Here is a 57,671-nt window from a genome sequence, read left to right on the forward strand (position 1 = left end):
CGAATATTTTCACTCAATCCAACCCGGCCGGGACGAAGGCAGCAAATACCTCGGACGATCAGTTCGATGGGAACTCCTGCCTGCGAGGCTTTGTAAAGTTCGTCGATAACGGCCCGATCTTCCAGCGAATTGATCTTGATGCAAATACCGGAAGGTAATCCTTTGCGGGCATTTTTGGCTTCATTCTGAATCATGTCAATGATTCGTTCACGCATTTGGCGCGGAGCCGTGATGAGGTTGCGGTAGTCACTTGGCAGTGAGTGACCTGTGATAACGTTAAAAAATTCAGAAATATCGTAGGTGTACTCTTCATTGGTTGTTAGCAAACCAATATCGGTATACAATCGTGCGGTATCTTCGTTATAGTTTCCGGTTGACAAATGCGCATAACGTACTACTTTTTCACCTTCATTCCGAACAATGAGCAACAGCTTGGTGTGCGTTTTGAGCAAGCCAATGCCGTAAATCACAAAACAACCGGCTTTTTGCAACCGCTGCGCTTCCCGAATGTTATTCTCTTCGTCAAATCGCGCTTTTACCTCAAACAAAACCGCGACGTGTTTACCATTTTCGGCGGCTGTCAGCAGCGCTTCCGTGACTCTGGAATTTTTGGCGAGGCGGTAAATAGTCAATTTGATGGAAAGAACGTTCGGGTCTTCGGCGGCCTGTTCCAGCAATTGGAGCACCGGCTCAAAGTTATTGTACGGATGATGCAGCAGAATATCACGTTCCCGCATCATTTCAAATATATCCGTAATACGCTCACGTCCAAGGCTTAACGGTGGCACAGGTGGATGCAACGGAGGAATTTGATCTTTAAATTCACTATGTTTGACAATTTGCCAAAAACAGGTATAGTCAATCAGGCCCGCTGAACGGTATACGTTATAGTCGTCTATTTCCCAGCGTTTTTTCAGCAAGCTTAGCAAATCATCGTTGACGTCCTGCTCCACCTCCACCTTTACAACCCGACCGAGCCGACGATTTTTAATTTTTTGTTTTATTTCATCAATAAAATCCACTTCCATGTCATCATTTTCTTCGAGAGAAAAATCTCCATTTCGAATGATTCGGAAGAGGTTTGTGCTCACAATATCGACGTTGCGATAAAGTTTTTTGATAAATGCTTTTACGATGGTTTCAATGGGCAGAAACAGGATTTCATTTTCCCGTTCCAACACATAAAACCGGGGGAGATTGAGCGGCAGCTGTACAAATGAAAGCTTGCGATCTTCTTCGTTGGTAGTGCCTTTGGTTTGGGTAATGACGCCAAAAATAAGCACCTTGGCCAGCAAAACCGGGAACACATGCGTATAATCATACAACATGGGTGTCAGCATCGGATAGATTGTTCGGTCAAAATAGTCCGAAACCTTCTTTTTTTCTTCCTCCTGCAAATCGCCCATCGTAGCTATAATACACCGGCGTTCTTTGAAAAGCGGCAGCAATTCTTCCTTATAAAGTCGATTTTGCTCTGTTACAAATTGTTGAAGCGCTTTCAGAAGCGTTTTTCTGAACGGCACTTCTCTCAGGCCGGAATAATCGACCCGTTCTTTGCCATAATCCAGGTAATTATACAAACTTCCAACGCGAATGGAAGAAAACTCGTCCAAATTAGAGGCCGTTATAGCCAGAAATTTCAAACGGTCAAAGAGGTTACGGTTAGGATCCCGCGCCTGATCGAGCACACGTTCGTTAAATTTCAGCCAACTCAAATCCCGACTGATGAAATCGCTTTGATCAATCAATTCGTTGAACTTTTCGCTCGTACGCATAAACTTGCTTTCTTCCATTTTTTCGTCTTTTTCCGTAAAGAAAGATAACAAATGTGATAAAGGGTTCTTTTTTTCCTGGTTGGAGTATTTCGTTGAATCGTTTGGCATGGTACGTTCGTGAGTGTGATTGGTCATATTAATCGGTATCCCATTGGTTTTAATGGGTATTTCATCCATTTTGACTCTAAAAAGAAATTCTGGTTTGCCAAATCTTTGTTTTTATAATGAGTCAAAAAGAAATTGCTTTCCTTCTCATAAAAAAACGCATGACTGACCAAAATAGTCAGTCATGCGAATTAAAAAAGCAAAAACAGATGCTTTACTACCTTTTACACATCCACTCGTGCATATTTGGCATTTTTCTCAATAAAGTCACGGCGCGGACCAACTTCATCGCCCATTAGCATGGAGAACAGGTGATCTGCCTCTGCTGCCGACTCAATACCTACCTGTTTGAGGCTTCTATGTTCAGGATTCATCGTGGTCTGCCAAAGCTGCTCTGCGTTCATTTCTCCAAGACCCTTATAGCGCTGAATATTGACAGACTCCTCTTTGCCACCTGCTATTTCCCGAACGGCGGCTTCGCGCTGCGCTTCGGTCCAACAGTAGCGCTCTTCCCTGCCTTTTTTGACAAGATACAGCGGAGGTTGGGCAATGTAGATATATCCTTTCTCGATCAGAATTTTCATATATCTGAAAAAGAACGTGAGAATCAGCGTACGAATGTGGCTACCGTCAATATCCGCATCCGTCATGATGATAATTTTATGATAACGCAGTTTTTCAATGTTAAGCGCCCGTTCATCGCCGTCCTGTCCGATCTGAACGCCCATTGCGGTAAACATATTCTTAATTTCCTCATTTTCATAAATGCGGTATTCCTGCGCTTTTTCTACGTTCAGAATTTTACCACGAAGCGGTAAAATAGCCTGAAAAGCACGGTTCCGTCCCTGCTTGGCAGTTCCTCCGGCGGAGTCTCCCTCAACCAGGTAGAGCTCACAAATTTCAGGATCAGTTTCGGAGCAGTCGGCGAGTTTTCCTGGCAATCCGGAACCGGTCAGGATGTTTTTCCGCTGCACCATTTCGCGTGCCTTACGGGCGGCGATCCGGGCTTTTGCAGCCAGCAAAACCTTATCCACAATCATCCGGGCTTCTTTCGGATGCTCGTTGAGGTAGGTATCCAACATTTCAGATACGACTTGACTCACTGCTCCGGCCACTTCGGAATTTCCTAATTTGGTTTTGGTTTGTCCTTCAAACTGAGGTTCCTGTACTTTCACCGAAATAACAGCCGTCAGTCCTTCCCGGAAGTCATCGCCACTTACTTCAATTTTTTCTTTGGCCAGAATCCCAGATTTATCTGCGTAGTTTTTGAGCGTGCGCGTTAGTGCTGCCCGAAATCCTGACACGTGGGTTCCGCCTTCAATCGTATTGATATTATTGACGTACGAAATTACATTTTCACTGTACGAAGTATTGTACATCATAGCCACTTCCACAGGCAATACGCCTTTGTCGCTATCCATGTAGATAGCGGCAGGAATCAGGGGCTGACGGGTGTTGTCGAGGTACGTTACAAACTCTACCAAACCACCTTGTGACAAGAACTCTTCGTACTGCGGTTTGCCCTCTTCGTCCAGTTCGCGCATATCGGTCAGGGTCAGTCGAAGACCTTTGTTGAGGAACGATAGCTCGCGAAGACGAGTAGCTACGGTTTCATATTTGAATTCCGTAACGGTAAAAATTGTATCATCGGGCTTGAATTGAATGAACGTTCCGGTGATCTCCGAATCGCCAATAACCCGAACGGGATACTGAGGAATACCCTTTTGGTACTCCTGCTCAAACACTTTGCCTTCCCGGTGAACCTCCGCGCGCAAATCGGTAGAGAGCGCATTTACGCAGGACACACCCACGCCGTGCAAACCGCCCGAAACCTTGTAGGTGTCTTTGTCAAACTTACCACCGGCGTGCAGCACAGTCATAACCACTTCCAGGGCTGATTTTTTTTCTTTGGAGTGATACCCGGTTGGTATCCCACGACCATTATCCCGCACTGTAACTGAATTACCTTCTTCAATAATGACATGAATGGTGTCACAATACCCGGCAAGTGCTTCGTCAATTGAGTTATCTACAACCTCCCAAATCAGGTGGTGCAGCCCTTTAAAACCGGTGTCGCCGATATACATGGCCGGACGCTTCCGTACGGCTTCAAGTCCTTCAAGAACCTGAATATTTTCGGCTGAATAATTACTTACTTCCAGCGTTGCTTCGTTTGCCATAAAGTTTGTTTTACACTACAATAAAAACTGCCCGTCAAGGCAGCACTATAAACGTGTAAAGATACGATTTTTCAGCCGTTTTGCCTACCTCTTTTTCACTATTTGAAGGGTTTTTATGGGTAAACCGTTTTGTCCGATGAGTATTTCAAAGCTCGTGCCCTGCGGGGCTGCCTGCATGCTGCGTATATCACCTGTAAGATACAATCCACTGACCTGTTGTGGCGTATACGTAAAGGAAGTATTTCCCTGATTTATAAATACCTGACCCGTGTTGGCGTTGTTACGTCCCATGCGTACCCGGCTTTGGGAGTGATTGCCCCCAAGCAACAGGTCCAATTTCCCATCTCCGTTCAGGTCATAGATCAGGCAGGCATATATTGGTGCAAACTGAGCTTGCACAGGTAAAGGTTTGAATACCAATTTCCCCTGACTATTTTCCAGAATTCCGGACCTGAATTCATTCACAGTTTTGCGGTACATACCCCTAATCGTTTCGGGATCAAAAATCGCTGAAAAAGCAGCGTTGGCGTAGGATGTATACTGAGGAAATTTCTTTTTCAAGGCCGGAAGCTGATCCAGAAGTTCGTCTCGGCTTGCATAGGGATACTCAGCTTCCGCAGTTTGTAAACTGACAATCGGAATTGTCTTACCACCCTCTGATTGAGCGGTATATAGGTTCAATCGTTGGGCCGAAAGCACATTCCACTGCCAGTTAGTACCGGTATTTCCGATTACAAAATCTGTATCTCCGTCGCCATCGAGGTCGGCGGCAGCAAGGGCAGTCCAGCGCCCGGACAAGGTTTCTGTTCCAAATAATTTGCTAACATCCTGAAAAACTCCCTGCTTGTTTTGTTGCCAAATCTGAATAGTTCCCCAGTCGCTTGCCAGTAGTAATTCACTTCTTTTGTCACCATCAATATCAGAAAATACAGCTTTCGTAACCATATTTCCCTTTACAGCCTCAGAAGAAAGAACTGTCCTATTTTCCTTAAAAACACCTTTACCCGTAGTTACAAGAAGTACCCCTCCCCGACTTTCCGGAAATTGGCCGGGAGTAACCCGCTCCCCAATAAACAAATCAGGGAAATTATCTCCATTGACGTCTGACACAGCCACGCAGGAAGCATTGATTTTTATATCAGGAAAGGCAGCCCGAATCCATTGGTTTTGTTGATTTAGATACAGTCTTGGTCTCAAAAGCGTATCCGTTGGCGCTAATTCGTAGCCTGCACTGACGACCAGTAAATCCTGATCACCATCACCATCTGCGTCAAAAAAAACGGCGTCAGCATCGTTAAAAGGTGCGTCTTTTTCAAATTCAGGAATATGTTGTTTTACAAAAGATTCCCCTTTTCGGATAAATAGAGCCCCTGCCTGTCCACGCCCGCCTCCCACGTAAAAATCATCAACACCATCGCTGTTTAGATCCGTCTTGACAAGTACAGGACCAACATAGGAAAGCATTTCGGGTAACAGCGGTTGGATCCGAAAATCATTCTGTCCGTTTTGTTGATGGGTAAAATCAAGTGTATTTTTTTCCTGAAACAACTGAGGAACGGGTTCAGGAGCAGCGCTTACCTGAGCTTTTGGATCGTAGGAAATTGACAAGGTTTGACTATCAGTAGGTTTGTCAATAGTTTGCCGATGTCCATCTGTCCACGTAACTTGTACCGAATCAACCACGGCCATTGATAAACCAAAATGCAGCCCGCCTGTCATTGCCGATTGAAACCCGCGGACAGGCATAAAATCCTGAACCTGAATGCTCCCGCCTTTTTGATAAAGCGTCACCCGCGCACCTGCTTTCAAGGCGAATGTGGGAGCCTGCAACTGAATGGACAAATAACGATTGGCGATTTCTTTTTCCTGATTGTTTTTATAAATGAATGCTTTTTCATTGACATTATTTGTAACCAAATCTAAATCTCCATCATTATCCAAATCTACATAAACTGCCCCGTTCGACTGACCGGGCTGATCGAGTCCCCAAGCCTTTGCTGAGGAAATAAAGTGCAGATTTCCGTCATTCTTAAAAATTGCATTAGGCTGATTGATTGGCGGCATTTTTTCAATAACATCAAGCTGGGACGGAGCTTTACCCGAGGAATTTGCTTCCATTTGGACGTCCGTTGAGTATTTCAGGAATTCCATATTCGTATAATCCCGGGCATATCCATTGGTCACAAAAATGTCTTTATGACCATCATTATCGAAGTCCGCAAAAAGCGCAGCCCAGCTCCAATCCGTATTGGAAACACCTGCCAATTGACCAATTTCGCTAAAAACCGGAATTCCCTCCGCGTTTGTACCGTTGTTCAGCTGCAACATATTGCGCATGGTTTGATGATGAAACCCTGCCCGAATCAGTTGCTGGTACTTGTCATAATTATCATCGCCAGCGGTTAGCATCACGCGTTCATGCGTGGCTGGCAGCATGTCCAATGTCAGAATATCGGCCCATCCATCATTGTTGATATCAGCCGCATCTGTACCCATTGAGTACAGCGAAACGTGGCCTGTGGCCTCCCGAATCACTTCTTTGAACGTTCCGTTTTTTTGATTGATGTAGAGATAATCGTTTTCGTTATAATCGTTGGCAATGTACAAATCCGGCCAACCGTCGTTGGTAAAATCTGTCACGTTAATACCCAAACCAAAGCTCAACACATTGGAGACAATCCCGCTGGAATCTGTTACATCGTAGTATTTACCGCCATCGTTTCGCAGAAGCTTATTTCCGTAAGAGGCATTTTTTTGTTGTCGGTAACTACCCAACAACTGACTGAATCCGGCAAAATCCTGTACCGAATGATTTAACAAAAAACAATCCGTATCACCATCTTTGTCATAGTCAAAAAACACTGCCTGTGTGGTGTATGAAGCATCAGCCAACCCATATTCGGCAGCGCGTTCGGTAAAAACCGGAATACTGTCAGCCGTAGGCCCGTTGTTGACATACAGCAGGTTTTGCCGTAAACCCGGATCCTGTGCTCCCGAGCGGCACACGTACAGATCCATCCAGCCATCGTCGTTTATATCTACCAATGACACCCCGGTTTTCCAGCCTTCATTCAGGTTCGTACCCGATTGTTCCGAAATATCTATAAATTTTAAATTCCCCTGATTAAGATACATTCGATTGGCAACCATGTTTCCCGTAAAATAGAGATCGACCCGTCCATCGTTGTTAAAATCAGCCGCGGCTACTCCTCCACCGTTATAGAAATAGCCGTATTCGAGCACATTATTTTCGGCGTCTTCGTCTATAAAATTGACAAAATCCACCCCCGTGTCTCCGGCATCAAGAAGGGTAAATAAGGTCTTTTCCTGTTGACAGGATTGAAAGATTGGGAGCGTAAAAATCAGAAGACGTAAGTATAGAAGTCGATTCATAGACAATATGAAGTTGTTAAAGCGGTCTGTAAAATTAAAAAAGGCAGACGAACGCCTGCCTTTTTTAGCACTGGAATCAATTTAATTTTAGTTTTTATCCCACCACAAAGGCGTACTTGCTTTGTCAGGTCCGCTGAGTAGCCCCTCAGCAGTTTTGACAGCCTCACCATTGGTTTGTTTTTCCAAATCGAGGAATGGAATTCGGCGAATAAACGATCCGGCCGGCAGATCGGCATTGTCCGAATTCATAACCGGATAAAGCTTTGGAAAACGAGTGCGGCGGAATTCAGCCCAGGCTTCAATTCCATCCGGATACAAGGCCAGCCATTTTTGGGTTCCAATTTGCTCACGTTTAACAGCCTCTGCTGCACCACTTTCCCATTTTACCGGAATGTTGGACAAAGCCGGTGAATTCTGAGGATCGCCGGGTGCTACCGGAGTTTTGGAACTGTTGATATACGCCTGAATAGCTGCATCATCGGTAATTCCCCACTGCCGCATCGACATTTCAATTCCTTTTTCATACAATTCCTGAGCAGTTCCACCCATATTCCAGCCGTTCAGAGCACCTTCTGCACGCAGAAAAAACGGCTCAGATGTATGAATAATATCCTGCGGAACAGTCAGTTGACTTGTCCAGGCGGAACCACCACCCGTTACCCAACGCCTACCAACGTTAGAATTGTCGTTATTTCCATTTCCAGCCTGATTCAGCTGTGCCGGGAGCAATCCATTTCGCAAACCCTCGTAGGTGTTTGTAGCCGAAGCGGGTTGAAAAAAGATACCGATCCGTGGATCTTCATATCCTTTCAAAACAGATTCCATGGAAGCACTCATCCGAAATTCATTCCAGATTGCAATACGTCCCAAACCATTATGGTCATTTCCTGCCTCATTTTTTACCATAAAGGCAGCATCCGAAAGGTCGGTCATCACGCCACCGGCATAGGCTGCTTCGGCTTGACGCTTAGCTTCTGCCGGATTAACTTTTGAAATACGCAGAGCCAAACGCAACCGTAAAGTATTGGCAAACTTGATCCATTTGTTCACATCACCTTTATAAATCAAATCAAAATTACCGTAAGGTTTTTCAGCGGTCTTCCCTTTCAGTACCGTTGTAGCGGCATCCAAACGTTTGAAAAAATCTTCATAAATCTTGTCCTGTGGATCGTACTTTACCGTACGTGCAGGCTCGCCGGCATCAAAGTAAGGAATTGGACCGTAGTAATCGGTGAGTCGGTGAAAAGCAAATACCCACATGATATTGGCCAAAGCATTCTCGGAAGAATTGGCATCGGTTGAATTCAGCAATGTTTTTAGCTGCGGAACAACCTGCGTATAGATGGGATTCCAATGGCCGGTCAGCCAATCGAAACGCATCACGTAACGATCCGAAGGAAAGTAAGTAGCCGAAGTTGCAAAATACTGTGCATACAAATCGGCGAACAGATTTTGGGCAATCTGATAGGTACCACCTGCATAGGAGGCCTGTTGCTCGGCTCTCGAAAATAAAAACGGCAGTTCGTCCTTGCCAAGCGTTGTGAGCTTGGTTTTGCTGGTATTCATTTCTTCAAACTTATCCGTACAGCTCCACCAAACTCCGGCAGAACCTACCATCATGCTCATGGCGGTTAGTTTAAGAAGATGTTTTTTATAATTTAATTTCATACAAAACGTAGTCTAAAATTTTCTAATGTAAGTGTTAATCAGAATTTTAACTCACTCTTGACCCTGTGGAGTCATTTAATTCTAGAATCCTAACTTCAAGTTAAGTCCAACCGTCCGGCTTGAAGGCAGGTTACCGTATTCAACTCCCTGAAAATTACCTGCACCCAGGTTTACATCAGGATCAAAAGGCAATTTGCGCTTGTCAACACCCGGAATATCCAGCGTAGCATATCCCCGATACAGGAAGAATAGGTTACGCGCTACAAAAGAAAGGCGGGCATTTTTGATGAAGAAATTGGCGGGTGTCTTAAAAGAATAACCCACAGAAACCTCACGCAAACGAACATTGGTCGTAGAATAAGTAAAGAATTCACCCCATGAATACCGACCCCCGGAAACTGTTGTCCAGAACGTTTCAGCGTTAATCGCCTTAGTGTTTGTTTCACCAGAAGCTGTAACGGCGGGCAATACCCAACCTCCTTCGCGGTTGTTCAATGTATAGGCAGCATTTCCGTCAAAAGCAAGGTTTGCTTCTGTACCGGAAGTCATAGTACCACCGAACCGTCCGTCAAAAAGGAAGCTAGCCACGAAATTTTTGTAGGAGAAGGAGTTATTAAAACCGAGAGTAAAGTCGGGGTTAAAGTTTCCGATTTTCTCACTTGCCGTCGCAACTGGTTTACCGTTGGCATCTACCACAAACCGTCCCTGATCATCACGCTTCCACCGTTGAGCATACATATCACCATATGAACCTCCTTCTGCCACCACCGGACCAGCCGTACGACCGTAACCACCAGCCAGGAAGGCAATTTTCACATCAGGATGAAGCTCTACGATTGTATTTACGTTGCGGGCAAAATTCAGCGTCATGTCCCAGTTCAGGGCGCTTCCTTTCAGCGGTTTCCCGGTTAGAGTTACTTCGATACCTTTGTTATTGATTTTTCCTGCGTTAATAAACTGATTGGAAAAACCGGAGGCAGGTGCCAGACCGAGGGTTAGCAATTGGTTAACAGTATTGGTGTTATAGTACGTTACATCCAGGCCAAGTCTTCCGGTAAAGAACCTCAGATCCACTCCAAATTCGGTAGAGGATGAGATTTCAGGTTTCAGCGTTTCCGCAGGCTGCGTCGCATCGCGGGAAACAAATCCACCAGTACCGCCCTGCGAGAAGGAATACGTTTGAGTCAATAAATAGGGATCTGTGTCATTTCCTACTTGTGCCCATGAACCTCTCACTTTGGCAAAACTCAACCACTCAGGAACCTGCAAAGCGTCCGAAATAATGAAGTTGGCCCCAAATGAAGGATAAAAATAAGAGTGCGGGGCAGGTAGCGTAGACGACCAGTCGTTACGGGCCGCCATGTCGACAGTCAAGTAATCGCGGAAAGAAAAGGAGGCCGTTCCGAAAACGTATTGCAATTCTTTTTCAGAAAATCCGGCGATTTGGCTCAATGCACGGGCAAACGACAAATCAAATTTGTTGGGCACCAGTAACCCATTGGCATTGGCTCCTACCTGTGAGAATTTCTTGTAGGTAGATCCGGCTCCAACGTTAAACGTATAGGCGATGTCCTCACCGATAGTATTATTTCCTGAAATGATCACGTCCATGTTCCGTTCCAGAATGTCATTGGTAAAATCCTGGTACGAACCACCCGGACCGGCAAACAGCAACGTACGGTCTGCCCAGCTACGATTGAAGCGGTCGTCGTAGCGGTCATAGCTGATTCGGCCCTGAATATTAAGCCAATCGGTTAGCTCATACTTGGCAGAACCCAGCAAAATCGTCCGGTTTCTTTTTTCAAGATCGGAAGTTTTGTTGGTTGTCCAGTACGGATTCATGTAAATAGAAGACGTACTCCAATAGGTTGGAACACCGTTTTCATCCTGAAAATTTTTGTACTGATTCAAATCTACACTGCGGGGAATCTTGTACAGGTTCATCACCACCGCGCTTTCTTCGCCGGAACGGGGCTTGTTGTTGATTACCTGATTGGTGTAGGTAATTTTCGCATCAGTAGACAACCGCTTGGTAATCTGCGTGTTGATCCTAAGATTTAAGGTATGACGGGTGAGGTCATTGTTTGGCAATAATCCCTGATTGTAGTTGTTGGTATAAGAAAGATACGTTTGAACGTTTTCTGTTCCCGCCGCTACTCCAATTGAGTTATTGGTAGAAACTGCATTACGGAAAAAGTCGCTCACATTGTTTGGGTAAGTCGTCCCTTTTGCACCCCAGCTTCCGCTTGCTCTATCACCGGCAGTTCCACCATTTCCCTGCCCGAATGTATTTTGCAACTCAGGCATCAGAAAGGGCGTTTCTACGACTACGCCTGAATTAATATCCGCGGATACTTTCCCGGCTTTTCCTTTTTTGGTCGTAATCATGATAACCCCATTCGCAGCCCGGCTTCCATACAACGCCGAAGCGGCAGCACCTTTCAGTACGTTCATAGACTCAATGTCGTCAGGATTGATGTTTGCGGCACCGTCGCTTCCATTGATCCCGCCAAAGTCACTACCCACCTGTCCCTGTACGGTATTGTCAATAGGCACGCCGTCAACCACAAAAAGAGCATTGTTGTTTCCGCGAATCGAACGGTTTCCACGCAACGTTACACGTGTAGCCGAACCGGGGCCGGACGCACCTTGCGTAATGACCACCCCGGCAATTTTACCTGACAGGGTATTAACAAAGTTTGCATCACGCACATCGGTGAGTTGTTTTCCACTGATTTGCTGCGTAGCATAAGTAAGAGATTTTGCGCTGCGCTCAATACCAAGAGCCGTTACTACAACCTCGTTCAGGCTGCGAACGTCAGGAGAAAGATCGACAGTAACTGTTGACATTGAGGGAGATACGGCCACTTCTTTGGTTTCGTAGCCCACCGAAGAAAAAACTAATGTGGAGGCTGTAGCAGGCACTCCAATAGAGAAATTGCCACTTCCATCTGAATTGGTTCCGCGATTGGTTCCTTTTAGAAGGATGTTCACGCCTGGCATCCCAGTGCCGTTTTCATCACGTACCTGCCCGCTGATCTGTCGATCCTGAGCAAATACCTGGGTTACAAAAAAGGTTAGTCCAAGTAACAGGAATAACCTCATAGGTAGTTGTTTAAGCATAGATTAAGAAAGTGTTAGTAATTTGTGGGATTAAATATAAAAATATTAACTACCAATGTCAATATTTTAAATTTTATTACAAACACTCCCTTTAATATTCCTAATCCTCTGGAAAAGGCACAAATACAAATCCCGCAAAATCAGCCTGAATCACAAAAAGACAACAGTATTCGTCTGGGTTCTTATAATTTTCTTTGAACAACTCTTGCGATTCTGCACCAACCAATTCACGATCAACGAATTCCTGTAAAAAAGAAGCCCGATAATTCCAGACATTCCCCATTTCTTCCCGCGCTAAAAGTAGTATCCCAATAGCTGCTTCTTCCTTGGAAACTACAAAAACAGGGTGTTCTGAAAACCCTCTTTTACGTATTTGATAGGAAGCTTCTTTCAATTGATCTGAAACCTTAACAAAATCCTGAGACACCATTCCCAATAACTTTCGGTTAACTTCGGGCGAGTTGGCATCATCCATAAGGATACTTTCATTGCTATTATTGATCATATTTTGACTTTTTTAAAGAACCCAAAAGTTATATATCATACAGATCACGAGTTACATTCTGGCAGCTAACAGCAGCGTAAGATCTTTATACCGCATACCATACTTACGGGCGATATTCGGATTAGTAAGTGTTCCTTTATGACTGTAAACTCCTTTCATAAACCATCGATTGGCATAAATCATTTCTTCTATCCCGCCAATTGTACCCGTTTGAAGTAAGAAAGGCAGAAAAATATTACTTAATGCAGCACTTGCCGTATTGGCAACGCGCGAGGCAATATTAGGTACACAGTAATGAATGACGTCATTATGCCGATACGTTGGTTCTTTGTGCGTGGTCATGCGGGACGTTTCAAAACACCCCCCCTGATCAATACTGACATCAATAATTACCGAGTTCTGCTTCATTTGGCCTACCATTTCTTCCGTCACGATGCAGGGACTCAGGCCATCTTCCGCGCGCATTGCGCCAATAACCACGTCGGCCCGGGCAATTGCCTCCGAAAGCGTATCGGAGTCGATAATTGAAGTATAAAGATTTTGCCCAATAGCATATTTCAGGCGTTGCAGACGGTAGATGTGCTTATCAAAGACTTTAATATCTGCCCCTACGCCCAACGCAGCCCGAGTGGCATATTCAGCCACGGTACCCGCCCCAATTATGACAACTTTGGTTGGCGGCACGCCGGTAATTCCACCCAGAATTATTCCTCTGCCTCCGTTTGAATTGCTCAAATACTCTGCCGCTACGAGCAGTACGGTACTTCCGGCAATTTCGCTCATTGCCCGCACAATTGGCAAACCACCTACCTGATCTTCAATGAGTTCGTAGCCAATGGAAGTAATTTTCCGTTGGTTTAACTGTTCAAAATAGTGCTTTTCGAGCGAAGGCAAATTCAGGGCAGAAATGACCGTTGAGCCCGTTTTTATCAGTTCAAATTCTTCGTTGACCAGTGGCTCGATTTTTAAAATCAGATCGGCCTGATACACTTCTTTGGCACTGTACACAATTCGGGCCCCCGCTTCGCTATACTCGTGATCCGGATAGTTGGCTCCCTCACCGGCTCCCTTTTCGAGCCATACTTCATGACCATTGCGAACCAAAATCGTGACAGCTTCGGGCGTCAGGGCAATTCGGTTTTCCTGCAAAGAAATTTCTCTCGGCAGGCCAATCAGCAGGGAATTCATATTTTTTTTGACTGCAACCACCGATTCCTGTGGATAGAGTGCCGTTTGCCTGGCAAGATTTTCAAACCCGGTAATTTGAGATTGTGCCATTCCTGTTCATCGTGTTAAAAAAGTAAAACCTGTTCCATTAGCCAATTCGTGATTTGATTATTAGTTTTCACAAAAAGCATTTTCGTATAAATAAGTACGTCAATCCTTGCGGGTATCCGTAGCTGAACCAAAATTGATTTACGAAATCAAACTTGCCCGAACGATACGCTCAAAATCCGGGCCAGGCAGCAGTTCTATCATGACATAGGTATCGGGCCAAAGGGATTCGATCTTGTCCGGCCATTCTATGAAGCAATAATTTCCAGAGTCCAGATATTCCTCAGCACCCATATCGTACGCCTCAACTTCATCCTTAATCCGGTAAAAATCAAAATGAAATATGGTCTTATTTAACGAGGATTTGTATTCATTTACCAGGGAAAAGGTAGGGCTGTGTACTGCATCCTGAACTTGCAGCTTCTGGCAAATTGCTTTGATAAGAGTCGTTTTTCCTATGCCCATTTCACCTGAAAATAGCCATACGGGTATGTTTCCGGCGAAGCTCAGAAGCTGCGCTGCAACCTCTTCTAGTTCGCTCAATTCTCGAAACTGTATAAAAATACTTCGGGCCTTCATGGCGCAAAAATAGCTATTTTTACCATCAAAAGCCCGAAGTATCTAGTGTCTGTGGGTATCTATACTTTCCACTCTTTTTTCATAGGCCGTTTCAAAAGTTTATTCGCCTCTTTGTTTCCCGTAAATTGCTCTTTGGCCGGATCCCACGTCAGGGTTTGTTGTAGTTGGTAAGCAATGTTTCCGATCGTACACACGGAGGCAGTCCGGTGACCTACTTCGACATCACAAATCGGATTTTTACGACTTTTTATGGCCCCCAGAAAATCTCCGTAATGATTTTCGCTTACATAAACTTTGTATTCATCAGCTGCAAAGGGCTTGTCTTTCAGACTTCCGGGCGTAGTTCGCAATTCTCCGCGGGCTACCCACACCTCTCCTTCTGTGCCGATAAAGTGGCAGTGCTGTTTGCCTTCCATCGTTTTATGAATCATTTCTACGCCATTTTCATACACATATTTCAACCCCTGCGTTTGTCCTGCCCCCGGCGCTATCACCTGAACCGGGCCGCTTTCGTCCATACCAAGCCCCCACTGAGCAATATCAAACATATGTGCGCCCCAGTCGGTCATGCCCCCACCACCAAACTCGGTATAAGCCCGCCACTGCGGCCAAAACTTGGCATCGAGCGGTGGAGCCAATTGATTATTGAACGGACGATCGACGGTATTTGGGCCCATCCACAGGTCCCAGTTTAGCCCTTGTGGGGTAGTTTCAGGTTGTAAATCCCAGGGTTTAGGCGGTCCGCCCACATTTACGATCACTTGTTTTACCTCACCAATCGCCCCGCTTTGCACCAATTGAGCCGCCTGCCGAAACTCTTTCCACGATCGTTGCATGCTTCCGGTCTGAAAAACCCGCTTGTGTTTACGGGTAGCATTCACCATTGCTCGTCCTTCCGGTATAGTAAGCGACAACGGTTTTTCGCAATAAATATCTTTTCCGGCTTCGGCAGCGCGCACAGCGGCAGCCGCGTGCCAATGATCCGGGAGGACAATTACGACAGCATCCAGGTCTTTGTGAGCCAGAAGTTCCTGAAAATCTTCGTATTGGGTACAAGAGGTGTAGGTTTCTTTTTTATTTTTTGAAGCGTACCATTTATTCACTTCATTGGTAAAAACCTCCCGTTTATTTTGGTATACATCGCAGGCACCGATGATTTGGGTCTGATTGCTTTCCAGGAAATTCTTTCGCAATCCGCCGCTTTGTTTGCCGCAACCAATAAAACCAAGGGAAATCAGGTCGCTGGGTGCCAGAAAACCCGGACCGCCCAACACCCGTCGGGGCACAATCATGAAGGAAGTGAGTACGGCTCCGGCCTTCAAAAAATCCCTCCGGTTTACATTTTTTATTTTGTCCATTGCTTTACACGATTAATCTATGAGTTTGGAATAGTTTTATTTGGGTAGCTACTTGTTAAAAGTTAGGTAAAGCGCACTTTACCTATTGAAACGTATCAAAATATCATTTTTAATTGTCTTTTTTATTCAAATTGAACTATATGTCAGAACGTGTTTTAAATGTGGGGTTAATTGGTTTTGGCTTATCGGGCCGTTATTTCCACGCCCCATTCCTTTCGGTCAATCCGAGATTTAAGTTAAAAACTGTCGTAGAGCGCTCAAAAAATGAAGCGCAGGAGTTTGATGCTTCCATAGAAAACGCCCGCTCCGTTGATGAGTTGCTGGCGGACGAATCCATTGACCTTGTATTTATCTGCACACCCAACGATACGCACTATCGGTACGCCATGGATGCGTTGCACAACGGCAAGCACGTTGTAATTGAAAAACCTTTTGCTAATACCGAAAACGAAGCACAGGAGATTTTTGACCTTGCCCGCGAGAAAGGTTTGGTCGCTACGGCTTATCAGAACCGCCGGTGGGATTCGGATTTTCTAACTATTCAAAAACTGATTCAGGAAGATAAATTGGGGGCAATTGTGGAGTACGAAAGCCGCTATGACCGTTTCAGGCCGAATATATTGCCCAATACCTGGAAAGAAAAACAAGCCGAAGGAAGCGGAAATGTGTATAACCTGGGCCCTCATTTGCTGGATCAGGCTTTCGTGCTATTTGGTACCCCACAAACGGTTACAGCTAACATCCGGACCGTTCGCGAAAACAGTACGGTTGATGACTATTTTGATATAAGACTCGGGTATGAAAACACAACAGTAATTGTAAAATCCAGCCTGATGGTGTATGAAAATAGCCTTCGTTACACAGTACATGGCACCAAAGGTTCTTTTATTAAAAGAGGGCTGGACGTACAGGAAGAAACCTCCCGGCTGGGTGTTTTGCCCGATTCTGAAAAGTGGGGAGTCGAGCCTGCTGACCGTTGGGGCACGTTGCACAGTGAGGCTTATACGGGAATTATAGAAAGTGAAGCCGGAAATTACATGGCTTTTTATGACTCCGTCTACGATTCCATCGTTTTGGGTACCGAGCCACAAGTCAAACCAGAGGAAGTACTTAGAACTACCCGAGTCATTGACCTTGCTTTTGAAAGCAGTCAGCGCCAAACGACGCTGAGTTATTGATTTTCAGTAAAAATAATTTATGAAAAAGCTCTCGTTCTGATCAATCAAAACGAGAGCTTTTTACTTTATTCTTATTCCAAATTAGTGCAAACCAAGTTCCGCACCAATCTTTTGTACTTTTTCTTTAAGATCAGCATACACGGTATCAAAATCTTCTTTCTTCTCAAACTCTGCCCGCACACCCACGTAAAATTTAATTTTCGGTTCTGTACCCGACGGACGGCAGGTAAACTTGGTTCCATCCGTAGTGAAGAATTGGAGTACGTTGGAAGACTCAATGCCCATTTCACCGGAAGGAATTTCGGTAATAGCACCTGTCTGTAAGTTTGTGGTAGTAAGCGCTTTGTAGTCATCCATCCGCACAACCTCTGCCCCTGCAAGGGTTTCAGGAGGATTGGCCCGGAAATCTGCCATCATCTGCTGAATTTCCTCGGCACCGGTTTTTCCTTTTTTAGTAATGGAAATGAGTCCTTCGTAGTAAAACCCGAATTGCTTATAAATTTCCATGAGCATATCAAACAAGCTCAGGCCTTTATCCTTGGCGTAAGCCGTCAACTCAGCAATCATGGCGCAGGAAGCAATCGCATCCTTATCCCGAACGGCGTCGCCGATGAGGTAGCCGTAGCTTTCTTCGCCACCACCAATAAACTCTTCGATGCCCTCTTTTTCCCGAATTACCTGAGCGATGTACTTAAAGCCTGTCAGCGTATTGTAGCAATTGACACCAAAAGCCTCGGCCATGTTGTCAATCAAATCGGTGGTCACAATGGTTTTGCAGACGAACTGCTTTCCGGTCAATTTGCCGGCATCTTTCCAGGCCGAGAGCAGGTAATAAATAAGTAAACTTGCGGTTTGGTTCCCGTTCAGGAGTTGCAGCTCGCCGTGATGATTCTTGGCTCCAATTCCTACCCGATCTGCGTCAGGATCCGTACCAAGCACCAAATCAGCATCAATTTCCCGGGCTTTTTGCAGCGCGAGCGTCATGGCCTCGCTCTCTTCCGGATTAGGATACACTACGGTCGGAAAATAGCCGTTGCCGTTTGGCTCGGCTTGTTCTTCAATCACAGTAACATTTTCAAAACCCATTTGCTCCAGCGTCCGCGGTACGAGCATTACGCCCGTTCCGTGAATGGGTGTAAATACGATTTTTACATCTTTTTGCCGTTTGATCGCTTCTTTTGAAATGGATAGCGAGACAATATGATCGACATATTTCTTGTCAATTTCTTCACTTATCAAATGAATCAATGCAGGATTCCCTTCAAATTTGATTTGGTCAATTGACGTGATCGCATTCACTTCATCAATAATATTTCCATCGTGTGGTGCTACAACCTGCGAGCCATCAACCCAATAGGCTTTGTAGCCATTGTATTCTTTGGGATTATGTGAGGCCGTAACCACAACTCCACTATGGCATTTGAGCTCGCGAATGGTAAAAGAAAGCTCCGGCGTAGGTCTCAGGGAGTCAAACAGGTAGACGGTGAAGCCGTTTGCAGAAAAAATGTCGGCAATAATGGTAGAAAATTCGTCAGACTTGATCCGACAATCATACGCGATTGCTACTTTAACTTCTTCTTCAGGAAATGCCTTTTTGAGATAATTAGCCAAACCCTGCGTGGCAGTTCCGACGGTATATCGGTTCATGCGGTTGGAGCCAATGCCAATAAGTCCTCTCAGCCCCCCGGTACCAAATTCGAGATCTTTATAAAATGCGTCGGTCAATTCAACGTTGCTTCCATCGTCAATTAGTTGTTGGATGGCTGCTTTTGTTTCGCTATCATAATTCCCTTCCAGCCAGGAATTTACTTTCTTTTCTACGGTAGAGTCCAGTTGTACGGCCATTGTTTTTGAACTATATAATTAAATTAAGTTTACTTCTGAAAGGGACAAATCTAAGGATTATTATCCTTTATCGATGATTAATTGCGGATCTTGTTTTGGATTGATGGCTGATTTAGCCCTTGCCTGCGAGGTTTTCAAAATCAACTCCGCCACGAGCCCCGTCCAGCCCGTTTGGTGAGCAGCGCCACAACCCCGGCCATTATCCCCATGAAAGTATTCATAAAACAGAATGTGGTCTTTGAAATGAGGGTCGTTTTGCAACTTGGCATCATCCCCGAAAGCTGCCCGGCGATCATTTTTATCTTTCCTGAATATATTAATCAAACGATCTGCTATGCCCATTGCGGCCTCGTCAATTGTGGTCAGATTGCCCGAATTGGTTGGATATTCTACCTCATAATCGTCGCCGTAGTAGGCATGAAACTTCATGAGAGAGTCAAAAATTAGGTAGTTGAGCGGGAACCAAATCGGCCCGCGCCAGTTGGAGTTTCCTCCCATGATATCCGTGAGAGCTTCGCCAGGGGTATAATCCACCTGCAACACTTCTCCGTTAATGTAGAATTTGTAGGGGTGCTCCTCGTGAAATTTGGAAAGCGCCCGAACGCCATAATCCGATAAAAATTCCTGATCGTCCAGTACGCGTTTCAGGATCATCTTCATTCGGTGTCCGCGCAAAATTGACAGCAGTCGGTTCTCGCCTTTACCTGATTCAAACCAACGGGAGATTAACCGGGCGAGATCGGGCCGGTTGGCAAGGACCCATTCGACGCGCCGTTTAAAAACAGGCATTTTGTCCAGCATCTGAGGATCCAGAATTTCAACCGCAAACAAAGGAATCAGACCAACGATTGACCTGATTTTCAACAAAATGCTTTGTCCGTTCGGAATGTGGATCACGTCATAATAAAACTGATCATCTTCGTCCCACAAACTTATCGTTGAGTTTTTATCACCCATTGCTTCCATCGCCCCCGCAATGTGCAGAAAATGCTCAAAGAATTTGGATGCCATATCCTGGTATACAGGTTGTTTCAGGGATATTTCTACCGAAATACGAAGCATATTGAGCGTGTACATCGCCATCCAGCCCGTAGCGTCGGCCTGTTCCAGTTTGCCACCAAAAGGCATCGGACTCGAACGGTCGAAAACTCCGATATTATCCAGCCCGAGAAAACCACCGCCAAAAATATTATTTCCGGTTTCGTCACGCTGATTGACCCACCACGTAAAATTCAGTAAGAGTTTATGGAATATTTTTTCCAGAAACTCCACATCACCTTCTCCATCATTTTGCTCACGGTCAATCTCATACACTTTCCAGGTAGCCCAGGCATGTACGGGTGGGTTCACGTCCGAAAAATTCCATTCATAGGCCGGAATCTGCCCGTTGGGGTGCATATAGTATTCCCGAAGCAGAATTTCAAGCTGTCTTTTGGCAAAATCAGCATCTACCCTCGCCAGCGGAATGCAGTGAAAAGCAAGGTCCCAGGCCGCAAACCACGGATATTCCCACTTATCGGGCATTGAAATCAGGTTCGCTGCATACAGATGTTTCCAACCCGAATTTCGCCCCCATTTGCGTCCGTGGGCAGGTTCAGGCTGAGCTGGATCACCTTTTAGCCATTCATACACGTTGTAGTAATAAAACTGCTTGTTCCACAACATACCTGCGTACGACTGCCGCTGAATGGAAAGCAATTCTTTGTCTTTTACATCTTTCTGAATTTCTCCATAAAATTCATCCGCCTCTCTGATTCGTTTGTCAAACAGGTCGTCATAGCCGCCAAAAGGTTCAGAAATGGTGTGATTGACAAACCGGCAGCGAATAGTAACGCTTTCTCCGGCTTTAACCATTTTGGTAAATTTCCCGGCGGCTTTGGTCCCAATATGATTGGGATTTACGGTATTGGATTTCTTTCCGCTAACGATGTAGTCGTTGATGCCATCTTTGGGATAGGCCGTGGTATTGGAAGTACCGTACAGTTTCTTAAAATTCGTCTCGTTTTCACAAAACAGCAGTTCGTCAGCATTGTCAAAATAGAAGTTAAACTTGCCGTGCTTCCGGTGATTAACCTCAATAATCCGATTAGCCAGCCCATTCATCATGGGTTTGTAGTTGAAGGCCTCATAGCCCCACGACCAGGTATTTCGGAAAGCAATAGAAGGCAAAATGGTGATCGGTGCATCTTTATCACCCCGGTTATGAACCGTTACCCGCATCAGCACATCTTCTTCATCAGCTTTGGCGTATTCTATGAAGACATCAAAATACTCGTCGTTTTCAAAAATCCCGGTATCCATGAGTTCATACTCAGGTTCTTCTTTTCCCCGGCGTCCGTTTTCCTGACGAAGTTTTTCGTATGGAAATGGGTTCTGAGGATATTTATAGAGCATTTTCATGTAGGAATGCGTCGGCGTACTATCCAGGTAATAGTACATTTCTTTGGCATCTTCCCCATGATTGGACTCCCGGTTGGTAAGACCAAAAATGCGCTCTTTCAGGAGTTTATCCTTATGATTCCAAAAGGCAAACGAAAGGCAGATATGTTGCTTATTATCAGAGAATCCACCAATCCCTTCCTCTCCCCATCGATACGCCTTGGAACGGGCCATTTCGTGGGTAATGTAGTTCCAGGCATCTCCATTGCCGCTATAATCTTCGCGCACGGTACCCCATTGACGCTCAGACAAATAGGGGCCCCATTTTTTCCAGCCTTTATTCTCTTTTTGAAGCGTTAGCCTAACTTTTTCCGCACTATTTGCCATAATTTTTTTGTTTTTCCAGGAGGAACGGGTTTAACAATTTAGTGAAATATGTAAACGGTTCAAACAAATATAGATATTTCCAATTTTTCAATGGTTATTCTATGCTCTTTGAAACCTGGATTTAGACTATTTAAATTCTTATTCAGGATTTTCAGTAAATTTTAATCCAAATTAATCCATTCTTCAATTTTTTCAATTGAGGAGAGGTCAGAAACAACCTGACAGTCAAACTGAACTATTCCCGCAAAAAAAGCAGTTAAGGAAAATGCTTCCTCTGAGGTCGAGCTTAAAACGTCATTTCGTTCATTTTGAGCTGCTTCCAAAAGGTCTTCGACAAAATCCTTGAACATAAGCTGAACCGGAAGCCGGATGTATTCCTGCTCAGAAAGTTTCAGGAAAGGAATAGCGATTTGTTTACCTTCCGCCCCAATCTGACCAAATTTCTTTCGTGCTTTGGCATAAGCAGCGTCGGTAGCCTCAAAAACCAGACCGACAGAAGGCTTTGGTAACGACAGCTGTTTGGCAATTGACTCATCGAGCAACAGAAGTTGCTGACGCAGGTTCAGGGTATTTTTTCCAGTCCGGATGCGTTCCCGCAAGGATTGCCGAATAAAATAGGTAATGGATTGTGTCACGTTGAGCCCGACTTCGGCCATCTGCTTAAAGATCAGCGACGTAGGCGACATGCCCGGAATGGTATTGGGATCATGCAAAAGGACGTCGCCCTCAGGAGTAAGGAATCCGTCAATTCGGGCACACACGTTCATTCCTAATCGGCTGAAGACCCGTGATATTTGATCACGTATTTTTTGATTAAGCTCAGTGGTTGTATCTACCGGAATCCGTTTACGGGTCGCACCGGGTTTATATTTTGAGTTAAAATCAAAAACCTCGACCACTTTTACGATTTCGGTAGGTGGCAGTGCCAATGGCGTTCCATCAGGAAGTTGGATACAGCCACAGGAAAACTCCTGCCCACGCACAAATGTCTCGAACAAAACCTGATCTTCTGCATTGCTGCTCAATAAAACGGCAGGCGCTGTTGAATTTTCTTCAAAAAAAGTATCCAAAACAGAAATCAGGACATCGGGTTTGTAAACCTTCTGCTCCTGTACCAACAGCGGATAGCCAATACCTTCATCCATGTTGGCCATTTTCTGCGCCCACGCTTTTTTCTCTTCTGCTGATTTGGAGATCCAGTCGCCGTGAAACAACTCTACCTGAAAAAAACATTGATTTACCGCCAGTTCAAATGCTTCGAAGTCGTCTTTTTGAACAATTGCTACTCCAATAGACGAACCCTGATGCGGCGCTTTGACTACAATTGGTAAGCCAAGTTCTGTTTTTAATTGCTCAAAAATCAGGCTCCGATCGGCGTCCTGCCACTGCTCATATCGCAAAACTGCGGTTTCCTTTTCCTGCCCGTTTACAAGCGCAATCATCTCATTTTGAAGCACTTTATCAATCCCAACCGACGAGCCCATCAGTCCGGGACCACTGTACGGAATTTTGTGCCACTCCAATAAACCCTGAATCGCGCCGTCTTCACAGTCGGGTCCGTGCATGGCAAGGAAGGCAAAATCTATGTAGTCGGTTAGCGTAGCGGGGGCAATCAATTCACCAATCGCTGCCTCGACGGCCTGCTCCCGAAGCTCCGGAAAAGACTCAGCATACAGCAAAAAGCCCGACGGTTGAAGTTCGGGTGATGGAAAGAAATCTCGAATGGTATCCGAATAAATCAGCTCGGGCCGAAGACGAATAAAACGCCCGAAGCTATCTACAAAAATGGGAACAGGTTCAAAAAGGGTTTTATCCAAATGCTCCATGGCGGTTTTGCCACCTGCAAACGAAATTTCCCTTTCCCGGGATGGGCCACCAAAAAAAATACCAATACGCATAGTAAAAACGATGATTTCGAGACGAATTTGCAAGATAACAATCGCTTTATAATTAATGCAAAGGCTAAGGTGAAGATTCAATAAAAGCCATAAAAAACAACAAAAGCTTCTTCTGGATTACAGTGAATCCAAAAGAAGCTCCTTTGTCTTATAGCTGCAAAGCCAACTTATTTCAGGCCAAACTAGGCACGTTGACTGCTTCTACACGCTTGACATGGGGCACGGCTTTGCGTATCGACTCTTCCAGGCCGGCCCGAAAAGTCATCGCATTCATTGGACAGGTTTGGCACGAGCCGATCAGTTCAAGCCGCACCACGAGGTCGTCTGTTACTTCGGCCAGCTTCACATTCCCTCCGTCGGCTTCCAGGTACGGTCTGACCGTGTCAAGGGCAGATTCAATGAGGGCTATCAGCGTACTCTTTTCTTCTATATTCATTTTGGTATATCTAGGAGTGCTAATTTGCACTTTTTCAGTAGTAAATCAAACTTTTTTCGGGTCTCTTCTTTAAACACGAGTTTCTACCACTTTGGTTTTATCGGAGTTTGCATTCCGAATAGCAACCTGCTGTGCCAGTGCTTCGGCTGCTTCCCTAAAGGCAACTGTGGCTACTGATTCGGCATCCATTACCGCCGGTCGGCCTTCATCTCCTGCCTCACGTACACTTTGTACCAGCGGAATTTGACCTAAAAACGGAACCTCATGGCGCTCAGCAAGCTTGGCACCACCTCCTTTACCAAAAATATAATACTTATTGTCAGGCAACTCTGCCGGGGTAAAGTAGGCCATATTTTCAATAACTCCCAATATAGGCACATTGATTTGTGGCTGTCGAAACATTGCCAACCCTTTATTGGCATCAGCCAGAGCTACTTTTTGGGGAGTTGTCACAATAACTGCACCCGTTACAGGCACTGTTTGCACCAATGTCAGGTGAATATCGCTTGTGCCGGGTGGAAGGTCAATGAGCAAATAGTCCAAATCGCCCCAATCGGTATCGCCAAAAAACTGACGAAGTGCCTGACTTGCCATGGGACCACGCCAAACCACGGCGCTATCTGCCGGAGTTAAGAAACCAATCGAAATCAGTTTTATGCCGTATTGACGAATCGGATTAATGAAGTTTTTGCCATCTTTTGGCGTAATGGTCGGCTGCATATCCTCTACGCCAAACATTACCGGAATCGAAGGCCCAAAAATATCAGCATCAATAATTCCGACTTTCGCACCCGAACGATGCAGCGCCATGGCAAGGTTAGCCGTTACGGTAGACTTGCCCACTCCGCCTTTGCCTGACGAAATGGCGATCACGTTTTTCACCCCCGGAATCAGCGAAGCGCCAGTCCGAATGGATGTTACGTTTGCCGTCAGATTGACACGCACGTCAATGTCCGGGCTCAATAGCGTATGAATCGCTTCCACACAGCTACGTTTGATTAATTCTTTCAGCGGACAGGCCGGAGTAGTCAGGATTACGGTAAAACTTACCTGATTGACACCTACCTCTATATCCTGAATCATTCCCAGGCTTACAAGATCCTTTTTAAGATCAGGCTCCTGAACTGTACTTAACGCGTGTAATATCTTCTCTTTATTTATTGTAAATTCTCCCATTCGATTTTTTCTTTATTCCTTATTTAGGGGTTAAAATTGGCAAGCTATTGGATAATTACCTAACATCTTTCTGCACAGATGAGTTTATCCTTCATCCGGAAATTCACTGATTCGTTGTTCTATTTCATGAATTTCTGACGAAACATTCAGGCTTTCGGACACGCCAAGCAGACGAGTATGAATGGTTTTGAGATGTGATTTATAGCCCGGCGTAAGTCCGTGACGAGGCCGGTGTTCCAGCATTTTCAGAATAGCATCCCACTCTTCCATCAGCGTCAGGGTTTCTTTTTGGATGTATGTTTTGGAAAAAAGCTGAAAGATATACTCCTCAGCCACTTCGTTGGGATGAATAAGATCCGGGCCGTAAAACCGGTAGTCGCGCAGGTCATCCATCATGATTTCGTAGGATGGAAAATACGACACGTTGGGATACATTTCGGACAATCGGTGGCAAAAAATCCGAAGAACCGATTTGCTTACCTGATTCATTGGAAGTGTGTCACGAACATGCCGTACCGGACTTATGGTTAACAAAATCTTGCGGGACAACCCTAACGTCTGTATTAAATGACTCCACCGGTTGATAAGTTGATCATGGCTGAGCAGCTCTTTCACAAACTCGTTTGGATGAGATTTATGACAATTGGACAAAATTGCCAGGTTTTTACGATACCGGTACACATGAGCTGTACCAAACGTCAGGACCAATACTTTGGCCGTCGATAAAAAGGTACGAACTTCATCAAGTTTTTTCACAAGCAATGCTTCAAGCTCCCGTTTACTTGTAGCCCAAAACATGGAATGAAAGTCGTAATGAAGCCAAATCCCATCTGAATTTCGGACGTATAGCTCCTCCGAAGGGCGAATATTTTCCAGCGCCATGGTGAGCAGTTGCGCCATAGAGTACGGATTAAACACCGTTCCAAAGGGATTGCTCAATACCGGAAATTTATAGGAAGAAAGCTGATTTCCAAGCACTTCGGCAAAGCAGGACCCTAGCGTAAGAATTGGTGTGCTGGTATCGAGCGTCCACTCAGATGATTTTATTGATATTTCAGTTCGAAGTTGTATGGACTTCATTATATTTGAATAAGATGCAACTAACCTATTTTACTTTTATGATGCGAATTGCCCTACTTTTGTTACCTCTTCCTCTATTGATTAGCATGGCTTGCCAGGAAAATGAAACCATTCCTGGATCAAAACCTCCTATCGTTCCTATCAAAACGGAATATACCTTCGGTTCAACGCCGAGTTGGCAGGATGAATTTGATTATTCCGGAAAGCCAGATCCGACAAAATGGGGCTACGATTTGGGAGGAAAAGGCTGGGGTAATAATGAACTGCAAAATTACACCAACAATTTAGATAATTCTTTTGTGAAGGAGGGTATCCTTACAATTAAGGCGATAAAGGAAGCCTCGGGCACGAATGCCTATTCTTCCGCCAGGTTGGTAACGAAAGGCAAAGGAGATTTCTTGTACGGCAAATTTGAGATCCGTGCCAAATTGCCTTCCGGCGTCGGCACGTGGCCGGCCATTTGGATGCTCGCCAGTCAGTCTGCGTATGGCAACCAATATTGGCCCGACAACGGGGAATTGGATATCATGGAGCATGTTGGCTATGATCAAAGTAAAGTTCATGCCAATGTACACACCAAGGCGTTTAACCACTCAATTCAAACCAATAAGGGCAATAACCGAATGGTTGACGCCGCTTCTACGGACTTCCACGTGTATAGTTGTGAATGGAAACCGGACATTATCACGTTTGCCATTGACGGACAAACGTATTTTAGTTTCAAAAAAGAAGCCACTTATGGCTGGCAGGAATGGCCGTTTGACAAACCCTTTCATCTGCTTCTGAATATTGCCATCGGTGGAAATTGGGGCGGTGCCAAAGGGGTTGATAACACGATTTTTCCTCAAAGTATGGAGATTGACTATGTGCGGGTTTACCCTTTAATTGAAAAAAAGTAATTGTTTGACTATCAATTTTCTGCACTCCGGTCCCGATCATTTATCTTGTCTCCGGCAGGCGTTGTCTTTGATTTCCGGGGCCACGGCAGTAACTTGCACGCATGGAGCATTTTGTTGTATCAGCCCGAAAATACCGCCCTATAACCTTCGATTCAGTTGTAGGACAAGCACATATTACCACCACACTCAAAAACGCCATTCGGACAAATCACCTTGCCCAGGCATTTTTGTTTTGTGGACCGCGTGGCGTAGGCAAAACTACCTGTGCGCGGATTTTGGCTAAAACCATCAATTGCCAGAATCTCAGCGATGACATTGAACCCTGCGGGGCCTGCGAATCGTGCGTAAGTTTTCAGAATAATGCTTCTTTCAATATTCATGAACTCGATGCTGCCTCAAATAACTCGGTTGAAGATATACGGAATCTGATTGATCAGGTACGCTACCCGCCGCATACCGGTTCTTACAAAATCTATATCATTGATGAGGTGCACATGCTGTCTCAGTCGGCTTTTAATGCATTTCTGAAAACGCTGGAAGAACCTCCCGGCTACGCCATTTTTATTTTGGCAACCACCGAGAAGCATAAGATTTTACCTACCATTCTTTCACGCTGTCAGATATTTGACTTCAATCGCATTCAGCCACGAGATATTGCGGATCACCTGTCAGCTATTGCCCTAAAAGAAGGAATTCAGGCAGATCGCGAGGCATTGGAACTGATTGGTCAAAAAGCCGACGGCGGTTTGCGCGATGCCCTCTCCATGTTTGACCTGAATGTCACGTTTTCTACTAATAACGAACTGTCGTACAGCAATGTACTCGACAACCTGCACATTCTGGATTATGATTATTATTTCAAAATTACGGATGCGCTTTTAGCCGGGGATATTGCCAATACTTTAATCTATTTTGATGAAATTATTCGTAAAGGGTTCGACGGGCATTTATTTTTAATTGGCCTTTTGGAACATTTCCGCAACCTCATGGTATGCAAAGATCCGGTCACGGTATCATTACTGGAAGTGTCCGAAAACGCCAAAGCCAAATATTTGGATCAGTCTATGCGGGCCAATCTAAGCTTTTTGCTTTCGGCCATGAGTATTGGTAGTCAATGCGATATAAACTTCAAATCTTCAAAAAATCAGCGACTCCACATTGAGCTATTTTTGATTAAGATTTCAAGACTCCCCGATATTTTGTCGATTGAATCTTTACCCGGATCAGGGGATGATTCCCACGCTGCCTTAAAAAAAAAAGCTGAGCCCGAGGTAGTCCTCACAACTGAGCCGGGCTCTCCGGCCTATCAGGCAACTGCGGCTACCAAACCAACAACGACAACAACAAATAACCCGGCAGAGGTAAAAATTCCGGTCGGAAGTCGCTTGCGAAGTACCAGTCATTTGGTGCCGGGAGTCGTGGCAGTTCAGCCAAAGGAATCAGTGACACAGCCTTCAAAAACTATAACTCCGCCACCTGCCGATCGTCCCAAAAAACCCCTGACCAAAGAAAATTTGATTCTGCATTGGAAAGAATTTGCCGAAATCAGGAAGAATCAATTTAATTTATCCAACGAAGAAGTAACCCTCGGACTCGAACCTGAACTTGATGGAGACGTGATCCGGCTTGCCCTGACCAATGACATACAGCTTGGTGCTTTGAATACGCTGCGAAACGATTTGATTGGCTATTTAAGACAATACCTTGATGCTCCTACCCTCTCTCTCGAAGGACGTGTAGCGCCGCAGGAGGTAGCGTGGCGGCCTTACACAGCACAGGATAAGTTTAATTTTCTGGTAGAAAAGAATCCGCAATTGCAGGAATTACAGAAAGTTCTTGGTTTGGATACGGACTTTTAATGTGCAGCTTTCTCCAAAAAATGGTTGTGTAGAGTTAAGACCTGCGGGATCAAAGGAGAGTCTGCTGAATTATCAATCACAAAATCAGCAAATTTCTGACGTTCTTCATCCGAAAGTTGATTCTGCATAATCGCACGTATGTCCTCCGCCGTTCGGTGCGGATCGCGGGCGAGGGTTCGGCTGATGCGTAAATCAAGAGGCGCAGTTACCAGGACAGTAAAATCGAGCGTATTCTGATCCCCTGCTTTTTTCATTAAGGCCGCTTCACGAATGACGTAAGGCACATGCAATTTGGATTTCAGCCAGTCAGCTGCATCTTCATGTACTTTTGGATGAATCAGCTGATTTAGCTGGGTAAGCAGAGCAGAATCCTTAAAAACCCGCTGAGCAACGTACGTCCGGTTATAGGTTCCGTCGGAATCGTAGGCCGATTCACCAAGCAAGGTAACAATCTGACTTTTAAGGTCTAAATCATTCACAGTAAGCCATTTGGCGCGTTTATCTGCATCGTAAATTGGCACATTCAGGCAGCTGAAAATTCGGCAAACAATGCTTTTGCCAGAGCCAATGCCACCGGTTACACCAATTTCTAGCGGGGCTTTTCTCATTTTTTTGCAGTCGTGACAGGGAGAGGACGCAGCAAACGAGCTACTTCAAAACTCACGAAAACCGACGAATGACTCACCTCTACCAGGGGTAGATAGGGAATATTCATCGACAAATTTTCGTCATAATTGTTCTGAATTTTACTGGCAGGAACCTGAACACGAATGGTATCAGGAAAATTACTTACTTCTGATGCAGGACCTTCTACTGAGATTAGCGATGGAGAGACATTTATAAGGCTGGAAATTACAAAACCCGGACGAAGATCTATGCTCAGGCTATCAACCCGAACAGGAATTATTCGAGAAATCTTTCGTTCAAAACCTAGCTCAAAGGTATCCGCAATGATGTAATTTACTTTTACATCCGGAAAATGTTCGGCAATTTGATCAGTCAGCGAAGTGGAATTAATGACACTGGCTTTCAGTGGGTTAATTACCTTATACTCTACCGGGCTTTCTACAAAAGTTAGCCACGACTTCCGCAAAAGATTCCAGCCGTCACCCGAAACGTTTACTGAAACAGTTTTGGGCAACGGCTGTACTGGTATAAACTGGGATTCATCGAACTGAAAATGAATCGGATAATCCAGTCGTAGGGAATAATTATCCTTATTAAGAGCCGTCATTAACCAAAAAAACGTAGCCGCCAATAAACAGCCGACAAACGTTTTTACCTTACTATTTTTGGATGCTGCCTGGCTCACGAGGTAAAATCAGTTGAAATAAAATGGATTAAGCTTTGATCGTACGGCTGATCGCTGATTTGTCAAACGTAAGCTTTACACCTTTGTCCAAATCAAGTGTAACAGTGGCTTCGTCAACCAAAAACACTTTTCCATGTAAGCCGCCAATTGTAACTACTTCATCACCTTTTTTAATTCCAGCCAACAGTTCCTTTTGCTCTTTCTGCTTTTTTTGTTGTGGACGAATCATGAAAAAATAAAAGACGCCAATGATACCTACCCACATGACAATTTGGTAAATCATAGCCTGTGAGCCGCCGGCTGCCGCCTGAGCAATTATAGAAACTAACATAGGTCGAAGAGTTGAAAATATAAAATGAAACAAATAATTCTATTGAATGGCAACGGAATCAGCAGCCGCCTGAACAATACCCTGTAACCGCAACTCGGACGATGCGGGCTCCGTATTGGCATATACCGTAATGGTTTTCACCTGTTGACCCGGCTTGCCTTTGCTGTTAAAACGCACCAAAATGGAAGATTCTTCTTCCGGGGCAATTGGGTCGCGGGGCCATTCCGGAATAGTACACCCACAGGAAGCACTTACATTATTGATGATTAAAGGGAATTCACCCTCATTCCGAAAGCGAAAGGTATGCTCTACAATGTCACCTTCTTTTACGCTGCCAAACTGAAAAGTTGCGCTGTCGAGAAGCGTCATTACGGGCATTTTTTCTTTCAATTCATCGGCCCGGCCTTTTTCGGTATTGGTTCCGCAAGCGGCCAGCCAAACGCCCAAAGTAACGAGCAGGAGCAGGACCTGAAACTGATTCTTTTTCATTTTGTACGTAGACGTTGGATAGTCAGAAAAAATCAACCGTTTTGGTTTTTAATTTGCGCCATCAATCGGTCGACATCTTCCAGAAGTTTTTCGGCTTTTTCACGCGCATCACTGACCACGCGCTCACCTTCTGCTTTGGCTAAACTGTCAGGAAGGTTTTTACCTTCGATCAAATCTGCGATCAATTTCTCTAACTGTTCCCGGTATTTTGACAATCGGTACGTCAACCGATCGCGGGTGATTTCCCCTTTTTCCGGTGCGTATAAGACTCCAAGAATTGCACCTGTGGCACATCCGGTTAAGAAAGCTAAAAGTGTACGGCTTGAACTGCTCATGGCTTAAATGGTTAATCGTTCTAGATTATAATTTATGATTGTGAATACTGATTCAAAAAATGCTTTTACTGAGGTCAATTTTTTATTTATTATCAATCAATCCGCGTCCACTCTTGCGAATAATCCCTTTTTCTTTTAGTTTTTCGGCCAATCGGTCAAGATTTCCGTTGACAAATTTACCACTTTTCAGAGTACTATAACGTTTTGCAATTTCGATATATTCATTTATTGACACTTTCACCGGAATGGAAGGAAAATGAATCAATTCGGCCAAAGCGGTTTTCATGATAATCATGTCCACTTGTGCAATCCGTTCGAGGTCCCAATTTTTTAGTTGCTCGTGCAAATAGCTTTCATATTCGGCTTCGTGTTCGATGGTTTTGTTAAAAAGCTCTTCTACAAAAAACTGATCTTCATCCCAATCATCGGTCAACTCAGGAAGTTGTATTTTTCCGGTATCGGCTGATTTCAGCGTTTTAATGGCCAACCCCCGGATCAGCTCAAAATGATCTTCCCAATAGAGGTCATTTTGCTGTAAATGCGTGAGCGGAATTTCGTGTTTTAAAATTACCTGCCTCAAAACGTGCTGCACCATTTTCTGATCTTCTTCCGGCGTGTGCACATTTTTTTTACAATAGTCAATATATACATCATCCGAACGAAGGGCTTCACGAAAGGTTTTTCGGATAATTGTGAGGTCGTTACTCCATGATATCCCCCGGCGAATAAACTCTATTTCAAGTGTTTCACTTGCCTGTAAGAGCAAAATAACCGCATTGGTATCAAGCCCGGACTCAATCGGAAACACGATGTCCGGATCGGGATATTCGCGCTCACGTTCCAATTTTGACTGAAAACCAAGTTCCATCAGAAGCATGATGATCGACAGAAATTCATCGTAAATGGCTTCGGTTTCTTTCAAAACCCGCCGCACTATGGCCTGACGATCCCGTTGGGTTTGGCGAGTATAGGTTTCAAACGCCCGCCGTGCGGTTTGAATCACTTCAAACGGAAGTTCTTCATCAGTTGAAGGCTGACCTTTCTTTATCAACTCTCCTAACGTCATGATAGACAGGCGCTTCAATCCTTCCAGCTTCTCCCGATTTTGAGGAAGCATGGAATTCAAATCCGGTAAATAGGCTTCTGCTATTTCGTCAATCGCCAACAATCGGTCAGCTTCGGTTGCAATCTGACTGGCGTACAGTGCCTGAACCACCTTGGTACGTAATAATCTTCGGTTGAGCATAATGCTGCTATGAAATGAATGTATGGAGCAGTAAAGTAAAGAACGTGTTGGGTGCTGGGATTCTCGTGAGCAACTGGAATTTTATCTAAAAAAACCAATCCACACCTATACTCCTCAACGCCCCTGCAACTATTTATCTTTTGTTTTCTGATCGGTAAAATTGTCCGCAAAATTAGATTTTTTTGTTAACAATCGGAAGCAGGCCACCGAATGAATCCAGAAAATTTGCAACGTTTTGAGCCTGGTTCGTGTTAATCGCCAAGCACAGTACCAACTTTTCACCTTTCATACCCTGCACGTGAAAGCACTCGCGTATCTTAATAAGTACCTCTTAAAATACAAATGGTACCTGATCTTAGGAACCTTATTTACGGTTATTTCCAATCTTTTCGGAATTTTTCCGGCCCAACTTGTGCGCTATGCGCTGGATCTCGTTCGGGAAACGCTTGACATTTATTACCTGTTTGACGGCTCGCCGATTCAGGCTGAAATGTATAGCGTTTTCACCAATAGTATTTTACTGTACGGTCTGCTGATTTTGGCCATGGCTTTGCTGAAAGGATTCTTTCTTTTTTTGGTTCGTCAAACCATCATCGTAATGTCCCGACATATCGAATACGAATTAAAAAACGACATTTACGAGCACTACCAAAGCTTGCCGATGAGTTTCTATCGGAAGCACAACACCGGCGATCTCATGGCGCGGATTTCGGAGGATGTCAGCAAAGTCAGAATGTACGTGGGGCCGTCGCTGATGTACGGTATCAACCTCATTGTGCTGTTTATTCTGGTTATTTCCTACATGGTTTCGGTCAATGCCAAGCTTACCTTGTACGTACTTTTGCCGCTCCCATTGCTTTCGGTTAGTATTTATATTGTCAATAGTATTATTATCAAACGTTCGGAAGAAATTCAGCGGCAACTTTCCAATTTGTCTACCTATGTTCAGGAGGCGTTTTCGGGAATTCGGGTCATAAAAGCATTTGTGCAGGAAAATTATTCGTTCGGGAATTTCAAAAAAGAAACGGAGTCATTCAAAGATAAATCCCTGAGCCTTACCAAAGTAGATGCGCTCTTTTTTCCAATTATTATGCTTCTCGTCGGACTTAGCAACGTATTGGTAATTTACGTCGGCGGACAGGAAATCATCAACGGAACGCTTACGCCCGGCAACATTACGGAGTTTATCCTATACGTTAACATGCTCACGTGGCCCGTTATGGCCCTGGGCTGGACTACCAGTCAAATTCAGCGGGCGGCAGCTTCTCAGGTTCGTATCAATGAATTTCTGGACGAAAAAACGACCCTTATTTCTGAAAAAAATCTTACCCCTGAAATTCAGGGTGGGCTGCGTTTTGATAACGTCGGTTTTCTGTATCCTGACTCAGGAATCCGCGCAATTCATAATTTTGATCTAACCATAAAATCCGGCGAAAGTGTAGCGATTTTGGGCACCACCGGCTCGGGAAAAAGTACGTTGGCCAATCTTATTTGCCGTTTGTACGATCCAACGCAGGGGAACATTTACCTTGATGACATTCCGCTAAAAGACTATAAAGTACAGCATTTGCGGCAGCAGATGGGCTATGTTCCTCAGGATGTTTTCCTGTTTTCGGACACGATTGCCAACAATGTTAAGTTTGGAATAAATGAACTGCCTTTTGAAAAAATTGAGCAAGCGGTTCAGGATGCGGATCTAATGACCACGATTCGTGAGTTTCCAGATGGGTACGAAACGCGCCTTGGTGAACGAGGCGTGACGCTCTCGGGTGGTCAAAAACAGCGTTTGTCCATTGCTCGGGCCATTGCCCGGGATCCAAAAATCCTTATTCTGGACGATTGTCTTTCGGCAGTAGACACAAATACCGAAAACATTATCCTGAATAATTTAAAACGAATCATGAAAGACCGTACCTCGGTTATTATTTCGCACCGGGTTTCATCGGCCAAGCTAGCCGACCGAATCGTTATGCTGGACAATGGGGTCATTGTGGAAGAAGGAACCCACGACCAACTGATTCAAAATGAGAGTGTTTATAAAGAATTGTACGAAAAACAGCTGATGGCTGAGGAAGAAATGTAAGGGTCAATTTACTACGATACATTCCTGCGTTTTTAAAAAATCGGCATCTATATCTGCCCCGTGCCCGGGTGCGTCGGGCAGGTGAAGCTGATAATGCTGCTCATACACCGCACCGCCTGGAATGGGATCAACGGCATGCTCAAAAGGTGAATCCAAATCATAAAAAACGATGGTTGGCCGCGCCGATGCTAAATGTGTATTGGCTGTAATACCCAACCGGCTTTCGGACATGCAGCCAATCATACAGGGAATTCCGGCGGCTTCGGCTATGGCAATAATTTTGAGCGCCGAATGAATCCCTCCGCTCTTGGATAATTTGATATTGAAATAGTCAACGGCCTGTGCCCGAACAAGTTTCAGCGCATCTACGTGCGTAAAAAGAGACTCATCGGCACAAATAGGAATGGGAGAATTTGCCCGTACCCGTGCCAGATTTTCATAATCCCAGGCTTTAACCGGCTGCTCGCAATATTCAACCTGATACGGCTCAATCGCTCGCAGTACCTGCACGGCTGATACGTAATTCCATCCCTGATTGGCATCAATTCGCAGAGGCAGACCGGGTCCGATTGCAGCTCGAATCGCTTGAATTCGCTGAATATCTTCGAGTGGATCTTTTCCCAACTTTACCTTGATCGCCTCCGCTCCCCGGGCCTGAATTGCTTTTGCATCCTCGGCCATCACCTCCGGCGAACCAATGTACACGGTTTCATCCGTAGTGATGACACGTTTTGTACCGCCCAAAAACGCATAAAGCGGCAGGTTTGCAATTTTTGCAGCAGCGTCATACAACGCCATGTCGAAGGCGCTTTTGCAGGTATAGTTCTGTGTCAGAAATGTATCCAGAATCCGCAAATTCCCATCCAGATCCAGGACACTTTTCCCTAACAAAAGTCGGGCGAAATCACGGGCAGTAGCCAGGCAGGAATCCTGCGTTTCGCCAACAATCATCCAAAAAGGCGCACCTTCGCCAATGCCATACAAGCCGTCTTTTGTAAAAATTTTCACAAGAATATTTCTCGCTTCTGCAATTGTACCAAGCGCAATTGTCACGGGCGCTTTTAGCGGAATATTCAGGCGGTAAATTTCGATACGGGAAATGATATGTGACACGGGAAAGAGGTGTTAAACCAACTGATTGACTTTATCAGTTGGTGTTTTTTTTATGTATAATTTTTATTGAAAAATGTAAAATCAATCTGGAAAAGCACTTTTATCCAGGCCTGGAATAATGCGAAGGGCATTTTTGTAATATAGTTTTTTCAACACCTCATCTGAAAGCCCCAGGCCATACATGCGCCAGAACGCATGGTATTTTTTATGGTAAGGAAAATATTCATCCTCCGTTTCCAGCACTCGAAAGTAGGTAACATATTCCGACGGCACCCAGCTATCTTTGCCAAACAGCACGCGATCCTGATACTTGTCAAAAAACTTTTTGGCCGCACGTGGCTGCCGCCCCAGCTCAGCAATGACCGCCCCGATTTCCACGTAAGTATTTGGAAAAACGGTCATCAGACTATCCAGTTTTTTCAAGTCATTGGCATACCAGCCCATGTGTGCATTGATGAAAGTTGTACCCGGATGTTTACGAAAAATATCGTGCTGTTCGCCAATCAAATCCACAAAAGGCACCGGATCGGTAGCACTGCGCTTGCGTCCAGGATGCGTTTTGAGTTCGAGCCAACGCTCATTATACCGATCAAGCGGGTCCCAAAAGGAGGGAACATCGGCCGTGTGAATCAGCACCGGAATACCCAAAGCGCCACATTTGGCCCAAACCGGATCAAGGCGTGGGTCGTTGACGGCTACTCGTTTTCCTTTTTCGTCTACGATTCCGCTAAAACCCAGGCTTTTATATATTTTCAGGCCTTTGGCACCCAGTTTAACGTCCGTTTCCAATTGCGCCACGGCCTTTTGAGTCCAGTCGGCTTCGCCAAATCCTTTGAATTGCAGGTTTGTAAAAATAGCGATGCGTTTCGGTTGAGACTTCATCACATTGGCCAAGCCGCCTTTTAGGTGAGCCGTGCCTTCCTCCCAGTTTTGGTACCAGCCGCGCCCGCTCAAATTGACCATAATGCCCATATTCATGCTGTCCATTTGGGCCACAAGTTTATCCAAATCCTGATCGGGCATGCGGTATTGATGATTGTGCACATCAATAAATGGGAATTTCGCTCGTGTCGGAATATTCTCTTCGACTTTCAGAGTGGACAAAGGATCATATTCTTCAAAACCGAGGGGAGCTTCCACCGTTTGGGCAGCGGCAGAAATCACTAAGCTTCCACAAAGAAGGGTAGTCAGGAAAATGTTTTTCATGGAGTACAGGATGGGTTTTGAAATGTCGTTGTAATTAAAAATCTTATTTTTTATAGATCAATGCTACTGCATGTGCAGCAATTCCTTCTTCCCGGCCAACAAATCCTAACTGCTCAGAGGTGGTGGCCTTAATGGAAATCTCTTCCTGATCAACGCCCATGACACCTGCCAAACATTCTTTCATGGCCGGAATGTGAGGATTCAATTTAGGTTGCTGCAAAACAATTGTTACATCCACATTTCCTACCTCAAATCCTTTTTCACGAATCATTTCCAGCACTCGGGCGAGCAAAATCTTGCTGTCAACGCCTTTCCATTGCGGGTCTTTATCCGAAAAATGGTAGCCAATATTACGCATATTGGCCGCACCCAACAGCGCATCGCACAGCACATGACACACCACATCTGCGTCGGAGTGGCCTTTGGCGCCGTGGGTGTGGGGGATCAAAATACCGCCGAGCCAGAAGGCACGGCCTTCTTCCATTTGGTGGACATCATAGCCCAGCCCTATGCGTATGCCCGGCCCGCTCATGTGGTCTGATTGGATTCGGCGTGATAAAATAAGGTAGAGCAGTTTTCAGGACGCAGGATGGTTTGGGCAACCCGCTGAATAGCTGATTTTTCTACCATCCTGATTTTTTCTTCATCGGCATTTACCAGCTCCGGATCCCCCGCATTGGCGGCAAATGCCAGATTCATGGCCCGATTCAACAATTCTACCTGAGAAAAAGCCACCGTAACTTCCGACTGATTCTTTACTTTTTCGAGCTCTTCGTCTTCTGCGCCATGTTGTACAAAATCTTGCAGAAGTGACTCCACTGCCTCATTGGCCAGTTCCATCGACACACCCGGATTTAAGTTAGCTTTAATCAACAGCAAACCCGGATCAAGTGAGGATGTGGTACTTGCAGTGACAGAATTGAATAAAGGTTGATTTTTCAAAAGTGCCTGATACAGTCGCGACGATTTTCCCCGACCCAGAATATCGCTTATCAGATCAGCTTCGTGAAAATCAGCCTCATACCGTCCCGGCATGTGGTAAGTTTTTATGAGCGAATTCAAAGGCACGGCGGCGGAGGTTTCCAAAAATCGAGCCGATGTTTGAACAGGCTCTGCGGGCAACTGCCGAAGGTACGGAGTGCCTGACTCAATAGGACCAAACCACTTTTCGGACAGCTGCTTTACCTGAGCCAGCGTAACGGCTCCCGCTACTACCAAAATCGCATTGACGGGGCGGTAAAATTTAAAGAAAAAATTGCGGACGTCATCAAGTGTGGCGCGTTCAATGTGCTCAATATCTTTACCAATCGTAGCCCAGCGGTAAGGATGCGTGGTGTATGCCAACGGGCGCAGTTTCAGCCACAAATCACCATAGGGTTGGTTGAGGTAGCGCTGTTTGAATTCTTCAATAACCACTTTTCGCTGAACTTCCAGCACCTGCGGATCAAACGAAAGGCTCATCATGCGGTCTGATTCGAGCCAGAAAGCCGTTTCCACATTATCTGCCGGGAGCGTGATGTAGTAATTGGTAAGGTCGGGCGAGGTAAAGGCATTGTTTTCGCCACCCACATTCTGAACGGGCTCGTCGTACGAAGGAATATTACGGGAACCGCCAAACATTAAATGTTCAAACAAATGAGCAAAACCCGTGCGCTGTTCGTCTTCGTCGCGCGAGCCTACATTATATAAAATATTGACCGCGGCCATTGGTGTAGAAAAGTCTTCGTGTACGAAAACCCTCAACCCATTGTCCAGCATAAATTGCTCGTAGTGAATCATAGGATAGAATAAAAGTCTACGCTGCGAAACGCAGGCAGGTAATTTAACGTTATGGACAAAGCTAATGTTCCAGTGGCACACTAACAAACCCCATACCGTCGATTCAAAAAATCACATGCTTCCTATCCGTTATTTTTTATATTTTCTGCTAATTCTCAGCCTATCATCAACTCCCGCCAAGGCTCAGCTTTTGAATGATCGTCCGACGCTTCTTCTGATTCAGAAAGGAATTGATCATATTTATAACTACGAATTCAGTCAGGCGCAGGCGGTAAATCATCAGGTTCAGGTCAAATATCCCAATCATCCGGTTACCTATTTTATGCGCGCCTTTCAGATGTACTGGCAATATTTACCTATTAAGGACAACAAAGCCAAAGTTGGCGAGTACATCGGTGTACTGAATCAATGCCTGGCTGCGGTCGAAAAACAGTACGGGAAAAACAGCAAAAACCCGGAGGCTGTTTTTTTTACCATGGCTGCCCGTGGCTACATTGCGTTGATGTATAATTATCAGGGCGAACTCCTTAAAGCGGCCAACGAAGCCCAGAAAACCTACGGATTCATGACCGAAGGATTAAAGCTTACCGCAAAAAATCCGGAATTTTACTTTACTACCGGCATGTATAATTATTACGTAGTAAAATATCCTGAGGATCACTCGATTGTGAAACCACTGATGATTTTTTTCAAGAATGGGAACAAAGCGTTGGGACTCAAACAACTGGATATTGCTACAAAATCAGGCATCGTCACACGCGTAGAAGCGGCCTATTTTCTGGCTCATATTTACCTCGAACACGAGTCACGCCCCGACCTTGCCGTACCCTACACCACCCGACTGAACACTATGTTTCCGAATAATGCCATTTTTAGAATGATTCATATTGAATCGCTTCTACTAAGTGGCAAATATACAGAAGCAGAAGAAGAATTGCCCGAATTGAAAAAACGGACTGAGCGGTTTTACCCCATTTCGTGGCTGGTTTTTGAAGGGATTTTACAGGAAAAAAAATATCATCAGGACGTGGAGGCACAAAAAAAATTCCTCGCAGCGCTCAAAATCCCTTACGACGATCAGTACACCCGCGAATACCACGCAATGGCCTATGCCGGATTGGCCCGAATCGCCCATCGCCGCGGTGACAAAGCTCAGGCCCGAAAGTACTACGACAAATGTCTGGAAATTGCAGAATATGACTCCATAGAAAAAGAGGCAAAAGCGTATCGTTGAATTGGATTTTAGTAAATATCATTTTAAGTAATACTGGCTAAAAAAATAGGTCTGAGATGGACAAACTAGATAAAATTGTGGAGGCCCGTATGAAACTCAAAGCCCGCTTTGAGGAAAAAATCAGGCGTACTCCATCGCTCGCGGACCAAAATCCGCAGGGAACCGGGCCCGTCAATCGGCACGGCATGCCACAACTTCCCGTTGGACAGTTTAAAACCGAAAAATGGCCCGTGCTGGATCTTGGCTACAAACCGGATGTATCCAAAGAGCGGTGGCGTTTATACATTGATGGGGAAGTAGAGCAACCGTTGGTTTTGAAATGGGACGATTTTATGGCCCTGCCGCAAACCGAAGATACCAGCGATTTTCATTGCGTAACTACCTGGTCCAAAATGGATATGAACTGGGTGGGTGTCAGAATGCTGGATATTGCTGCGCTCGTCAGACCTACGGATGCAGCGACCCATGTGATGTTTTACGGATACGATACCTATTCAACGAATGTATCGCTGGAAGAAGCTTTAAAACCGGACGTCTTGCTGGTTCATACCGCTCAGGGAGAGCCACTTCCTACCGAACACGGTGGGCTCGTGCGGGTCATTACTCCACAGCTATATGCCTGGAAAGGCGCCAAATGGGTGAAGAAGATTACGTTTATGAATGCTGATAAACCCGGATTTTGGGAAGAACGTGGCTATTCCAATACTGCCTATCCCTGGCAGAATGACCGGTACAGTGATTGATTCTTTACTCATTCTGTGGCTTTTATTTTACTGAAATGCCCAGCTAACAAATAGTCCGTAGTTGGGTTTGAATTCTTTTTGCGGTCCGTATTGGTCTAAATTTGTACCTGCTCCAAAATTTAAAGCATTCATTTTCAAACCTGCCCTGAGTTGCAAAAAACTCCTTGCGTGATGATTTTCACGGGAATTATGAATATATAGAAACTGAACTCTACTGTACAAATTAAGATTTTTTTTGATCAAAGGTTTATATTCATATATTCCAAAAAGCTCCGTATTTTTTGTTGAATTAAGAAACAATGAAGCAATGGTTACCGACACCCAATTTTTATTAGTGAACGAATGCTGTGCCCCTACAAGAGGAGAAAATCCTACCCGATTATTTATAGTGGCACCTCCCACAAACCCGAACCCTTTGTACATGGTATAGGTAACTAGTAAAGGAACAACCATATCCAGTTCTTCCAGATCATTTGCGTAACTTGAAGCTAAGGAAGAAACACTCAAAAAGCCCAATTTGCTTTCCGGTGAAAACTTCCGCTTGACAACCGTCTGAAAATACATTCGATTATTTCCTGCCATAAATTCAACCGGAATAGGAACTTTGGGCAAATTTTCCTGAGCCAAAATTTTCGTAAAAATTCCTGGCAATGAAAAGGTTACTACCAATAAAAACAGAGGGATAGCGACAGGCTGTTTTGACATTTGCATACAATTTGCTTTTTTAAACTGCTGCAAAGATTGGTAATTGAAGCAAGAAAAATGTTGCTCTAAAGCAACGTTTCTCCTAGGGCTATTGAGCTTTTAAACGACTCAAAGTATACGGTGTAACTCCAAGATAACTTGCAATTGTTTTGTTGGAAAGTCTGCTAAATACCATTGGCTGCTGTTCGAGCAGCCACTTTAACCGACCAAGGCTATCTGAGCCCTGAAAATCATAAATACGTTTTTGGGTGGTGATGTAGGCCGATTCAAGTATGTTCCGGTAAATTTTATTAACTGCCGGCTCCTGTTCTACAAGATAGAAAAAATCAGTTTTACTGATAGAAAGTACCGTTGATTTTTCCAGGCTTTGAATAGCCTCAATGGCAGGCTCTCCGGTTATTAAACTGGTAAATGACGTTCCAAACTTCCCTTCAAAAGCAAAATATCGGGTATTTTCTACGCCCTCAGTATTGACCGAAAATAGGCGTAAACATCCTGAAACTACAAAATAATTAAATTTGCAGACCTCGCCTTCACGCAGGAGGAATTCATTTTTTTTGACTAGTTTTTCTTTGAAGTATGGCGATAATTCATCAAGTTTTTCCTCCTGAATTTCGGTTCGCTCCCGAAAATATTTTTTTAGAGCTTCATGCATACATCATGCTATTGACAAGTAGGTCGGGTATAAAGTAAAAGTTATTGACTACTTATAATTTTCTAAAAATAAACAGTAGAAAAGTAAAGAGTCGTGAAAATAGTTTATCAGTAGTAGATTACAAATTCAAAATATTAGCTTAAAGTTAGTAAATAAATGAGCTAAGTATCACCAAATCCTGAATAAACGAACCACAAAGAATACCTATTTTCACGACTTTTTTTTTAATATTTGATCGTGAGAAAATCCCATTTATAAACTTAAACTTCCGCCAATAGGCAGCAAATGCAACTCAATATTTGAGGTTTCGGCAGTCCGTTGTACTGCTTCTTTATCAATGACGATGTACGGAAACGTATCGTAGTGCATGCCAATAACCTGCTTTGTATTGACAAAATGCGCAGCCCGGCAGGCATCGTAGATATCCATGGTAAAATTGCTGCCTATGGGCAAAAATGCGAAGTCAATGTCGTACTCTTCACCAATAAATTTCATGTCAGAAAATAGCGCTGTATCTCCGGCAAAGTAAAACGTTTTACCCCCCAACTGAATCACAAAACCGTTGGCGCTGCCGCCGTAACTGCCATCGGGCAGGCTGCTTGAATGCATCGCAGCGACCATTTGTACCTGCCCAAACTCAAACGTCCACTTGCCTCCGGTGTTCATTGGATGCCCTTTTTCGACACCTTTGCCCTGAAGCCAACTGTAAATCTCATAGTTGGCTACTACCGTAGCGCCGGTTCGTTTGGCCAAATACTCCGCATCGGCAACGTGATCTTCGTGACCGTGTGATATAAAAATATAATCGGCCTCAATCAGGTCTTTATCAATGGCATTTGCCAAAATATTGGGCGAAATAAAGGGATCAAAAAGAAGGCGATGATGGGCCGTTTCGATACCAAAGCAGGAATGTCCGAAATAGGTGATTTTCATAAGCAATAAAAATAGTTGTACATTAGAATTGAGAAAACTCCCGGAAGGAATTTTATAAAAATACCGCCGGGACAGCAAATACAATTTGCTTCTTTTTTACCAAAAATACCAAGCCAACCTTCTTCATTTTTCTGTTTTTTTATTGAGAATGTTATGAAAACACGCACTGTCATTCAGGAACTTTTAGAAAAAAATCTACTTTCTGAACCGCAAGCTGAGCAGCTGCAAGCTTACGAAAGCCAAAAACCCGTCTCGCTGTATTACCTGCTACATATCCTGCTCTACGCATCCGTTTCCGCATTTATTGCGGGCATTGGCGTGTTGATTTATCAGAATATCGACAGCATCGGTCATTCGGTTCTCATTGGCGCACTTTGTCTGCTTATGCTCGCGTGTTTTGGCTATGTTTTTCAAAAATCTGCGCCGTTTCAGTGGCAGGCTTTTACTGACAGGCAGCCGATTTTGGAAGGTATTTTACTTTTGGGCTGCTTACTCTTTCTGGCGATTGAAGGCTACGTGCAGTATCAATATCAGCTCTTTGGCGAGCGCTACGGAGTGGCCGTACTGATTCCGGCGCTGCTTTTTTTCTTCCTCTCCTACCGCTTTGATCATCAGGGAGTTTTGTCGCTAAGCCTCACCGCTTTTGCCTCCTGGGCCGGACTTACCGCCGCACCCTCACAGCTGCTCGTCAGCAACGATTTTTCAGATCCGGTCATTATTCATGCCGGATTGGCGGTAGGAGTTTTCTTTGTGGCGCTCGGAGTATTTTTGGCCCGAAAAGGAATAAAACCTCACTTTATGTATACCTACCTGCTCATAGCCGGAACGCTCTTTCTGGCCTCTGCGTCGGGTGGACTTTTCACGATTGATAGCTGGCAACTGTTGTATGCCGCACTTATAGCTGGCGGTTGCTGGTACTTTTATACCTATGCCCGCACGCACGGATCACTTTTGTTTCTGTTGCTTAGCGTAGTGTTTGGCTATACGGCCTTTACCTACCTGCTTTTTCACAACATCTCCATGGACGCAGGTTTTTTTCTAGGCAGTTTTTATTTTTTGGCAAGCGCTGCGGGAGTTGTCTGGTTTTTTCTCAATTTCAAAAAGCTTTTAAAGTAAACATTTCTCATGAAAGCCTACAACGAACAACTTCTGAAAAACGAGTCTATTCACAGGCAAGTGAAGGATTGGAGCGCCAAAAAGTTAATTTCGGAAGAAAATGCCCAAACGATCCGCGCCGCCTATCCCGAACTCCCTTACCGGCCACATTGGTTTGTGTGGGTCGGTCTGTTCTTTTTTACCTGGATTTGTATTTCGGCAGGGCTCCTGTTTTTAGCACCGTTTATTAGTATTCCGTCTGCTGAGAGATTTCTGCCGCCTATTTATGGGGTCGTGTTGTACTTTACTCTAAATCATTTAATTAAAACCCGAAAACTGCACTTCTCCGGCATTGATAACGTGCTGCAATATGCCTGCATTGGGTTCTTTGCGCCATTGCTGTTTGATTTCATTGTTCCAAATTTCGATCAACCCTGGGCAATTGCCTTGCTCTTTTTACCCTTGTTGCTCTTTTTTACGTATCGCTACGGCGAGCCGCTCATTGCGCTTGGCACATTGTTGACCATTTTATTTATTGTAGCCTCCCTTGCCGTTGAGTCGCCACTTGGCAAGGCACTTTTACCCTTTATTTTGATGGCTATTGCGCTGTTGGTAGCGTGGGCGTTGGCAAAATTCAGGGCACAACCAAAGAGTTTTTATTGGGAAACTGCACTTTGGGTAGTACAAATAGCTGCACTTTCTATCGTGTACCTTACCGGAAACTACGCGGTAGTGCGTGAGGGCAACGCCTTGCTGAATGACCTTCCTGATCCTTCGCCCGAAATACCCTATGCAGGCCTTTTCTGGCTCTTTACCTTTCTGATTCCTTTGGTTTATCTCGGAATCGGAATTCGCAAAAAGCAACTCATGTATCTGATTATCAGTATTTTCTTTGCGGTAGGATCAATTCTTACCTGGGTTCAGTACCATCCCGTAATTTCGGGCCCGTGGCTTAGCGTGCTACTTGGCGGCGTCGGCATGGGGCTTGCCTTTTTTCTGATAAAGTACCTAAAAACCGAACGCAATGGTTTTATCAGCACGCCTGAACCTATTTCAGAAACGGCTCTATTTGTCGGGAATATCGTAGCAACGCAGCTGTCGTCTACGGTTTCAGACACACAACCCGACCTCCGCTTTGGAGAAGGCGATTTTGGCGGTGGCGGCGGTGAGGGGAGCTATTAGGGGAAAGGGGAATTTGGAGCCATTGTTGGTGTTTTCACCTACAACAGGCTGCCAATGTGTCCTTGGTAAAACACCAACGACGGCTAGGATTTACAATACTTATTGAAATAGAAAAAATATATTTACTAATTCTGAAAAGTTTCATCTAGGAATTTCATGATTTCTTCATCATTATTTTTAGAATAACCAACGTGTTTCTTTACTATTTTTCCATCTCCATCAACAAGCAAAGTTGTTGGTATACTTCCATCAAAACTAAATAGTTCTTTGGAATACATATTAACTTCTTTACTCATGATCAACTGTCGCCAGGGCATCTTTTCATAATTTAGAGCTTTCTTCCAATCAGCACTATCTTCATCAAGAGAAATAGAAACCATATCAAATAACTTCTGATTTTCAAATTTTTTGTGTATTCGTTTTAGATCAGGTATTTCTTTGCGACAAGGTCCACACCATGAAGCCCAAAGAACTACCAAATGGATGCGTTTTCCCGGTATCAAAATATTCCTTTGCTGGTTGCTTACATCCGGCAGTAAAGTCGTATTCAACTTCCTGGTAGATCGTAACTTTATATAGTTTTCTACACGCTTTCCGGCATTACTATTTCTGACTTCAGGATCAAATCTCTCAAAAAAAGTCAGCGCTCGTTTCGTATTCATGGAGTGAGCTAACTTTTCAAACTCAAAAAACACATGATACGAATAAGGGTACTTATCCAACATCCCATTAAGATGGGAAATAGTGTAGCGGGTCGGAAACCTAACGGTATCTTCGAGATAAACCTTAGTCTGAATATCAAATTCCCGATCACCTTTAAAGGAAGATGAAAATGATTTGTGTTTCACTTTGGAATCAAAAAGCTCTCCGGATAGTTCCAGAAGGTTCTCTTCTAACATAATGGTACTCGTAGCCATAGGTTTCGATTTGTACTTTGCCTTAGTATCGAACATGAATACTCTTCTCACGCTATCGCCATGAGCAACATGCAGAAAGTGTATATATTTGGGCTCAAAGTCAATTCCTTTGATGATTTCAAGCACAAATTTTCCATTTTTGGTATTAACTGAGTCTATCTCTTGACGCCAGTCTCCTATATATAATGTACCATCTGGGAGATTTTTGATATTCCCTTTAATTATAATTGTATCTTTTTTTGCATATTCTTTACAATTTGAAAGGAAAATAAGTAAACAAACAAGAATTAATTTTACTTGAATTTCAGATAGGTTTCTGATTTTATAATCTTGCATATTGTTGATTATTAATAAAATATGAGTCAAATTTTATTATTTTTTAAAGAATTATAAAAAATAATAAATAGATTTAATATTTTTTAACAAATCTACATTTTAACCATTTCCTTAAAATTCTACGTCAATCTTTTCGGATTTTTTTACTACCACTCCTTGCTGTCTTTGTACATCCTCACTCATCGCCATGTAATCAATCGATAGTTGTGCACGTCCTGTTGCTTTTGTTTTTACAAAGCGCTGACGAATGCTCCCACGATCCTGCATGACCACGTAACTTTCGTCTAATCCTGAACTATGGTATAGTTTCGTATTGGAAAAGTCAGGGACACCCACTGCCATACAATTTTCTGTTTGCGTTATTTTTACATGCAATCCTACACTCAGGCTGTCCTTATCCTCTTTTTCAGCGTATAGATACCACATTGGCGCAATGGAAGCATCCATCCGCACAGTAATGGTATCATTTCCGGCATTCCTTTCTACCGTATAACTCCACAAAACAGGGGTCATTTCCTGGGCTATGCCTACTGACAATGTACTGAACCAACTAAGCAGGGTGATAAGAAGGGTTTTCATTTTGAATGGCAATTTATTAGGTGTAGCTATAAACAGAAGATCAAAATTGTAGACTAAGCCGCCGTTTTTGAAAAAGCCATACATCTCTTTTTGAAGGCAGCACGTGGCTACGGATCGAAGCAGGAAGCGGCAGAATGAGGGGCTTGCTAGTCATGTGGTTCAACAGAGGGAAATAGTTGATAGAATGATATGATCAAAAGTCAGAGACATCTCCCATAAATCCTATTCATTCATGAATAATTTATATAGAGGCTCGGAAATATGACGTCATCATCGGTTTTTTGCCGCATCTCTAATCCATTCTACCCAACTTTCTTCCTTTTTTAGCATCTTCGGGACAAGAATCACCTTGCCCTCCCGAACCTGTAATATACTTTCATGTTTTAAGGATATAATCATGTTTTCATCCCGCTTTACACGGCGCGTAGCGCTTGCTTTTGGTTTTTTGGGCAGTTTTTTTCTTGGTTCGTTTCTGACGGTAAACGCACCGGAAGTTATTACCACCGAGATGGTAAACTATGCCTCGCAGCTGATGGGGCTGAGCTTTACGGAAGCTGAACGAGACTCGATGCTGACTGAACTGACCGATGCCCGGGAAGGATTTGAGCGGATGCGGGCGGTTGAGCTGACCAACGACGTAGCACCTGCGCTCTATTTTAATCCGCTTCCGATTGGTTTTGAGTTTGAAAAAGTTAAAAAGCCCTTTCAGTATAGTCCAATGGTGAAAGCAAGTTTGCCGCGCGACAAAAATGAGCTGGCGTTTTACTCCATTTCTCAATTGGCTTCGCTCCTTCGTTCACGTCAGATTACCTCCTTAGAATTGACTCAGTTTTTTATAGACCGATTAAAAAAATACGATCCAACCCTGCATTGTGTCGTAACGCTCACAGAGGAACTTGCCCTGACGCAGGCCCGGAAAGCCGATGAGGAAATTAAGGCAGGCAACTACCGGGGATTGCTGCACGGAATTCCGTATGGCGCCAAAGATCTTTTGTCAAAAAAAGGATACAAAACTACCTGGGGCGCTGCGCCATTCAAGGATCAGGTGTTGGAACAAGACGCAACCGTAATCAAAAAACTCGAAGAAGCCGGTGCCGTTTTATGCGCCAAACTCAGCATGGGCGCCCTGGCCTGGGGCGATGTGTGGTTTGGGGGTAAAACACGCAATCCGTGGGCTCCCGAATCGGGGTCGAGTGGCTCTTCGGCTGGCTCGGCCTCTTCTGTTTCGGCAGGTCTGCTTCCTTTTGCGATTGGCACCGAAACCCTCGGCAGCATTGTGTCGCCTTCTACGGTCTGCGGAACTACGGGTCTGCGCCCAACCTTTGGGCGGGTGAGTCGGCATGGCGCTATGGCACTGAGCTGGAGCATGGACAAAATCGGCCCTATCTGCCGCACCGTGGAAGATTGCGCGCTGGTTTTCAATGCGATCTATGGTCCTGATGGACAGGATCTTACCATTCTGGATGCTCCGTTTAATTATGCACCGGTAAAATCTCTGCGCGGAATGCGCATCGGGTTTCTGGAAAAAGCTTTTGCCGAAAATTATCCTACCCGCTCCAACGATTCACTAACTCTGGCGGTACTTAAAGAGCTTGGCGCTGAGCTCATTCCGATGCAGCTCCCCTCCTATCCGGCGAGCGATATGACGATGATTCTTTCGGTGGAAGGTGCAGCTGCTTTTGACGATTTGACCCGTAGCAATCGGGATGATTTGCTGGTTCGTCAGGTAAAAAATGCCTGGCCAAATGTCTTCCGTGCAGCAAGGTTCGTCCCGGCAGTGGAGTATCTGCAAGCCAATCGGCTGCGAACAAAATTGATTCAGGACATGTACCGCTGTTTGCTGGAAGCCAAAGTTGATGTGTACGTTTCGCCAGCCTATGGTGGAGGAAACCTGGCGATCACGAATCTTACCGGACATCCCAGCGTAGTGCTCCCCAATGGATTTAATCGCCGCGGAACGCCAACAAGTATTACTTTTATGGGTCAACTATTCAGAGAAGATAAAGTATTGGCCGTAGCAAAAGCCTATCAGGATGCAACTAAGCATCATTTGAAACACCCTGAACTGAATTTCTGAACTAGCTTTTTTTCTGAACCTACTTTCTTTTATGCTTGAACGTTACTTTGAACTTTCCAAAAACAAAACCTCCATCCGGATCGAATTCATCGCCGGATTATCTACGTTTTTGGCCACCATGTACATCATCGTCGTCAATCCATCTATTCTGAGTCAGGCAGGAATGCCGTTTAGTGGCGTGCTGACGGCCACGGTTTTGCTGTCGTTTTTGAGTAGTTTGCTCATGGGTTTTTATGCCAAAAATCCATTGGTCGTTGCACCCGGCATGGGCCTGAATGCCTTCTTTACGTTCACGGCCGTAAAAACCATGGGAATTGCCTGGGAAACTGCTTTGGGTGCGGTTTTCTGGTCAGGTATTATTTTCCTACTTCTTTCCTTATTCAACGTTCGTACGCTGTTGCTGAAATCGATTCCGGTCTCGCTCCGACATGCCGTTGCTGCCGGAATCGGGCTTTTCATTGCGCTGATTGGTCTATCCAATGCCGGTTTCATTGTTGCCAATCCGGCTACATTGGTAAGTTTGGGTGATCCGACACAGCCGCTTCTGATCTTATTTATTGTAGGACTGGCGCTGACAGCGTTTTTTATAACCAGAAAAACCCCCGGTGGAATTGTCCTCAGCATTCTGATTGTTTCGCTGCTTGCCTATTTTGGACAAGCCTACTTTGGGCTTCCTGTTTCCTCTGCCGAAGGCTGGTTTTCGGCTCCGGATTTTAGTTTACTTTTTGCACTGGATTTTGTTGGTTCGCTGCAATTTGCACTGTGGCCTGTCATTTTTGCCTTTGTTTTTACGGACCTATTTGATAGTCTCGCCACATTTGTGGGTGTGGCCGAAGCCGCTAATCTTAAAGATGCCGACGGAAATCCAAGGAACATTAAAAAATCTCTACTAACTGACGCAGTGGCCACTACGCTTGCCGGTTTGCTGGGTACAAGTCCCGGCACTACGTATATTGAATCAGCGGTTGGCATTGAGCAGGGCGGACGAACGGGCCTTACGGCGGTTTTTGCCGGACTGCTCTTTCTGCCCTTCATGTTTTTATCGCCCCTACTTTCCCTGATTCCTGCCGTAGCCACAGCTCCTGCATTGGTAATTGTGGGCGTATTTATGATTCGTCCGGTGGTACAAATTGACTGGAAATCCATGGAAGAAGCTATTCCCGCTTTTTTGGCGCTGGTTTTGATACCTTTCAGTTATTCCATTACACAGGGAATTATCTGGGGTTTTCTGAGCTGGACTTTCCTGAAACTGGTTCAGGGAAAATACCGCGAAATATCTCCTGTACTTATTATTATTGACATTTTAGCCATTCTTTCCATTTTAACGGGCTCGCATGCCCAAGGTCTTTTATGAAAAAATTTAGCTTACTATTTCTGATTCTAACGTCGATTTTTACACTAACTATTTCTTTTTCACACGCTCAGATTTACAAAAAGAAAAATGTAACCGCTTTGCTCGGCGCATTTAGTGATGAAGTCAAACTACTGGAACAGTCTGTCAGTCATAAGCGGGTGCGGGTCGTTCATGGTATACCGTTTACCACCGGAAAGCTCAACGGCCGGAAGGTAGTCATTGCCCTTACGGGAATCGGCAAAGCCAATGCCGCGATGACGACTACGCTGATGTTACAGACCTTTCGCCCGGCGCAGGTTCTCTTTACAGGAATTGCGGGTGGCCTGAATCCGGCGCTCCTTCCGGGGGATATTGTGATTGGCAAAGAAGTTACCTATCATGATTTTGGCTACATAACTTTTCAGAAACAAGCCACCCGACAAACCCGAAACCCAATCACAAACGAATTTAATCCGGCTGATTTTCCGGCGGACTCGCTGCTTCTTTCCCTTGCTCAACAGGCGGTTGACCGGGTTACTTTTGAATCATCCGACAAAGCGCGTCGGGCGCCAAAGGTTATTCAGGGCCGAATTGTAACGGGTGATGTTTTTGTTTCTTCCGAAGAAAAAGTACAGCAATTGATTGCAGATTTTGGGGCAGATGCCACCGAAATGGAAGGCGCAACCGTGGCCCAAATCTGCTGGCAACAGCAGGTGCCATGTTTGGTCATTCGTAGCCTGAGCGACAAAGCAAACGGCAGTGCACGGGAAGATATGTTGCAATTTTTGAAAATAGCAGCTCAAAACTCAGCTGCACTTGTCAAGGAAACAGTACGGAGTATTCGGTAAATCCAGGTTAGGATATGTTTATAAGCACCTGATTTATAGATGCTCCAATGGTAGGAACAAAAACTTTCCCTTAAAATCAAAGGGTGAAAGAACTTGTTTGGCGTCTTTTGTGGAAATACAATCGGGAGAAAAAGGGATTCAGCCTCTTTTGTAACGAATGCCTGCGGGGAGTTTCGTCCGCTTACCCAGGACCAATCGGGTAGTTTGCTTCCGCAGAGAAATAGTTGAAGAGAGATTTATCTGAAAATTTACACGTAGAAATTTGATTTCAATCTAAACCCAATCCAATGGAAAAAACCACAAAGACGTACCGCTGGACCGTCGTCACACTCCTCTTTTTTGCAACCACTATCAACTACCTGGATCGACAGGTCATTGGGTTACTCAAACCCACACTCGAAGTTGACTTTAACTGGACTGAAACCGATTACAGCCAAATCGTAATGGCATTTACCGCTGCCTACGCTTTTGGTTATTTGATTTTTGGCCGGATTATTGACAAAATAGGCACTAAAATGGGATTAGCCGTTTCGTTGGTTGTGTGGAGCCTTGCAGCGATGGGTCATGCATTGGCAAAAAGTACCATGGGATTTGGTTTTTGGCGAGCCACGCTTGGACTGGGCGAATCCGGCAACTTTCCTGCCTCTATCAAAGCTGTGGCCGAATGGTTTCCCAAAAAAGAACGTGCATTTGCAACCGGGATTTTTAATTCAGGAACAAACATCGGTGCTGTGGTTGCGCCTATTATGGTACCCTGGATTTTGGGTTTATACGGCTGGCAGGAAGCATTCCTGATCACAGGCGCCATCGGATTTATCTGGCTCATTTTCTGGTGGCTGATTTACGAAATACCTAGCCGCAAAAAAGGCATTTCGCCGGAAGAGCTTGCGTACATCAACAGTGATGCAGACGACGACTCAAAAGAACAGCCAATTCCCTGGGCCAAATTATTTAAAGTGCGTCAAACCTGGGCCTTTGTTTTTGGCAAATTCCTAACTGACCCAATTTGGTGGTTTTTCCTATTTTGGCTGCCTTCTTACTTTGCTACAACGTTTGACCTTGACCTTAAAAAACCAAGCATTCACCTGGCAATCGTGTACACGGCAAGTACAATTGGCAGTATTGGAGGGGGGTATCTTTCCGGGTATCTGATCAAAAGAGGTTGGCCTATTTTCAAAGCACGCAAGACCGCGATGTTTATTTTCGCCATCATGGTGATCCCCATCATGCTGGCTAGCTCGGCCACCAATATTTGGGTTGCCGTTGGGCTCATCAGCCTTGCCTGCGCTGCACATCAGGCCTGGAGTGCCAATATTTTCACCACAGCTTCTGATATGTTTCCCCGGCGGGCAGTTAGTTCCATAGTCGGGCTAGGCGGCATGGCCGGCTCCGTGGGCGGCGTTCTTTTCCCACTGATTGTTGGACAAATACTCGATGCTTTTAAAGAAAGTGGAGATATAGGGAGTGGCTACAACATTATTTTTCTGATGTGTGGATCTGCCTATCTGATTGCATGGGTTGTCATGCACTTATTTGTACCAAAAATGGAACAAATCAAAGTTTAGAATTAAAATTTGTACTGAAATTCCTGAATAGGCCTGTTATTCTTAAAGAATTTCAGGCCTATTTAAATAAGGTAGCGTGCTCAAATTCCATGGCTTTACCCAAGCAGAATGTGGAAATTGCGACCAACAATTCATAGGGCTCGAAAGCAAACTGTGAATCAAGCGAAAGCCGCAATTTGCTGGAAAGCGCAAGGATAGTCATGGCAAAAATGATCCATAGTGCACTTTTTTGTTTGAGAAGTAAGCCCCAACAGGCGATCATCATGGAGATGACGATGCACAACGGCTGCACCACCTGAATCATGGATTCCATGCGGTACCATACTAATCCAAAGTAAAGCCCAATACCAACGCCGACGGTTCCCCAAAAGGCTTGTCGCGAGGGAACTGAATGATTAATCAGAAACCAGGTTCCGGCTAACATACAAACCGGACCAAGGGTGTTTTCCAGTCTTTTGACTGAGCGCAGCACCGGAGTAATTGCGTCCCAGCCCAGGTAGTTTAGCGTAGAAAGCAAAGCTGTTAAGGAAAGAGTAATTAAAAATAACCCCCAAAGCAGCCGGGAATAAATAGATTGTTTTTGAAAAAATACGAGAAAGACAGCGAAAGCAGTAACACAAAGAGTGAGTTCAGACACGGTTTGAGTAATCATGCGGGTTGACCGGGGCTTTTAGGGTTAAAATTGCGTAAAGGCAATTTACAAATTATCTTCACCTTTTGCTACTTAGGGCATTTCGTTCTACTTTTACCGAAAAAACCGATTCACCAACATGAGCGTTTTAGTAAATAAGAATTCTAAAATTATTGTCCAAGGATTTACAGGATCAGAGGGTTCCTTCCATGCCCAGCAAATGATTGAGTATGGCACCGCCGTTGTAGGCGGCGTGACGCCCGGCAAAGGCGGGATGAGCCATTTGGAGCGTCCCGTGTTCAATACAGTTGATCAGGCCGTTCGTTCTACCGGAGCCGACGTTTCCATTATTTTTGTTCCACCAGCATTTGCCGGCGACGCCATTATGGAAGCGGCTGACGCAGGAATTGGCGTGATCGTCTGTATTACAGAAGGCATTCCGACCAAAGACATGATGATGGCCAAGCAATATCTGAAAGGCAAAAACTGCCGCTTGATTGGCCCAAACTGTCCCGGAATCATCACTGCCGAAGAATGTAAAGTTGGAATTATGCCCGGCTTTATCTTTAAAAAAGGAACCGTCGGAATAGTTTCAAAGTCAGGTACCCTGACCTATGAAGCCGTTGATCAGCTAACCCGTGCCGGGCTAGGCCAAACAACCGCAATCGGTATTGGTGGCGACCCGATCATTGGTACAACGACCAAAGAAGCAGTTGAACTACTCATGAATGATCCTGAAACTGAGGCAATTGTTATGATCGGTGAAATTGGCGGAAGTATGGAAGCCGAAGCCGCCCGCTACATTCAGGAATCAGGAAATCTCAAACCTGTGGTTGGCTTTATTGCCGGACAAACGGCCCCCAAAGGTCGCCGCATGGGCCACGCCGGTGCAATCATTGGTGGAGCTGACGATACGGCCGAAGCAAAAATGAGAATTATGAGCGAATGCGGAATTCTTGTGGCACAGTCGCCCGCCGTAATTGGGGATACAATGCTGCTGGCACTTGGCAAAAAATAATAGTATTTGATGATTTTGGATAAGATAAGGGCTGAGGAAACTCGGCCCTTTCTTGCTACAATATGAAATTGGTTCGACTGCTTTCTACGCTTTCTCTGGTCTTGATTTTCAGTTCCTTTTTTTCGCTGTCCTGGGCAGTCAATGAAATCGGGCCTGACAAAAATCACTATCTTGTTTATGATTATCAACACGATTGGCTCACTTTCAGTAGCCGATATAAAAGCTTCGTCCCCTATTCCAAAGGTGTAAACGACAGCGAATTATCAGTAAGCTTACTAGTTGATTTATCCAAGTACAAACGATATGATCTGCTGGTTTGGGTAGCTAACGAAAACTATCTGTTTATTGAAGGAGCCCTTCAACAAAAGCTCACGGCAGATTCCTGGCGAACACTGAACGTTGATAGTCTTAGCCGCGTGTACAAAAAAAGTGAGCTACTGCTTACGCTGTACGGCTCATCCGGCATTGACGGCAAAAAGGTATTGATCGGGCATTCAAAAAAGAATGTGGGAACTTCCGAAAAAAAGCTTGTTCCCGGGCTGTCGTTTATAAACATCAAGCCAATTCCGACGTCTCCTTTTGAAGATTATGCTATAGTCGTGGTTGTTTTAATCCTGATCCTGACTCTCTTTACGTACACAAGTTCTCCGGTTACTTTTCGGCGTTTTTTAAGCCCGAAAGATCTTTTTGATACGAGCGATCGAAATGACTTTTACCGATTCAGCAAGCCTTACAGTCGCTCGGTACTGTTAATTACCCTGATCGTAAGCATGGGTCTTGCCTACCTTATACTATTTTTTACACATCATAAGCTTGATTTATTTTACAAAAGCGGTCTCTTGCTCGAAGGGGAAACATTTGCACAATTAGGTCTAGACCAAATCAAACTGACTCTACTTTTCATAGGGCTATTTTTCGTTAAATTTATATTCATGGGTGTTGCAGGAGGTGTATTGAATCTTGAAAATGTCATTAATACCCACTATATCAAATCTTTGCAATTCTCCTACCTGTTTTACCTGTTCTTCATTCTGATCAGCTTCTCACTTGCCCTGCAATATCCGGATTGGCTGGAACAAGCGCAGTCGTCTTTATTTTATATATTCCTAATCTATTACCTGATTCGCTTCTTCCTTCTTTACATACTGTTGAACAATACGGGTCGGATTATTAATCTGTATTTATTTTCGTACCTTTGCGTTTTAGAAATCATACCCTTGATTATTGGCGTCAAGTATGCTTTATAATGGAAACAGACGCTATCTATTTGAATAATTAACGTATAGATTAAATGAGTGAGACCATCAAATTTGATCAGGAGCGGCTCAATAAGGTATCTAGTATTCTGGTTAGCCAGTCAAGACCTGCCGATGAAAATTCACCCTATTTTGAATTAGCTCGAAAATACAACATCAAAGTAGATTTTCGACCCTTTATTAAGGTAGACGGAGTTTCTTTCAAAGAATTTCGGAAACAAAAAGTGACCATTCTGGATCATACGGCTGTTATTTTTACCAGCCGGAATGCCATCGACCACTTTTTCCGTATTTGTCAGGAAGGACGAGTTGAGGTACCTGCGGATATGAAATATTTCTGTATTTCAGAGCAAACGGCCAACTACCTGCAGAAGTATATTGTCATAAGGAAGCGTAAGATTTTTGCCGGCACAAAGACGGCTGCCGAGCTGATTGAGCTGATTCGCAAACACAAGAACGAAAAGTTTCTGTACCCTTGCTCAGATGTACGGAAAAATGATATTCCTGAATTTGCAGACATTGAGGACCTCCACTTCACTGAGGCCACGATGTATCAGACTGTATCCGCCGATCTTTCCGATCTGGAAGATGTGTATTACGACATTATTGCCTTTTTCAGTCCTTCAGGCATAAAATCTCTCTTTGAGAACTTTCCTGATTTCAAGCAAAACAAAACCCGTATTGCTGCCTTTGGGCCTACCACTGCCAAAGCCGTTGAAGATGCCGGACTTTTCCTGGATATTCAAGCCCCGCTACCCAATGCTCCCTCTATGAACGGCGCATTAGAACTGTACATTCAAAAGGCAAACAACATTCAATAGAGAACAGGAAGGCCGATTTTTTTTCGGCCTTCTTGGCTTTTCTCAATTTTTTTCCTGAATATGCGTTATCCTGTAAACCTTTTGTGACTAGGATAGTACTGTATATTGAATGAGGTTACCTTTAATCCTGTATGTTAAGAAGCACCTATACCTGTATTCTGCTGAGCATCAGCTTGCTACTTTCAACACTCGTCAGTGGGCAACAAGCCTCTCAGTTCAGTCAGTTTCAACTCAATCAGCTTTACTTTAACCCTGCCGCTGCCGGTGCCGATGGAGTCAGCCGAATTCAATTGATTCACCGACAACAATATGCAGGGTATCAGGGTACATTTGATGAAGGGGGGGCTCCTTCCACGCAATTTTTTTCAGCAAGTGTTCCTCTCAAAAATCTCGGCGTCGGTCTGACGGTTTATAACGACAAGATTGGAGCTTTAACCAATCAAAGCATTCACCTTGCTGCTGCCTACCGCCTTACACTAGGTGAAGGGACTTTGGCCCTGGGAGCAAGTGCCGGACTCTATCGTATGGCTTTGAACTATAATCTATTGCGCCCAAATGAACCCGGTGACCCACTTATTTCCACAGGAGTAATTGCAGAAGCTCACCCCGATATAAACCTGGGGATTCGATATGAAACAACCGGCTATTATGTGGGACTGTCCGTAAATCACCTACTTTCCTCACAGTATCAATTAGGATCAGAGTTGGCTACTAACCCGCTTATTCCTACCTATTATCTCAACGGAGGTGT

47 protein-coding genes (2 of these 47 cut by a window edge) are annotated in these 57,671 nt (G+C 44.6%); 16 read left to right on the forward strand and 31 right to left on the reverse strand.

The window, feature by feature from the left end; translation table 11 throughout:
• From ppk1 to EZE20_RS10300, 9 genes are all read right to left on the reverse strand, one after another.
• Positions 1-1,793, reverse strand: the 5' portion of a protein-coding gene (gene ppk1 / locus EZE20_RS10260) for a polyphosphate kinase 1 (protein ID WP_228713676.1). 415 nt of this gene lie to the left of the window's left edge; 1,793 of the gene's 2,208 nt are visible here — the first part of the coding sequence; it begins with the start codon at positions 1,791-1,793; its stop codon lies off the left edge, out of view.
• Positions 1,794-2,104: 311 nt separating this feature from the next.
• Positions 2,105-4,060, reverse strand: coding sequence for a DNA topoisomerase (ATP-hydrolyzing) subunit B (gene gyrB / locus EZE20_RS10265; RefSeq protein WP_132117227.1), 1,956 nt, complete (start codon positions 4,058-4,060; stop codon positions 2,105-2,107).
• An 84-nt stretch (positions 4,061-4,144) separates the two neighbouring features.
• Positions 4,145-7,453 carry a VCBS repeat-containing protein gene (locus tag EZE20_RS10270; protein ID WP_132117229.1) on the reverse strand — a complete coding sequence of 1,103 codons (3,309 nt, stop codon included), beginning with the start codon at positions 7,451-7,453 and terminating at the stop codon, positions 4,145-4,147.
• 87 nt (positions 7,454-7,540) lie between these two features.
• Positions 7,541-9,121 (reverse strand): SusD/RagB family nutrient-binding outer membrane lipoprotein, encoded by a 1,581-nt coding sequence (locus EZE20_RS10275; RefSeq protein WP_132117231.1) that lies wholly within the window; start codon positions 9,119-9,121, stop codon positions 7,541-7,543.
• Between the two features lie 81 nt (positions 9,122-9,202).
• A complete protein-coding gene (locus EZE20_RS10280) occupies positions 9,203-12,226 on the reverse strand; it encodes a SusC/RagA family TonB-linked outer membrane protein (protein ID WP_228713678.1) in 3,024 nt (1,007 codons plus the stop codon).
• 118 nt (positions 12,227-12,344) lie between these two features.
• Positions 12,345-12,749, reverse strand: a complete 405-nt coding sequence (locus tag EZE20_RS10285) for a hypothetical protein (RefSeq protein ID WP_132117235.1) — start codon at positions 12,747-12,749, stop codon at positions 12,345-12,347.
• Between the two features lie 51 nt (positions 12,750-12,800).
• The gene (locus EZE20_RS10290; RefSeq protein ID WP_199879887.1) at positions 12,801-14,027 is read right to left on the reverse strand and encodes an alanine dehydrogenase; all 1,227 of its coding nucleotides are present in this window, start codon (positions 14,025-14,027) and stop codon (positions 12,801-12,803) included.
• Positions 14,028-14,165: 138 nt separating this feature from the next.
• Positions 14,166-14,603: a tRNA (adenosine(37)-N6)-threonylcarbamoyltransferase complex ATPase subunit type 1 TsaE gene (gene tsaE / locus EZE20_RS10295; protein ID WP_132117237.1), complete on the reverse strand. Its 438-nt coding sequence runs from the start codon at positions 14,601-14,603 to the stop codon at positions 14,166-14,168.
• A gap of 59 nt (positions 14,604-14,662) precedes the next feature.
• On the reverse strand, positions 14,663-15,961 hold the full coding sequence (locus EZE20_RS10300; RefSeq protein ID WP_132117239.1) for a Gfo/Idh/MocA family protein: 1,299 nt from the start codon (positions 15,959-15,961) through the stop codon (positions 14,663-14,665).
• A gap of 140 nt (positions 15,962-16,101) precedes the next feature.
• Here EZE20_RS10300 and EZE20_RS10305 point away from each other — a divergent pair, with 140 nt between their 5' ends.
• Complete coding sequence (locus EZE20_RS10305; RefSeq protein ID WP_132117241.1) at positions 16,102-17,139, forward strand: Gfo/Idh/MocA family oxidoreductase; 1,038 nt, start codon at positions 16,102-16,104, stop codon at positions 17,137-17,139.
• An 81-nt stretch (positions 17,140-17,220) separates the two neighbouring features.
• On the opposite strand, the gene EZE20_RS10310 is transcribed toward EZE20_RS10305, so the two are convergent.
• The 6 genes from EZE20_RS10310 to EZE20_RS10335 all read right to left on the reverse strand — a co-directional run bounded on the left by EZE20_RS10310 (position 17,221) and on the right by EZE20_RS10335 (position 26,340).
• Complete coding sequence (locus EZE20_RS10310; protein WP_132117243.1) at positions 17,221-18,984, reverse strand: phospho-sugar mutase; 1,764 nt, start codon at positions 18,982-18,984, stop codon at positions 17,221-17,223.
• A 60-nt stretch (positions 18,985-19,044) separates the two neighbouring features.
• Entirely contained in the window at positions 19,045-21,750 is a 2,706-nt protein-coding gene (locus EZE20_RS10315) for an MGH1-like glycoside hydrolase domain-containing protein (protein ID WP_132117245.1), read from the reverse strand.
• Positions 21,751-21,911: 161 nt separating this feature from the next.
• The gene (locus EZE20_RS10320) at positions 21,912-23,648 is read right to left on the reverse strand and encodes a D-alanine--D-alanine ligase family protein (protein ID WP_132117247.1); all 1,737 of its coding nucleotides are present in this window, start codon (positions 23,646-23,648) and stop codon (positions 21,912-21,914) included.
• A gap of 172 nt (positions 23,649-23,820) precedes the next feature.
• Positions 23,821-24,084 carry a NifU family protein gene (locus EZE20_RS10325; RefSeq protein WP_132117249.1) on the reverse strand — a complete coding sequence of 88 codons (264 nt, stop codon included), beginning with the start codon at positions 24,082-24,084 and terminating at the stop codon, positions 23,821-23,823.
• Between the two features lie 69 nt (positions 24,085-24,153).
• Positions 24,154-25,260, reverse strand: a complete 1,107-nt coding sequence (locus tag EZE20_RS10330; protein ID WP_132117251.1) for an Mrp/NBP35 family ATP-binding protein — start codon at positions 25,258-25,260, stop codon at positions 24,154-24,156.
• A gap of 84 nt (positions 25,261-25,344) precedes the next feature.
• Entirely contained in the window at positions 25,345-26,340 is a 996-nt protein-coding gene (locus EZE20_RS10335) for a GSCFA domain-containing protein (RefSeq protein WP_132117253.1), read from the reverse strand.
• A 38-nt stretch (positions 26,341-26,378) separates the two neighbouring features.
• Between EZE20_RS10335 and EZE20_RS10340 the strand changes: the two genes are divergently transcribed.
• Positions 26,379-27,239, forward strand: a complete 861-nt coding sequence (locus EZE20_RS10340; RefSeq protein WP_317129164.1) for a glycoside hydrolase family 16 protein — start codon at positions 26,379-26,381, stop codon at positions 27,237-27,239.
• A 101-nt stretch (positions 27,240-27,340) separates the two neighbouring features.
• Positions 27,341-29,098 carry a DNA polymerase III subunit gamma/tau gene (locus tag EZE20_RS10345; protein ID WP_132117255.1) on the forward strand — a complete coding sequence of 586 codons (1,758 nt, stop codon included), beginning with the start codon at positions 27,341-27,343 and terminating at the stop codon, positions 29,096-29,098.
• Here the strand turns inward: EZE20_RS10345 and coaE are convergent.
• The 6 genes from coaE to nusB form a co-directional block, all read right to left on the reverse strand.
• Positions 29,095-29,706, reverse strand: coding sequence for a dephospho-CoA kinase (gene coaE, locus EZE20_RS10350; protein WP_132117257.1), 612 nt, complete (start codon positions 29,704-29,706; stop codon positions 29,095-29,097). The two genes, EZE20_RS10345 and coaE, sit on opposite strands and share 4 nt — an antisense overlap.
• On the reverse strand, positions 29,703-30,410 hold the full coding sequence (locus tag EZE20_RS10355) for a YbbR-like domain-containing protein (RefSeq protein WP_228713680.1): 708 nt from the start codon (positions 30,408-30,410) through the stop codon (positions 29,703-29,705). Before EZE20_RS10355 ends, coaE begins: the two co-directional genes overlap by 4 nt.
• A gap of 28 nt (positions 30,411-30,438) precedes the next feature.
• A complete protein-coding gene (yajC, locus tag EZE20_RS10360; RefSeq protein WP_132117259.1) occupies positions 30,439-30,741 on the reverse strand; it encodes a preprotein translocase subunit YajC in 303 nt (100 codons plus the stop codon).
• Positions 30,742-30,780: 39 nt separating this feature from the next.
• The gene (locus EZE20_RS10365) at positions 30,781-31,230 is read right to left on the reverse strand and encodes a DUF1573 domain-containing protein (RefSeq protein WP_132117261.1); all 450 of its coding nucleotides are present in this window, start codon (positions 31,228-31,230) and stop codon (positions 30,781-30,783) included.
• 32 nt (positions 31,231-31,262) lie between these two features.
• Entirely contained in the window at positions 31,263-31,565 is a 303-nt protein-coding gene (locus tag EZE20_RS10370) for a YtxH domain-containing protein (RefSeq protein WP_132117263.1), read from the reverse strand.
• Positions 31,566-31,647: 82 nt separating this feature from the next.
• Positions 31,648-32,811 (reverse strand): transcription antitermination factor NusB, encoded by a 1,164-nt coding sequence (gene nusB / locus EZE20_RS10375; RefSeq protein WP_132117265.1) that lies wholly within the window; start codon positions 32,809-32,811, stop codon positions 31,648-31,650.
• Between the two features lie 298 nt (positions 32,812-33,109).
• Here nusB and EZE20_RS10380 point away from each other — a divergent pair, with 298 nt between their 5' ends.
• Positions 33,110-34,894 carry an ABC transporter ATP-binding protein gene (locus tag EZE20_RS10380; RefSeq protein WP_132117267.1) on the forward strand — a complete coding sequence of 595 codons (1,785 nt, stop codon included), beginning with the start codon at positions 33,110-33,112 and terminating at the stop codon, positions 34,892-34,894.
• A 3-nt stretch (positions 34,895-34,897) separates the two neighbouring features.
• On the opposite strand, the gene EZE20_RS10385 is transcribed toward EZE20_RS10380, so the two are convergent.
• The 4 genes from EZE20_RS10385 to EZE20_RS10400 form a co-directional block, all read right to left on the reverse strand.
• Positions 34,898-36,007 carry a mandelate racemase/muconate lactonizing enzyme family protein gene (locus tag EZE20_RS10385; protein WP_228713682.1) on the reverse strand — a complete coding sequence of 370 codons (1,110 nt, stop codon included), beginning with the start codon at positions 36,005-36,007 and terminating at the stop codon, positions 34,898-34,900.
• Positions 36,008-36,088: 81 nt separating this feature from the next.
• Positions 36,089-37,213, reverse strand: a complete 1,125-nt coding sequence (locus EZE20_RS10390; RefSeq protein WP_132117269.1) for an amidohydrolase family protein — start codon at positions 37,211-37,213, stop codon at positions 36,089-36,091.
• Between the two features lie 43 nt (positions 37,214-37,256).
• Positions 37,257-37,745: a 2-C-methyl-D-erythritol 2,4-cyclodiphosphate synthase gene (ispF, locus tag EZE20_RS10395; protein ID WP_132117271.1), complete on the reverse strand. Its 489-nt coding sequence runs from the start codon at positions 37,743-37,745 to the stop codon at positions 37,257-37,259.
• Positions 37,742-38,992, reverse strand: a complete 1,251-nt coding sequence (locus tag EZE20_RS10400) for a M16 family metallopeptidase (protein ID WP_132117273.1) — start codon at positions 38,990-38,992, stop codon at positions 37,742-37,744. Before EZE20_RS10400 ends, ispF begins: the two co-directional genes overlap by 4 nt.
• Positions 38,993-39,107: 115 nt before the next feature.
• Between EZE20_RS10400 and EZE20_RS10405 the strand changes: the two genes are divergently transcribed.
• A complete protein-coding gene (locus tag EZE20_RS10405) occupies positions 39,108-40,226 on the forward strand; it encodes a tetratricopeptide repeat protein (RefSeq protein WP_132117275.1) in 1,119 nt (372 codons plus the stop codon).
• Positions 40,227-40,282: 56 nt separating this feature from the next.
• A complete protein-coding gene (locus EZE20_RS10410) occupies positions 40,283-40,969 on the forward strand; it encodes a sulfite oxidase-like oxidoreductase (RefSeq protein WP_132117277.1) in 687 nt (228 codons plus the stop codon).
• A 27-nt stretch (positions 40,970-40,996) separates the two neighbouring features.
• On the opposite strand, the gene EZE20_RS10415 is transcribed toward EZE20_RS10410, so the two are convergent.
• The 3 genes from EZE20_RS10415 to EZE20_RS10425 all read right to left on the reverse strand — a co-directional run bounded on the left by EZE20_RS10415 (position 40,997) and on the right by EZE20_RS10425 (position 43,262).
• The gene (locus EZE20_RS10415; RefSeq protein WP_199879888.1) at positions 40,997-41,680 is read right to left on the reverse strand and encodes a hypothetical protein; all 684 of its coding nucleotides are present in this window, start codon (positions 41,678-41,680) and stop codon (positions 40,997-40,999) included.
• A gap of 82 nt (positions 41,681-41,762) precedes the next feature.
• Positions 41,763-42,329, reverse strand: coding sequence for a Crp/Fnr family transcriptional regulator (locus tag EZE20_RS10420; protein ID WP_132117279.1), 567 nt, complete (start codon positions 42,327-42,329; stop codon positions 41,763-41,765).
• A gap of 252 nt (positions 42,330-42,581) precedes the next feature.
• Positions 42,582-43,262 (reverse strand): metal-dependent hydrolase, encoded by a 681-nt coding sequence (locus tag EZE20_RS10425; protein WP_132117281.1) that lies wholly within the window; start codon positions 43,260-43,262, stop codon positions 42,582-42,584.
• A 153-nt stretch (positions 43,263-43,415) separates the two neighbouring features.
• Between EZE20_RS10425 and EZE20_RS10430 the strand changes: the two genes are divergently transcribed.
• Together EZE20_RS10430 and EZE20_RS10435 are read left to right on the forward strand one after the other, a co-directional pair.
• Positions 43,416-44,378, forward strand: coding sequence for a DUF2157 domain-containing protein (locus EZE20_RS10430; RefSeq protein WP_132117283.1), 963 nt, complete (start codon positions 43,416-43,418; stop codon positions 44,376-44,378).
• A 9-nt stretch (positions 44,379-44,387) separates the two neighbouring features.
• Positions 44,388-45,539, forward strand: a complete 1,152-nt coding sequence (locus EZE20_RS10435) for a hypothetical protein (RefSeq protein ID WP_132117285.1) — start codon at positions 44,388-44,390, stop codon at positions 45,537-45,539.
• A 125-nt stretch (positions 45,540-45,664) separates the two neighbouring features.
• Here EZE20_RS10435 and EZE20_RS10440 read toward each other — a convergent pair whose 3' ends face one another.
• Positions 45,665-46,792: a TlpA disulfide reductase family protein gene (locus tag EZE20_RS10440; protein WP_132117287.1), complete on the reverse strand. Its 1,128-nt coding sequence runs from the start codon at positions 46,790-46,792 to the stop codon at positions 45,665-45,667.
• 111 nt (positions 46,793-46,903) lie between these two features.
• The gene (locus EZE20_RS10445) at positions 46,904-47,371 is read right to left on the reverse strand and encodes a hypothetical protein (protein WP_132117289.1); all 468 of its coding nucleotides are present in this window, start codon (positions 47,369-47,371) and stop codon (positions 46,904-46,906) included.
• 397 nt (positions 47,372-47,768) lie between these two features.
• Here EZE20_RS10445 and EZE20_RS10450 point away from each other — a divergent pair, with 397 nt between their 5' ends.
• From EZE20_RS10450 to EZE20_RS10465, 4 genes are all read left to right on the forward strand, one after another.
• Complete coding sequence (locus tag EZE20_RS10450) at positions 47,769-49,448, forward strand: amidase (RefSeq protein WP_132117291.1); 1,680 nt, start codon at positions 47,769-47,771, stop codon at positions 49,446-49,448.
• 31 nt (positions 49,449-49,479) lie between these two features.
• On the forward strand, positions 49,480-50,802 hold the full coding sequence (locus EZE20_RS10455) for an NCS2 family permease (RefSeq protein WP_132117293.1): 1,323 nt from the start codon (positions 49,480-49,482) through the stop codon (positions 50,800-50,802).
• Complete coding sequence (locus EZE20_RS10460) at positions 50,799-51,629, forward strand: 5'-methylthioadenosine/adenosylhomocysteine nucleosidase (protein WP_132117295.1); 831 nt, start codon at positions 50,799-50,801, stop codon at positions 51,627-51,629. Before EZE20_RS10455 ends, EZE20_RS10460 begins: the two co-directional genes overlap by 4 nt.
• 287 nt (positions 51,630-51,916) lie before the next feature.
• On the forward strand, positions 51,917-53,194 hold the full coding sequence (locus tag EZE20_RS10465; RefSeq protein WP_132117297.1) for an MFS transporter: 1,278 nt from the start codon (positions 51,917-51,919) through the stop codon (positions 53,192-53,194).
• 58 nt (positions 53,195-53,252) lie between these two features.
• On the opposite strand, the gene EZE20_RS10470 is transcribed toward EZE20_RS10465, so the two are convergent.
• Positions 53,253-53,846, reverse strand: a complete 594-nt coding sequence (locus EZE20_RS10470; RefSeq protein ID WP_132117299.1) for a hypothetical protein — start codon at positions 53,844-53,846, stop codon at positions 53,253-53,255.
• A 118-nt stretch (positions 53,847-53,964) separates the two neighbouring features.
• Between EZE20_RS10470 and sucD the strand changes: the two genes are divergently transcribed.
• The 4 genes from sucD to EZE20_RS10490 all read left to right on the forward strand — a co-directional run.
• Complete coding sequence (sucD, locus tag EZE20_RS10475; RefSeq protein ID WP_132117301.1) at positions 53,965-54,843, forward strand: succinate--CoA ligase subunit alpha; 879 nt, start codon at positions 53,965-53,967, stop codon at positions 54,841-54,843.
• A 62-nt stretch (positions 54,844-54,905) separates the two neighbouring features.
• Complete coding sequence (locus EZE20_RS10480; RefSeq protein ID WP_132117303.1) at positions 54,906-56,090, forward strand: DUF4271 domain-containing protein; 1,185 nt, start codon at positions 54,906-54,908, stop codon at positions 56,088-56,090.
• A gap of 44 nt (positions 56,091-56,134) precedes the next feature.
• On the forward strand, positions 56,135-56,920 hold the full coding sequence (locus EZE20_RS10485; protein ID WP_132117305.1) for a uroporphyrinogen-III synthase: 786 nt from the start codon (positions 56,135-56,137) through the stop codon (positions 56,918-56,920).
• A 131-nt stretch (positions 56,921-57,051) separates the two neighbouring features.
• On the forward strand, positions 57,052-57,671 hold the 5' portion of the coding sequence (locus EZE20_RS10490) for a PorP/SprF family type IX secretion system membrane protein (protein WP_132117307.1). It continues 334 nt past the right edge of the window; only the first 620 of its 954 coding nucleotides appear in the window; the start codon lies at positions 57,052-57,054; its stop codon lies beyond the right edge, outside the window.

Source organism: Arundinibacter roseus (genome assembly GCF_004348825.1).
Taxonomy (GTDB): Bacteria; Bacteroidota; Bacteroidia; order Cytophagales; family Spirosomataceae; genus Arundinibacter; species Arundinibacter roseus.

Excerpts from the sequence above, each read along its gene's own strand:
- EZE20_RS10430 (WP_132117283.1), top strand. The coding sequence starts at position 43,416 with ATGAAAACACGCACTGTCATTCAGGAACTTTTAGAAAAAAATCTACTT.
- tsaE (WP_132117237.1), bottom strand. The coding sequence starts at position 14,603 with ATGAAGGCCCGAAGTATTTTTATACAGTTTCGAGAATTGAGCGAACTA.
- EZE20_RS10420 (WP_132117279.1), bottom strand. The coding sequence starts at position 42,329 with ATGCATGAAGCTCTAAAAAAATATTTTCGGGAGCGAACCGAAATTCAG.
- yajC (WP_132117259.1), bottom strand. The coding sequence starts at position 30,741 with ATGTTAGTTTCTATAATTGCTCAGGCGGCAGCCGGCGGCTCACAGGCT.
- EZE20_RS10275 (WP_132117231.1), bottom strand. The coding sequence starts at position 9,121 with ATGAAATTAAATTATAAAAAACATCTTCTTAAACTAACCGCCATGAGC.
- EZE20_RS10370 (WP_132117263.1), bottom strand. The coding sequence starts at position 31,565 with ATGAGCAGTTCAAGCCGTACACTTTTAGCTTTCTTAACCGGATGTGCC.
- EZE20_RS10300 (WP_132117239.1), bottom strand. The coding sequence starts at position 15,961 with ATGGACAAAATAAAAAATGTAAACCGGAGGGATTTTTTGAAGGCCGGA.
- EZE20_RS10305 (WP_132117241.1), top strand. The coding sequence starts at position 16,102 with ATGTCAGAACGTGTTTTAAATGTGGGGTTAATTGGTTTTGGCTTATCG.
- EZE20_RS10315 (WP_132117245.1), bottom strand. The coding sequence starts at position 21,750 with ATGGCAAATAGTGCGGAAAAAGTTAGGCTAACGCTTCAAAAAGAGAAT.
- EZE20_RS10365 (WP_132117261.1), bottom strand. The coding sequence starts at position 31,230 with ATGAAAAAGAATCAGTTTCAGGTCCTGCTCCTGCTCGTTACTTTGGGC.
- EZE20_RS10345 (WP_132117255.1), top strand. The coding sequence starts at position 27,341 with ATGGAGCATTTTGTTGTATCAGCCCGAAAATACCGCCCTATAACCTTC.
- EZE20_RS10400 (WP_132117273.1), bottom strand. The coding sequence starts at position 38,992 with ATGATTCACTACGAGCAATTTATGCTGGACAATGGGTTGAGGGTTTTC.
- EZE20_RS10480 (WP_132117303.1), top strand. The coding sequence starts at position 54,906 with ATGAAATTGGTTCGACTGCTTTCTACGCTTTCTCTGGTCTTGATTTTC.
- ispF (WP_132117271.1), bottom strand. The coding sequence starts at position 37,745 with ATGAGCGGGCCGGGCATACGCATAGGGCTGGGCTATGATGTCCACCAA.
- EZE20_RS10390 (WP_132117269.1), bottom strand. The coding sequence starts at position 37,213 with ATGAAAAACATTTTCCTGACTACCCTTCTTTGTGGAAGCTTAGTGATT.
- EZE20_RS10460 (WP_132117295.1), top strand. The coding sequence starts at position 50,799 with ATGAAAAAATTTAGCTTACTATTTCTGATTCTAACGTCGATTTTTACA.
- EZE20_RS10280 (WP_228713678.1), bottom strand. The coding sequence starts at position 12,226 with ATGAGGTTATTCCTGTTACTTGGACTAACCTTTTTTGTAACCCAGGTA.
- EZE20_RS10455 (WP_132117293.1), top strand. The coding sequence starts at position 49,480 with ATGCTTGAACGTTACTTTGAACTTTCCAAAAACAAAACCTCCATCCGG.
- gyrB (WP_132117227.1), bottom strand. The coding sequence starts at position 4,060 with ATGGCAAACGAAGCAACGCTGGAAGTAAGTAATTATTCAGCCGAAAAT.
- EZE20_RS10450 (WP_132117291.1), top strand. The coding sequence starts at position 47,769 with ATGTTTTCATCCCGCTTTACACGGCGCGTAGCGCTTGCTTTTGGTTTT.
- EZE20_RS10285 (WP_132117235.1), bottom strand. The coding sequence starts at position 12,749 with ATGATCAATAATAGCAATGAAAGTATCCTTATGGATGATGCCAACTCG.
- EZE20_RS10435 (WP_132117285.1), top strand. The coding sequence starts at position 44,388 with ATGAAAGCCTACAACGAACAACTTCTGAAAAACGAGTCTATTCACAGG.
- EZE20_RS10405 (WP_132117275.1), top strand. The coding sequence starts at position 39,108 with ATGCTTCCTATCCGTTATTTTTTATATTTTCTGCTAATTCTCAGCCTA.
- EZE20_RS10335 (WP_132117253.1), bottom strand. The coding sequence starts at position 26,340 with ATGAAGTCCATACAACTTCGAACTGAAATATCAATAAAATCATCTGAG.
- EZE20_RS10440 (WP_132117287.1), bottom strand. The coding sequence starts at position 46,792 with ATGCAAGATTATAAAATCAGAAACCTATCTGAAATTCAAGTAAAATTA.
- EZE20_RS10410 (WP_132117277.1), top strand. The coding sequence starts at position 40,283 with ATGGACAAACTAGATAAAATTGTGGAGGCCCGTATGAAACTCAAAGCC.
- EZE20_RS10485 (WP_132117305.1), top strand. The coding sequence starts at position 56,135 with ATGAGTGAGACCATCAAATTTGATCAGGAGCGGCTCAATAAGGTATCT.
- sucD (WP_132117301.1), top strand. The coding sequence starts at position 53,965 with ATGAGCGTTTTAGTAAATAAGAATTCTAAAATTATTGTCCAAGGATTT.
- EZE20_RS10290 (WP_199879887.1), bottom strand. The coding sequence starts at position 14,027 with ATGGCACAATCTCAAATTACCGGGTTTGAAAATCTTGCCAGGCAAACG.
- EZE20_RS10330 (WP_132117251.1), bottom strand. The coding sequence starts at position 25,260 with ATGGGAGAATTTACAATAAATAAAGAGAAGATATTACACGCGTTAAGT.
- coaE (WP_132117257.1), bottom strand. The coding sequence starts at position 29,706 with ATGAGAAAAGCCCCGCTAGAAATTGGTGTAACCGGTGGCATTGGCTCT.
- EZE20_RS10340 (WP_317129164.1), top strand. The coding sequence starts at position 26,379 with ATGATGCGAATTGCCCTACTTTTGTTACCTCTTCCTCTATTGATTAGC.
- EZE20_RS10470 (WP_132117299.1), bottom strand. The coding sequence starts at position 53,846 with ATGATTACTCAAACCGTGTCTGAACTCACTCTTTGTGTTACTGCTTTC.
- EZE20_RS10445 (WP_132117289.1), bottom strand. The coding sequence starts at position 47,371 with ATGAAAACCCTTCTTATCACCCTGCTTAGTTGGTTCAGTACATTGTCA.
- nusB (WP_132117265.1), bottom strand. The coding sequence starts at position 32,811 with ATGCTCAACCGAAGATTATTACGTACCAAGGTGGTTCAGGCACTGTAC.
- EZE20_RS10325 (WP_132117249.1), bottom strand. The coding sequence starts at position 24,084 with ATGAATATAGAAGAAAAGAGTACGCTGATAGCCCTCATTGAATCTGCC.
- EZE20_RS10415 (WP_199879888.1), bottom strand. The coding sequence starts at position 41,680 with ATGCAAATGTCAAAACAGCCTGTCGCTATCCCTCTGTTTTTATTGGTA.
- EZE20_RS10425 (WP_132117281.1), bottom strand. The coding sequence starts at position 43,262 with ATGAAAATCACCTATTTCGGACATTCCTGCTTTGGTATCGAAACGGCC.
- EZE20_RS10320 (WP_132117247.1), bottom strand. The coding sequence starts at position 23,648 with ATGCGTATTGGTATTTTTTTTGGTGGCCCATCCCGGGAAAGGGAAATT.
- EZE20_RS10270 (WP_132117229.1), bottom strand. The coding sequence starts at position 7,453 with ATGAATCGACTTCTATACTTACGTCTTCTGATTTTTACGCTCCCAATC.
- EZE20_RS10465 (WP_132117297.1), top strand. The coding sequence starts at position 51,917 with ATGGAAAAAACCACAAAGACGTACCGCTGGACCGTCGTCACACTCCTC.
- EZE20_RS10310 (WP_132117243.1), bottom strand. The coding sequence starts at position 18,984 with ATGGCCGTACAACTGGACTCTACCGTAGAAAAGAAAGTAAATTCCTGG.